49 protein-coding genes and 1 pseudogene (1 of these 50 only partly in view) are annotated in these 57,504 nt (G+C 65.8%); 19 read left to right on the forward strand and 31 right to left on the reverse strand.

Features of this window, described 5'->3' with window-relative positions; translation table 11 throughout:
- The 7 genes and pseudogenes from FFS35_RS08510 to ggt form a co-directional block, all read right to left on the reverse strand.
- Positions 1-514 (reverse strand): annotated as a pseudogene (locus tag FFS35_RS08510) (SufD family Fe-S cluster assembly protein); the annotation flags it as partial.
- 112 nt (positions 515-626) lie between these two features.
- Positions 627-1,379: a Fe-S cluster assembly ATPase SufC gene (gene sufC, locus FFS35_RS08515; protein WP_137786669.1), complete on the reverse strand. Its 753-nt coding sequence runs from the start codon at positions 1,377-1,379 to the stop codon at positions 627-629.
- Positions 1,380-1,415: 36 nt separating this feature from the next.
- Entirely contained in the window at positions 1,416-1,706 is a 291-nt protein-coding gene (locus FFS35_RS08520; RefSeq protein WP_137786670.1) for a hypothetical protein, read from the reverse strand.
- Positions 1,703-3,166, reverse strand: coding sequence for a Fe-S cluster assembly protein SufB (gene sufB / locus FFS35_RS08525; protein WP_137786671.1), 1,464 nt, complete (start codon positions 3,164-3,166; stop codon positions 1,703-1,705). The genes FFS35_RS08520 and sufB overlap by 4 nt, the downstream gene beginning before the upstream one ends.
- Positions 3,166-3,606 (reverse strand): SUF system Fe-S cluster assembly regulator, encoded by a 441-nt coding sequence (locus tag FFS35_RS08530; protein WP_137786672.1) that lies wholly within the window; start codon positions 3,604-3,606, stop codon positions 3,166-3,168. The genes sufB and FFS35_RS08530 overlap by 1 nt, the downstream gene beginning before the upstream one ends.
- A 91-nt stretch (positions 3,607-3,697) precedes the next feature.
- Positions 3,698-4,552: a helix-turn-helix domain-containing protein gene (locus FFS35_RS08535; protein WP_137786673.1), complete on the reverse strand. Its 855-nt coding sequence runs from the start codon at positions 4,550-4,552 to the stop codon at positions 3,698-3,700.
- Positions 4,553-4,795: 243 nt separating this feature from the next.
- Entirely contained in the window at positions 4,796-6,544 is a 1,749-nt protein-coding gene (gene ggt / locus FFS35_RS08540) for a gamma-glutamyltransferase (protein WP_137786674.1), read from the reverse strand.
- A gap of 146 nt (positions 6,545-6,690) precedes the next feature.
- Between ggt and FFS35_RS08545 the strand changes: the two genes are divergently transcribed.
- Entirely contained in the window at positions 6,691-8,475 is a 1,785-nt protein-coding gene (locus FFS35_RS08545; protein ID WP_137786675.1) for a long-chain fatty acid--CoA ligase, read from the forward strand.
- Positions 8,476-8,520: 45 nt separating this feature from the next.
- On the opposite strand, the gene FFS35_RS08550 is transcribed toward FFS35_RS08545, so the two are convergent.
- A complete protein-coding gene (locus FFS35_RS08550; RefSeq protein WP_137786676.1) occupies positions 8,521-11,433 on the reverse strand; it encodes a M16 family metallopeptidase in 2,913 nt (970 codons plus the stop codon).
- A gap of 192 nt (positions 11,434-11,625) precedes the next feature.
- Here FFS35_RS08550 and FFS35_RS08555 point away from each other — a divergent pair, with 192 nt between their 5' ends.
- Both FFS35_RS08555 and FFS35_RS08560 read left to right on the forward strand, forming a co-directional pair.
- Positions 11,626-12,486 (forward strand): aspartyl/asparaginyl beta-hydroxylase domain-containing protein, encoded by an 861-nt coding sequence (locus tag FFS35_RS08555; protein WP_249341536.1) that lies wholly within the window; start codon positions 11,626-11,628, stop codon positions 12,484-12,486.
- A gap of 59 nt (positions 12,487-12,545) precedes the next feature.
- On the forward strand, positions 12,546-13,118 hold the full coding sequence (locus tag FFS35_RS08560) for a NifU family protein (RefSeq protein WP_137786863.1): 573 nt from the start codon (positions 12,546-12,548) through the stop codon (positions 13,116-13,118).
- Between the two features lie 13 nt (positions 13,119-13,131).
- Here FFS35_RS08560 and FFS35_RS08565 read toward each other — a convergent pair whose 3' ends face one another.
- Complete coding sequence (locus FFS35_RS08565; RefSeq protein WP_137786677.1) at positions 13,132-14,097, reverse strand: L,D-transpeptidase family protein; 966 nt, start codon at positions 14,095-14,097, stop codon at positions 13,132-13,134.
- 141 nt (positions 14,098-14,238) lie between these two features.
- Complete coding sequence (locus FFS35_RS08570) at positions 14,239-15,375, reverse strand: nitronate monooxygenase (protein ID WP_137786678.1); 1,137 nt, start codon at positions 15,373-15,375, stop codon at positions 14,239-14,241.
- A gap of 182 nt (positions 15,376-15,557) precedes the next feature.
- Between FFS35_RS08570 and FFS35_RS08575 the strand changes: the two genes are divergently transcribed.
- A complete protein-coding gene (locus FFS35_RS08575; RefSeq protein ID WP_137786679.1) occupies positions 15,558-16,190 on the forward strand; it encodes a murein L,D-transpeptidase catalytic domain family protein in 633 nt (210 codons plus the stop codon).
- Here FFS35_RS08575 and FFS35_RS08580 read toward each other — a convergent pair.
- From FFS35_RS08580 to FFS35_RS08590, 3 genes are read right to left on the reverse strand one after another with little or no spacing between them, the layout of a single operon-like run.
- Positions 16,172-17,227 (reverse strand): glycosyltransferase family A protein, encoded by a 1,056-nt coding sequence (locus FFS35_RS08580; protein WP_137786680.1) that lies wholly within the window; start codon positions 17,225-17,227, stop codon positions 16,172-16,174. The genes FFS35_RS08575 and FFS35_RS08580 overlap by 19 nt on opposite strands.
- Positions 17,224-19,686, reverse strand: a complete 2,463-nt coding sequence (locus FFS35_RS08585; protein WP_137786681.1) for a DegT/DnrJ/EryC1/StrS family aminotransferase — start codon at positions 19,684-19,686, stop codon at positions 17,224-17,226. The genes FFS35_RS08580 and FFS35_RS08585 overlap by 4 nt, the downstream gene beginning before the upstream one ends.
- A gap of 55 nt (positions 19,687-19,741) precedes the next feature.
- Positions 19,742-20,041 carry a chorismate mutase gene (locus FFS35_RS08590; RefSeq protein WP_137786682.1) on the reverse strand — a complete coding sequence of 100 codons (300 nt, stop codon included), beginning with the start codon at positions 20,039-20,041 and terminating at the stop codon, positions 19,742-19,744.
- A 253-nt stretch (positions 20,042-20,294) separates the two neighbouring features.
- Here FFS35_RS08590 and rpsD point away from each other — a divergent pair, with 253 nt between their 5' ends.
- A complete protein-coding gene (gene rpsD / locus FFS35_RS08595; protein WP_137786683.1) occupies positions 20,295-20,909 on the forward strand; it encodes a 30S ribosomal protein S4 in 615 nt (204 codons plus the stop codon).
- Between the two features lie 60 nt (positions 20,910-20,969).
- Here rpsD and FFS35_RS08600 read toward each other — a convergent pair whose 3' ends face one another.
- On the reverse strand, positions 20,970-22,937 hold the full coding sequence (locus FFS35_RS08600) for a S9 family peptidase (RefSeq protein WP_137786684.1): 1,968 nt from the start codon (positions 22,935-22,937) through the stop codon (positions 20,970-20,972).
- Positions 22,938-23,030: 93 nt separating this feature from the next.
- On the opposite strand from FFS35_RS08600, the gene FFS35_RS08605 reads away from it, so the two are divergent.
- The gene (locus FFS35_RS08605) at positions 23,031-23,753 is read left to right on the forward strand and encodes an NAD-dependent deacylase (protein WP_137786685.1); all 723 of its coding nucleotides are present in this window, start codon (positions 23,031-23,033) and stop codon (positions 23,751-23,753) included.
- Here FFS35_RS08605 and era read toward each other — a convergent pair.
- Genes era through lepB form a run of 3 tightly spaced genes read right to left on the reverse strand, consistent with a single transcriptional unit; the run spans position 23,720 to position 26,150 of the window.
- Positions 23,720-24,613, reverse strand: a complete 894-nt coding sequence (era, locus tag FFS35_RS08610; RefSeq protein WP_137786686.1) for a GTPase Era — start codon at positions 24,611-24,613, stop codon at positions 23,720-23,722. The two genes, FFS35_RS08605 and era, sit on opposite strands and share 34 nt — an antisense overlap.
- Positions 24,610-25,287: a ribonuclease III gene (gene rnc, locus FFS35_RS08615; protein WP_249341537.1), complete on the reverse strand. Its 678-nt coding sequence runs from the start codon at positions 25,285-25,287 to the stop codon at positions 24,610-24,612. Before rnc ends, era begins: the two co-directional genes overlap by 4 nt.
- Before the next feature lie 5 nt (positions 25,288-25,292).
- Positions 25,293-26,150 carry a signal peptidase I gene (lepB, locus tag FFS35_RS08620; RefSeq protein ID WP_137786687.1) on the reverse strand — a complete coding sequence of 286 codons (858 nt, stop codon included), beginning with the start codon at positions 26,148-26,150 and terminating at the stop codon, positions 25,293-25,295.
- 110 nt (positions 26,151-26,260) lie between these two features.
- On the opposite strand from lepB, the gene pgi reads away from it, so the two are divergent.
- From pgi to lpdA, 3 genes are all read left to right on the forward strand, one after another.
- The gene (pgi, locus tag FFS35_RS08625) at positions 26,261-27,754 is read left to right on the forward strand and encodes a glucose-6-phosphate isomerase (RefSeq protein ID WP_137786688.1); all 1,494 of its coding nucleotides are present in this window, start codon (positions 26,261-26,263) and stop codon (positions 27,752-27,754) included.
- Between the two features lie 95 nt (positions 27,755-27,849).
- Positions 27,850-29,199: a glutathione-disulfide reductase gene (gorA, locus tag FFS35_RS08630; RefSeq protein WP_137786689.1), complete on the forward strand. Its 1,350-nt coding sequence runs from the start codon at positions 27,850-27,852 to the stop codon at positions 29,197-29,199.
- A 73-nt stretch (positions 29,200-29,272) separates the two neighbouring features.
- Complete coding sequence (lpdA, locus tag FFS35_RS08635; protein WP_137786690.1) at positions 29,273-30,667, forward strand: dihydrolipoyl dehydrogenase; 1,395 nt, start codon at positions 29,273-29,275, stop codon at positions 30,665-30,667.
- Positions 30,668-30,769: 102 nt separating this feature from the next.
- Here the strand turns inward: lpdA and FFS35_RS08640 are convergent, their stop codons facing one another.
- The gene (locus tag FFS35_RS08640) at positions 30,770-31,027 is read right to left on the reverse strand and encodes a hypothetical protein (RefSeq protein WP_249341538.1); all 258 of its coding nucleotides are present in this window, start codon (positions 31,025-31,027) and stop codon (positions 30,770-30,772) included.
- The gene (locus tag FFS35_RS08645) at positions 31,024-32,016 is read right to left on the reverse strand and encodes a glycerophosphodiester phosphodiesterase (RefSeq protein ID WP_249341549.1); all 993 of its coding nucleotides are present in this window, start codon (positions 32,014-32,016) and stop codon (positions 31,024-31,026) included. The genes FFS35_RS08640 and FFS35_RS08645 overlap by 4 nt, the downstream gene beginning before the upstream one ends.
- A gap of 118 nt (positions 32,017-32,134) precedes the next feature.
- On the opposite strand from FFS35_RS08645, the gene FFS35_RS08650 reads away from it, so the two are divergent.
- The 5 genes from FFS35_RS08650 to FFS35_RS08670 are packed head-to-tail and all read left to right on the forward strand — an operon-like array spanning position 32,135 to position 37,322.
- Positions 32,135-32,650, forward strand: coding sequence for a 2Fe-2S iron-sulfur cluster-binding protein (locus FFS35_RS08650; RefSeq protein ID WP_137786691.1), 516 nt, complete (start codon positions 32,135-32,137; stop codon positions 32,648-32,650).
- Entirely contained in the window at positions 32,647-33,615 is a 969-nt protein-coding gene (locus FFS35_RS08655; protein ID WP_137786692.1) for a xanthine dehydrogenase family protein subunit M, read from the forward strand. The genes FFS35_RS08650 and FFS35_RS08655 overlap by 4 nt, the downstream gene beginning before the upstream one ends.
- Entirely contained in the window at positions 33,612-35,810 is a 2,199-nt protein-coding gene (locus tag FFS35_RS08660; protein WP_137786693.1) for a xanthine dehydrogenase family protein molybdopterin-binding subunit, read from the forward strand. The genes FFS35_RS08655 and FFS35_RS08660 overlap by 4 nt, the downstream gene beginning before the upstream one ends.
- Complete coding sequence (locus tag FFS35_RS08665; RefSeq protein ID WP_137786694.1) at positions 35,810-36,733, forward strand: XdhC family protein; 924 nt, start codon at positions 35,810-35,812, stop codon at positions 36,731-36,733. The genes FFS35_RS08660 and FFS35_RS08665 overlap by 1 nt, the downstream gene beginning before the upstream one ends.
- Positions 36,720-37,322, forward strand: coding sequence for a nucleotidyltransferase family protein (locus FFS35_RS08670; protein WP_137786695.1), 603 nt, complete (start codon positions 36,720-36,722; stop codon positions 37,320-37,322). The genes FFS35_RS08665 and FFS35_RS08670 overlap by 14 nt, the downstream gene beginning before the upstream one ends.
- A gap of 36 nt (positions 37,323-37,358) precedes the next feature.
- On the opposite strand, the gene FFS35_RS08675 is transcribed toward FFS35_RS08670, so the two are convergent.
- From FFS35_RS08675 to FFS35_RS08705, 7 genes are all read right to left on the reverse strand, one after another.
- Positions 37,359-39,338: an acetyl/propionyl/methylcrotonyl-CoA carboxylase subunit alpha gene (locus FFS35_RS08675; protein ID WP_137786696.1), complete on the reverse strand. Its 1,980-nt coding sequence runs from the start codon at positions 39,336-39,338 to the stop codon at positions 37,359-37,361.
- Positions 39,338-39,559, reverse strand: coding sequence for a hypothetical protein (locus FFS35_RS08680; RefSeq protein ID WP_137786697.1), 222 nt, complete (start codon positions 39,557-39,559; stop codon positions 39,338-39,340). The genes FFS35_RS08675 and FFS35_RS08680 overlap by 1 nt, the downstream gene beginning before the upstream one ends.
- Positions 39,556-40,569 carry a biotin synthase BioB gene (bioB, locus tag FFS35_RS08685; RefSeq protein WP_137786698.1) on the reverse strand — a complete coding sequence of 338 codons (1,014 nt, stop codon included), beginning with the start codon at positions 40,567-40,569 and terminating at the stop codon, positions 39,556-39,558. Before bioB ends, FFS35_RS08680 begins: the two co-directional genes overlap by 4 nt.
- Positions 40,566-42,746, reverse strand: a complete 2,181-nt coding sequence (gene scpA / locus FFS35_RS08690; protein WP_283214552.1) for a methylmalonyl-CoA mutase — start codon at positions 42,744-42,746, stop codon at positions 40,566-40,568. Before scpA ends, bioB begins: the two co-directional genes overlap by 4 nt.
- Complete coding sequence (locus FFS35_RS08695) at positions 42,727-43,515, reverse strand: enoyl-CoA hydratase-related protein (protein WP_137786700.1); 789 nt, start codon at positions 43,513-43,515, stop codon at positions 42,727-42,729. The genes scpA and FFS35_RS08695 overlap by 20 nt, the downstream gene beginning before the upstream one ends.
- Before the next feature lie 22 nt (positions 43,516-43,537).
- A complete protein-coding gene (gene mce, locus FFS35_RS08700; protein WP_137786701.1) occupies positions 43,538-43,957 on the reverse strand; it encodes a methylmalonyl-CoA epimerase in 420 nt (139 codons plus the stop codon).
- A gap of 232 nt (positions 43,958-44,189) precedes the next feature.
- Positions 44,190-45,716: an acyl-CoA carboxylase subunit beta gene (locus FFS35_RS08705; RefSeq protein WP_137786702.1), complete on the reverse strand. Its 1,527-nt coding sequence runs from the start codon at positions 45,714-45,716 to the stop codon at positions 44,190-44,192.
- A 107-nt stretch (positions 45,717-45,823) separates the two neighbouring features.
- Between FFS35_RS08705 and FFS35_RS08710 the strand changes: the two genes are divergently transcribed.
- The gene (locus FFS35_RS08710; protein WP_137786703.1) at positions 45,824-47,182 is read left to right on the forward strand and encodes a helix-turn-helix transcriptional regulator; all 1,359 of its coding nucleotides are present in this window, start codon (positions 45,824-45,826) and stop codon (positions 47,180-47,182) included.
- Positions 47,183-47,275: 93 nt separating this feature from the next.
- On the opposite strand, the gene FFS35_RS08715 is transcribed toward FFS35_RS08710, so the two are convergent.
- Positions 47,276-47,797 (reverse strand): PEPxxWA-CTERM sorting domain-containing protein, encoded by a 522-nt coding sequence (locus FFS35_RS08715; RefSeq protein WP_137786704.1) that lies wholly within the window; start codon positions 47,795-47,797, stop codon positions 47,276-47,278.
- Between the two features lie 136 nt (positions 47,798-47,933).
- A complete protein-coding gene (locus FFS35_RS08720; protein ID WP_171007570.1) occupies positions 47,934-48,572 on the reverse strand; it encodes a Crp/Fnr family transcriptional regulator in 639 nt (212 codons plus the stop codon).
- An 87-nt stretch (positions 48,573-48,659) separates the two neighbouring features.
- Here FFS35_RS08720 and FFS35_RS08725 point away from each other — a divergent pair, with 87 nt between their 5' ends.
- On the forward strand, positions 48,660-49,493 hold the full coding sequence (locus FFS35_RS08725) for a TauD/TfdA family dioxygenase (RefSeq protein WP_137786706.1): 834 nt from the start codon (positions 48,660-48,662) through the stop codon (positions 49,491-49,493).
- A 25-nt stretch (positions 49,494-49,518) separates the two neighbouring features.
- Here FFS35_RS08725 and FFS35_RS08730 read toward each other — a convergent pair whose 3' ends face one another.
- From FFS35_RS08730 to hrcA, 3 genes are read right to left on the reverse strand one after another with little or no spacing between them, the layout of a single operon-like run.
- Positions 49,519-50,742, reverse strand: coding sequence for a threonine synthase (locus FFS35_RS08730; RefSeq protein WP_137786707.1), 1,224 nt, complete (start codon positions 50,740-50,742; stop codon positions 49,519-49,521).
- A 19-nt stretch (positions 50,743-50,761) separates the two neighbouring features.
- Positions 50,762-51,301, reverse strand: coding sequence for a nucleotide exchange factor GrpE (grpE, locus tag FFS35_RS08735; RefSeq protein ID WP_137786708.1), 540 nt, complete (start codon positions 51,299-51,301; stop codon positions 50,762-50,764).
- A gap of 22 nt (positions 51,302-51,323) precedes the next feature.
- The gene (gene hrcA, locus FFS35_RS08740) at positions 51,324-52,367 is read right to left on the reverse strand and encodes a heat-inducible transcriptional repressor HrcA (RefSeq protein ID WP_137786709.1); all 1,044 of its coding nucleotides are present in this window, start codon (positions 52,365-52,367) and stop codon (positions 51,324-51,326) included.
- Positions 52,368-52,634: 267 nt separating this feature from the next.
- Between hrcA and FFS35_RS08745 the strand changes: the two genes are divergently transcribed.
- The 3 genes in view from FFS35_RS08745 to fdhF are tightly spaced (at most 5 nt apart) and all read left to right on the forward strand, a layout consistent with a single transcriptional unit that may run on beyond the window.
- A complete protein-coding gene (locus tag FFS35_RS08745; protein WP_137786710.1) occupies positions 52,635-53,132 on the forward strand; it encodes an NAD(P)H-dependent oxidoreductase subunit E in 498 nt (165 codons plus the stop codon).
- Entirely contained in the window at positions 53,129-54,673 is a 1,545-nt protein-coding gene (locus FFS35_RS08750) for an NADH-ubiquinone oxidoreductase-F iron-sulfur binding region domain-containing protein (protein WP_137786711.1), read from the forward strand. Before FFS35_RS08745 ends, FFS35_RS08750 begins: the two co-directional genes overlap by 4 nt.
- 5 nt (positions 54,674-54,678) lie before the next feature.
- Positions 54,679-57,504 carry the 5' portion of a formate dehydrogenase subunit alpha gene (gene fdhF, locus FFS35_RS08755; RefSeq protein ID WP_137786712.1) on the forward strand. Its footprint extends 18 nt past the window's final position, so only the first 2,826 of its 2,844 coding nucleotides appear in the window; the start codon lies at positions 54,679-54,681; its stop codon lies off the right edge, out of view.

Below are 57,504 nucleotides of genomic sequence, written 5' to 3' on the forward strand. Positions count from 1 at the left end.
CCGCTGCGATCTCCGCTTCCTCGCGCAGCGAAATGAATCCGGCCGGCTGACGCAACCTGACCGCGCGCATCAGCCGCGCCCCCCGGCCCAGTCGCGTGCGCGTGAAGCGATTCGCCCAGCCCGCGCCGACGAAGGTTTCCACCACCTCCGCCACCGCATCGTCCGCCAGTAAAACCTCGGCTGGCAGATGGCTCGCGCCGGCGGTGGCGATGTGCAGGATCTGCACCGGATCGGCGGCGGCCGCGGCGTCAAGGCGCAGCGACCAGCCACGTCCGGCCGCGCGGCGACCGAGCGGATGACCGGACGGCGCGATGTCAACAAGCGCGACGCGATCGAGGACACTGCGCGCCTCATCGAGCACGCCATCGACGAACACGAGCCGCGCGCCCGGCAAATCCAGGAAATCAGCGTCCGGCGCGGCGATCGGCGCGAGCGCGCTCGCCGCTGCAAGCCCGCCCAGATCGGCCCATCGCCATGCCTCCTCCCGGGTGGAGGGAAGATCGAGCACGCTCATGACCGCGCCTTCCGCAGTGCAGCCTGCAACCCTTTGAACAATTCCGGCTTACGCTGGTTGACGCCTGCCGGCGTGACCGCCTGACGCGCAGCGACCGCTTTCAGCGCCAGCATCACGCCGCCTCCGCGCCCGCGCCGAGATAGCCTTCCCGCTCCAGTTCGAGTGCCAGCTCCGGGCCGCCCGAACGGGTGATCCGCCCATCGGCAAGCACATGCACGAAATCCGGGCGAACGTAATCGAGCAGCCGCTGGTAATGCGTGATGAGCAGCACCGCCTTGTCGGCCTTGCGCATAATGCGGTTGATGCCGTCACCCACCACGCGGAGCGCGTCGATGTCGAGGCCGCTGTCCGTCTCGTCGAGGATCGCGAAGCGGGGATCGATGATCCCCATCTGCACCATCTCGTTGCGCTTCTTCTCGCCACCGGAAAAACCGACGTTGACCGGGCGTTTCAGCATCTCCTGATTGAGGCCGAGCGCATCCGCCTCGCCGCGCGCCACTTTCAGAAACTCGCCGCCCGACAAGGGCTTGTCGCCGCGCGCGGTGCGCTGCGCATTGAGGCTCTCGCGCAGGAACTGGACGTTCGACACGCCGGGTATCTCGACCGGATACTGAAATCCCAGGAAAAGCCCGGCGGCCGCCCGCTCATGCGGCGCGAGAGCGAGCAAATCCTGTCCGTCGAACGTCACGGAACCTTCGGTAACCTCATAACCGGGCCGCCCGCCGAGCACATAGCCGAGCGTCGATTTTCCCGCGCCGTTAGGTCCCATGATCGCATGCACCTCTCCCGCGTTCACCGCGAGCGACAGGCCCTTCAGGATCGGCTTGCCGTCGATTTCGGCGTGGAGGTTTTCAATCTTCAGCATGGCTCGGGATTCTTTCAATTCCTGTATTCCACCGGATCACTGCGCCGCCCGACCACGCACGATCGCGGCGACTTTCACTTCAACACAATCTGCAAGCGGCTCGGGCTGGGTCACGCCGCGATCGAAACTGGCGGCGGTCGCCTCGCACGCAGCATGATCGATCTCGGCATCGCCGCTCGAAACACGCGCCTGACACGCCTTCACCTTGCCGCCATCCACCTGCATCGCGATCCGCAGCTTGTGCAGCGCGGCCACGACCACATCGCGCTGCGCAGTCGCCGCGGCATCGGGAACTGCCGCGAGAACCATCGTGGCGAGGAGAATCACCCGACGCTCCCCTCGAGCGAAATCCCCAGCAGTTTCTGCGCCTCGACCGCGAATTCCATGGGGAGTTGTTGCAGCACCTCGCGCGCGAAGCCGTTGACGATCAATGCGACCGCCGCTTCCTGATCCAGCCCGCGCGACATCGCGTAAAAAAGCTGGTCGTCGCTGATCTTGCTTGTGGTCGCCTCATGCTCGATCTGCGCGCTCGGGTTTTTCACCTCGATATAGGGCACGGTATGCGCCCCGCACTGATCGCCGAGCAACAGGCTGTCGCATTGCGTGAAGTTGCGGACCCCCTCCGCCGTCGCCGCCACGCGCACGAGCCCGCGATAGGTATTGTCGCTGTGCCCCGCACTGATCCCCTTCGACACGATCGTGGAACGCGATCCCTTGCCGAGGTGGATCATCTTGGTGCCGGTATCCGCCTGCTGGCGGTTGTTCGTCACCGCAACCGAATAGAATTCGCCCACGCTGTTCTCGCCCGCCAGCACGCAGCTTGGATATTTCCAGGTGATCGCGGAGCCGGTCTCAACCTGCGTCCAGCTAACCTTGCTGTTCCGTCCCTGGCAGAGCGCGCGCTTGGTGACGAAATTATAGATGCCGCCGACGCCGTTCTCGTCGCCGGGATACCAGTTCTGCACGGTGGAATATTTGATCTCGGCATCGTCGAGCGCGACCAGCTCGACCACCGCGGCATGAAGCTGGTTCTCGTCGCGCATCGGCGCGGTACAGCCCTCGAGATAGGAGACATACGCCCCCTTGTCCGCGACGATCAGCGTCCGCTCGAACTGGCCGGTATTCTCCGCATTGATCCGGAAATAGGTGGATAGCTCCATCGGGCACCGCACGCCCTCCGGGATGTAGACGAAGGTGCCGTCGGAAAAGACCGCGCTGTTGAGCGTCGCGAAATAATTGTCATGCTGCGGCACCACCTTGCCCAGCCATTTCTTCACGAGGTCGGGATATTCGCGCACCGCCTCGCTGATCGACAGGAAGATCACGCCCGCCGCCTTCAGTTCCTCGCGGAAGGTCGTGGCGACGGAAACACTGTCGAACACAGCGTCCACCGCGATTTTGCGCGCCCCCTCGACCCCGGCGAGCACTTTCTGCTCCTCGATCGGAATGCCGAGCTTTTCATAGGTGCGACGGATTTCGGGATCGAGTTCGTCGAGCGAGCTGATCGTCTTCTTCTGCTTCGGCTCTGCGTAGTAATAAGCGTCCTGATAATCGATCGGCGGGATATTGAGCTTGGCCCAGTCCGGCGCATCCATCTCCAGCCACTTGGCATAAGCCTTCAGCCGCCAGTCGAGCATCCACTGCGGCTCGCCCTTCTTGGCGGAGATATAGCGCACGATATCCTCGGACAGGCCCTTCGGCGCGAAATCCTGTTCGATCTCGGTCGCGAAGCCCCATTCGTACTTCTTGGAGACGGCCGCGAGCGCCTCGGCGTTCTTCGTAGCCATTATGCCATCACCTCCTGGCGCGAGACCGGCGCCGGCGCGCCGGCGAGGCTCGCCAGCGTCACCCCGGCGAGCGCGCCGCGCACCGCGTTGTTCACGACATTCCAATGCGGCTTCACGCGACAATTCCCTTCGATGGCGCAATCATGATCGCCGACGTCGACACAGGCGGTGAGCGCGATCGGGCCCTCAACCGCCTCGATGATATCCATCAGGCTGATCGTCGCCGGCGGACGGGCGAGGCGAAAGCCGCCGCCGGTCCCACGCGCGCTTTCGATCAGGCCGGCGGCGGACAGGCGGCTGACGAGCTTCTGCGCGGTGGGCAGCGGCACACCCGTTTCCTCGGCCAGAACCGTGGCATTCAGCCGCCCGGCCCCGCCGCAATGGCGCGCGGCGGCGGACATCATCACGACCGCATAATCGGCTAGGCTCGAAAGGCGCATGTTCAGGTCAATCGGATCGATTCATTCCGATTGGCAGATGGTCGCGTTTCGGCGCGAAATCAAGCACCGTCGCGCACGGTCGCCGGGACGATCACGTATTCGAGATGATTGAATGCACCTGGCCACCAAGCGCGAGCCGCTGCGACATGGTGAGTTGCGCCAGATGGTTGGGCTCGGTGCGAAGCTGGCCGGGCGTCAGCCCGGCGAATTGCTTGATTTCCCGGATAAGGTGCGACTGATCGTAGAAGCCTTCCGAGATCAGTTCGTCGAGGGTTGACGTGCCGTTCGCCAGCGCCACCGCCGCGCGAAGCGCGCGATATTTGCGCGCCAGCAGTTTCGGCGGGCCGCCATACAGCGCGTTGCAGCGCCGCTCCACCTGCCGGCGCGAGAGGCCGGTCGCCTCAAGCAGCTCGCAGACATTCGGTGACGGGCTGCCCGCGAGCCACGCGTCGATCTGCCGTGCAAAGGTCAACGCGCCGGTATCCGAGCGATCGATCGACGCGCGCACGAACGCTGCGGCTACGGCCACCTTGTCTTCGGTAGAGTGCGCCGCCCGCATGCGATCGCTTACGCGCCGCACCGCCGAACCGAAGAACGCCTCCCCATCGAGCGCGCGATTCAGCATGGTCGAGGCATCGATCCCCAGCAGCGCCGCCCAGCCGGCAGGCTGGATGCCCATTCCGATCACATCCAGCGGCCCATCGGCCCGGGTCCGCATCGCGCCGCTGGTGGGGCCGACGATATGGACTTCGCCAACCGCCTGTATGCTGCCATCGGGAAACACGTAGGATGCCTCGCGCCCCGACAATCGAAACCTTAGCTGTGCATGATCGGCGCGTTCCACATCCTCGAAAAGCGGGATATCGGCGCGAAAACGATAGAACAGCGTGACATACGGCCGAAGATCCTCGGCTGGCACCACATAGTCCAGCGTAATATCAGCCACGTTTACGCGCCCCGTTTATCGCATGATATTAACGCGTGATCGCAAAGAATAAAAGTGGCCCGGCCGCGTGAGCAGCCGGGCCATTCAGTTGAGAACCCCTGTTGCCAGAAGCTCTTCGGGTCGCGCCATCTTTAGATACTTTTGCCCCCAAAAAGTATTGGATGGATTCGACATATCTTGATGCACTTTCATACAATTAGCGGCGACACCGCAGCCTTCCTCCCAGTATTTCTTACAATTCCTTCATTGATTCAGCCGCTTCGTCGGCATCGAGGCAACGAGGACGCGACCCTCCCGGCGCGGATCATAGCCGCCGTCTATTTTTCCCCCGCGCACGATGACACCCTGCAGGCCCGAGTCCTCGCCCTGGCCCGGCCTCACCACGATGCCGCGTGCCGCAAGGCCCGCCAGCACCGCCGGCGGGAATTTATCGACCTCGCCATTGAACACCTCGCCTCGCGCGACGAGGTTCGGCAGCGCAAGCGCCTCCTGCATCGGCATTCCCCAGTCGATCGACGCGACCATCGCCTTGCCGACATAGGCGAGGATCGCGTTGCCGCCGGCCGAGCCCAGCGCACCGGCGAAGTCGCGCTTCTCGTCAAGCAGGACGAGCGGCGTCATCGAGGAACGCGGGCGCTTCCCCGCGGCGACGGCGTTGGCAGCCGGGCGACCGGTCGCATCGCGCGGGCTGAACGAAAAATCGGTCATCTGGTTGTTGAGGAAAAAGCCGTCGACCATCCGCCCCGACCCGAAGATCGATTCGACGGTCGTCGTCATGGACACCACGTTGCCCCGCGCATCCCCGATCACGAAATGTGACGTGCCGGTCGGCTCCAGCGTCCGGTCCGCGCCGGCGTCCGCATTTGCACCGGGCGGATTGCCCGCCGCCGGTGCCGGCCCGGCACGCTCGCCGATCAGCTTTGCCCGGCCCGCGACATAGGCGCGGTCGAGCATCCCTGTGACCGGTACGGCCACGAACGCCGGATCCCCGACATACCGGTCGCGATCGGCGTACATCAGCCGGCTCGCCTCCGCGAACTGGAACCATGCCTTTGGATCGGACGGGCCGCGCCTGGCGATATCGGTATTGCTCAGCAGCGTAAGCAGCTGCAGCAACCCCACCCCGCTAGACGGGGGCGGCGGCACGCATACGAGATAGACGCGATACGGGCCGCACAGCGCTTCGCGCACGAGCGGACGATAACCGGCTAGATCAGCTAGCGTCATGGCGCCCGGATGCTCGCCCGCGTGAACGCGATCGACGATCGCCCGCGCTGTCCGCCCGGCATAGAGCGCCGCCGGTCCCTCCGCTGCGAGCCGGCGCAGGAAATCGGCATAGGCCGGATTATGCAGACGGTCTCCGGCATGGAGCAGGCCGCCGCCGGGCCGCGCGAAATAGGCCAGCACGTCGGGCGCCGAAGACTGCGGGAACATCGCGCTGGCGAGGAACCGCCCGAGCCGCGGCGACACGATGAATCCGTCACGCGCCGTCCGCTCCGCATCGCCGAACAGATCGCGCCACGGCAGCGCGCCATGCCGCTCGTGAGCGAGCGCCAGCATCTTCATCGCGCCGGGAACCCCGGTGGCGCGACCGCTCAACACCGCAGTGGCGAACGGCAGCGGCCTGCCATTGTCGTCAAGGAACATATCCGGTGTCGCCCCGGCGGGCGCCGTCTCGCGACCGTCGTAGATCGTCACGCGACGCGTTCCGCCATCGTAATAGGTCATGAAGCCACCGCCGCCGACGCCCGAACTCTGCGGCTCGACCAGCGACAGCATCGCCTGCACCGCGATCGCCGCGTCCACCGCGCTGCCCCCGCGCCGCAACACCGCCATTCCCGTCTCCGCCGCCAGCGGATTGGCCGCCGCGACGAAGACCTGCGCGGTCGTCGCCGGCCGCGCGACATCACGCGGCCGCGCGGCGGGCACGGCCGCGCACGATCCGAGCGCGGCGGCGGCGATCGTGGCGAGCAGCGTTCTTGTCAGCTTCATTCCAAGGCTCCCTGCGACCCGTTCATTTCCCGCATTCGTTAACGGGCGATGCCGCGGCCGTCCACGACGGGTGGCCTCACGTGGCGATCGCTTCTAAGCTCGTGGAACAAGACAAGGAGCCTGTAATCGGGCATCCGGGAGAGGATATGCGAACGCTCGAACATTTCCCCAATCTCGTCACCATGTTCTTCACCCGCGCCGCCGAGAAGGGCGATGCGCCGTTCCTGTGGGCGAAACGCGACGGCGCGTGGCAGTCGACAAGCTGGGCGGAGGCCGCGCGGCAGGTCGCAAGCCTCGCCGCCGCATTGAAGGCATCGGGCCTGCGGCCCGGCGACCGCGTGATGCTCGTCAGCGAGAACCGCCCGGAATGGTGCCTATCCGATCTCGCGATCATGGCCGCCGGCTGCATCACGGTGCCCACCTACACCACCAATACCGAGCGCGATCACGCCCATATCATCGAAAATTCCGGCGCGCGCGCGGTGATCGTCTCCAGCCAGAAGCTGGCCGATGTGGTGATGCGCGCCGTGGTGCGCACCACCCACGCCGAGATCGTCATCGGGATCGACAAGCCGCGCATTCGCCAGTCCGGCATCGAATGCCTGGATTGGCATGAGTTGATCGCCAGCCATCCAGCAGACCCTGCGAAGGCCGCCGCCGAGGCGACATTCCAGCGCGAGGATCTGGCCTGCATCATCTACACGTCCGGCACCGGCGGCGCGCCCCGCGGCGTGATGCAGCATCACGGCGCGATCCTGCACAATGTCGCCGGGTGCACGCAGATCATCGCCGAGGATTTCGGCTGGGGCGACGAGGTGTTCCTGTCCTTCCTTCCGCTCTCCCATGCCTATGAACACACCGGCGGACAGCATTTCCCGATCGGTGTGGGTGGGCAGATCTATTATGCCGAGGGGCTGGAGAAGCTCGCCTCGAACATGGAGGAGGTGCGCCCGACGATCATGGTGGTCGTGCCGCGGCTGTTCGAGGTGTTGCGCACGCGCATATCAAAGGCGGTGGAGAAACAGGGCGGGATGAGCCAGAAGCTGCTCGGCATGGCGCTGGATGTCGGCGCCAAGCGCTATGAGCACCGGATGAAGCTGGCCGATCGGCCGAAGGCGCTGCTGGTGGATGCGTTGTTCAAGCCGCGGATCGGCAAGAAATTCGGTGGCCGGATGAAGGCGATGGTGTCGGGGGGCGCACCGCTGACGCCCGAAGTGGGGGTGTTCTTCCAGTCGCTCGGCGTCACCTTCCTGCAAGGCTACGGCCAGACGGAGGCCGCGCCGGTGATCTCGTGCAATCGCCCCGCCGCCGGTCTCAAGATGGATACCGTCGGCCCGCCGATGCCCAATACCGAAGTGGTGATCGCCGAGGATGGCGAGATACTGGTGCGCGGCGAGCTGGTGATGCACGGCTATTGGCGCAACGAGGCGGAAACCGCGCGCGTGCTGCGCGACGGCTGGCTCCACACCGGCGACATCGGCGAGATCGACGAGCGCGGGCGGATCAGGATCACCGATCGCAAGAAGGATCTGATCATCAACGACAAGGGCGACAATGTCGCGCCGCAAAAGGTCGAAGGGCTGCTCACGCTGCAGCCGGAGATCATGCAGGCGATGATCGCCGGGGATCGCAAGCCGCATATGGTCGCGGTGATCGTGCCCGATCCTGAATGGACGCAGGAATGGTGCGCGGCGAACGGCGTGGCTGACAGCCCGTCCGCACTGGCGGAAAACACCGCGTATCGCGCCGCGCTGAGCGATGCGGTGGATCGCACCAACACGGAATTGTCGGTGATCGAGCGCATCCGCCGCTTCATCGTCGCCGACGAGCCGTTCGCCATCGAGAACGAGCAGTTGACGCCGAGCCTGAAGATCCGCCGCCACGTGCTGAAACAGGTCTATGGCGATCGGCTGGAAGCGCTCTACCGCTAGGAAGCTGGAGGCGGCCGGCGCGCGCCGGCCGCCTGCCGTCTTTCGCTATCGCCCGGCGGGGGCGGCGCCCTTGCCGCGCGGCAGCACCGTGAGCGTCCAGTCCTTCTCGGGGCGGAGATATTTTGCCGCCGTCGCCTGCAATGTCTCGGGCGTGATCGCGGCGAGATCGTTGACCATCGTCCCCAGCGCCTCCAGCCGCGCGGGATCGTAGGTGCCGCCGCTCGCCTGGATCAGCCAGAACTGGTTCCCGGACGAAGCGCGCGCGAGATACTGAAGTGTCGGCACCACGGTGCGCCGCAGTTCATCCGCATCGATCGGCTTGGCGGCCAGCTCCGCGGCGATCTCGCGGCTCAGCTTGAAGAACAGATCGACCTTGTCGGGCTGCACCTGCCCGACGGCGATGATCCGCCCGCCCGTGGCCATGCCGAGCGGCCACTGGCTCGACGCCGACGGGCTGTAGCTTGCGCCCGCCACCGAGCGCAGCCGATCGAACAGCCGGTCCGCGAACACCGACGACAGGATGTCGAGCCGTCGCATTTCGGCATGGTCGGCTGCGCCGCCGCCGGTCGGCCAGGCGATGACTGCCGCCGCTTGCGTATCGGGCCCGCCGTGGGTGAGCACCACGGGCTTGTCGTTGTGCGCGGGGAAGGCCACCGGCACGACGGGTGTGGCATCGGGCTTGCGCTTCTTGAGCGCGCCGAACGTCCGCGCCACGGCGGCGATCGCCTCATCCGCCTTCACGTCGCCGAAGACGTCGACCTCGATCGGCCCGCGCGCCATCATCGGCTCCCAGAAGGCACGGAAGTTTTCGGGCGTCAGCGCCTGCACCTCCGTCTGCGCGGGCGTGCCCCAGCGCACGTCGCCATCGCGGATCAGCCGCTCCAGATCGCGGCTGAGCACGCCGTCGGGCGAGGAATCCAGCCCGGGATAGCCGGCCAGCATCGCCGCCTTGGCGCGTGTGACCGGCGCGGCGTCCCAGCGGGGGAAGGCGAGCTTGTCGGCCAGCAGCAGCAGATTGTCGGCATAATCCCCCGGCGTGGACATCGCGTTGAACATGAAAGCATCCTCGGCGATGTCGAGATCCATGCCGATGCGTCGTCCGTTGGTCAGCGCATCAAGATCACCCTGATCGAGATCACCGATTCCCGCAGGTGCGAGCGCCATGTCCCCCGCCCACGCAGGGGTGGGCGTTCTGGCGGGCAAGGTCGAATAGCCGCGCTCGAACCGGACACGCAGGTACACGCGCCCCGTCTCCGACGAGTTGGCATAGAGCAGCAGGCGCACGCCGTTGCTGAAGACGATCTTCTCCAGCCCGGGACTGCCGGCGGGCGCGCGCGATTTCACCTTGCCCGGCTTGCCGAGCTTCGGCAGCCGCGAGAAATCGATGTTCGCCTGATCCTTGCGGCTGCCGACCAGCCCGGACACATCCTCCTTCAGCGCGGCGGCCAGCGCGGCGGGCGTCGCGCCATCGGCGGTGCGCGTGTTGACGATCGCGCGCGTGGCCACTCCCGCGAAGATCCGGCGGGTCGCATCGAGCAGGGCGTCGGGCGTGAACATGCCCTTGTCATGCGCCTGCTTGAGAATGTCATACGACGCTTGCGGCCCTGCCACCGTCTCCCGGATGTCGAGCGCGCCTACCATGTCATCGGCCTGCTTGGCGCCCGCCTCCACACGCGCGGTGCCGACATCGTTGCGCAGCGCCGCGTCGAACTCGGCATATTCGCGCTCGATCTCGGCCTGGGTCGGCGCGGTTGCCATCGCATCCGCGATTACCGCGCGCACGTCCTTCAGCGCGGCGTGCCAGTCATCACCGAGCGGCAGGATGTTGGTGAAGGTCACGTTGGCTGATCGCGAAACGTCATCGAGGCTGACCGAGGCCTGCAGAAAGCTTCCGCCCGCCCGCGCGCGCGTTTCGAGCCGGCGATTGATGACGCGCACCGCGAGGAAATCGATGAAGCGCTTCTGGTTGAAGATGATCGTATCGTCGCGCGCGATCCACGGCCGCACCACCGCCATCGCGACGACCGGCGGCAGCGCCGGCTCCGCGATCGTCGCGGTTTCGGGCGCTCGCGGATCGGGCGTGCCGAAATTCGTGTCGGCGGGATCAGGCCCCTTGCCGCGCCAGTCCCCGAAATTCTTGACGATCAGCTTCGCCGCCACCGCCGGATCGATATCGCCGGAAATGATGACCACCACGCGCGCGGGGCGATACCAGCGATCATGGAATGCCTGGATCGTCGCGGGTGTGGCAGCCTCAAGCGTCTTGATCGAGCCGATCGGCGAGCGATCCGCCAGCGGCTGGTGCGCGAAGAACAGGCCGCGCATCGCGTCGGACCAGCGCACCTGCGGCCCCGGCGCCTCGCGCTGCTCGGCCAGCACGGCGGGCCGCTCGGCGGCGAGCCCCTTATCGTTGATCGCGGGCTCTGCCATCATGCCCGCGAATATCTTGAGGCTTTCGTCCAGCGTGTCGGGCGTCGCCGCCGGCAGATCGAGCTTGTAGACCGTCTGCGTCGGCGTGGTCTGGGCGTTCGAATCCGAGCCAAACGTTGCGCCCAGCCGCTGCCACACGCGCTTCGTCTCGCCGTCGGGCACATATTTCGAGCCGCGGAATGAAAGATGCTCGATCAGATGGGCGAAGCCCTGTTCCGAATCGCGCTCGTTGAGCGAGCCCGCGTCGATCCGCACGCGCACCGCCACCTGCCCCGGCGGCACGCCGTTCTTGCGCACGGCATAGCGCAGCCCGGTGGAGAGCTTGCCGAAATGCCATTGCGGATCGGGTGGGATATCCGATCGCTCGAACAGCCACGGCCTGGTATCCACCGTGACCGGCGCGGGCGTGGCGGCGGGCGCGGCAGCCGCCTGCTTCTTGCGGGGGGCGGCCGGCGCCGGGGCAGCGGCGTTGGCGACAAGGGCGAGGGCGACCAGCGGCGTCGCCACCGCACGCAGAATGAACGACATATGCCGCTTGTACGAAGGCGCAGGCCGAACGGCAACGCCGCCGGCGATAACTTCGTATTTCCCCTTTCACGCCATGTTTTGGACCCGAACCGCGGGTAGCAACCGGCAAAGAGGCTGCGGACCCGTTTGCAGCGGCGCGGCGTTTCCCTGCCGGCAGGGGCCCGGAAAACGCAAGGACTGGACTGGTACGACGTGGATCTCGACGTAAGGCACGCGAACACTGCAATGGGGCATAATTCGGGCAGGCTGGCCGCCGGCGCGATAATGGTGCCCGATCTCAACGTTATTTCCGGCGCCCCCTCCCCCGGCAGCGCGATGCGCGCGGAGCGCGGGCGGCCGCTCATCATCTCGCTCGGCAAACATTTTCGCGGGTTGTTCGACCGGCTGATCGCCACATCCTCGCTGGTTTCGAACGCGCCGGTGCTCGACGTGCGCGATTTCGCCTGGACGCAGATGCTGCGCGAGAACTGGCAGGCGATCCGCGACGAGGCGATGACGGTCGCGCTGCGCGGCAATGCCGCCCCGAGCCTGTCGACCATCTCGCCCGATCACCGGGCGATCGCCGAAGTCGACAAATGGCGCTCCTTCTTCATCTGGGGTTACGGCTATCGCATCGATGAGAATGCGGATCGCTGCCCCCGGACGGCCGCTCTGGTGGAGCAGATCCCGGGGCTGAACTCCGCCTTTTTCTCGATCCTCGCGCCGGGTACGCACATTCCCGATCATCGCGGCGTCACGAAGGGGCTGATCACCTGCCATCTCGGGCTGGTCGTGCCCCGCGACGGCGACGTGCGGATGCGCGTCCACGACCGGATCGTGCGCTGGTCCGAGGGGCAGACGCTGGTGTTCGACGATACCTATCAGCATGAGGTGTGGAACGACACCGAAGGCACCCGGGTGGTTCTGCTGATCCAGTTCGAGCGCCCGCTGCGCAACCCGGGCAAGTGGATCGCCGACACGTTCCTGCGCATCGTCCGCCGCTCTCCCTTCGTCCAGGAGGCGCGCGACAACATCCAGACGTGGAACGCGGCGGTCAAGCAGCTGGACGTGTGAAGCGGGCGTCGAATGCGACGCACCTTGATCCCCGCCTCGCGGACCGCCACATGGGCGGCATGCTGATCGAAACCGAAGCCACGCCAAACCCCGCGACACTCAAGTTCATTCCCGGCCGCGCCGTGATGGACAACGGCACGCGCGACTTCGCGACGCCGGAAGAGGCGGAAGCCTCTCCGCTCGCGACTGCGCTGTTCGATCTGGGCGACGTTACGGGCGTGTTCTTCGGGCGCGATTTCGTTTCGGTAACGGCTGCGCCGGGCGTCGAATGGCACGGGCTAAAGCCCGATGTGCTGGCGATCCTGCTCGACCACTTCACCGCACAGATGCCGCTGTTCCGCGGCCCGTCCGCCGATTTCTCGGTCCCGGCGGCCGAGGAGGAGATCGTCGATAACCCTGCCGACGCCGACATCGTGGCGCAGATTCGCGATCTGATAGACACGCGCGTCCGCCCGGCCGTGGCCAACGATGGCGGCGATATCGTCTATCGCGGGTTCGATCAGGGCAAGGTCTATCTCAAGATGCAGGGCGCGTGCTCCGGTTGCCCCTCGTCCACCGCGACGCTGAAGAACGGCATCGAGCAACTGCTGAAATATTACGTGCCTGAAGTGACCGAGGTGCGCGCGGTCTAACAAAAGCGCGCGATCACTTCCCGATCACGAAATCCTTCAGGCTGCTCACGTCGGTCAGCGCGTCCGGCGTGACGACCACCGTCGCGCCCGGCACGAGCACGCTCTCGATCGCGGCCCGGATCGCGGGGGCCATGTCGATGTCGCCCAGTTGCAGTTCCTCGTCAGGCGTCTGACCGGGCAGCGCGATCCGCGTCCATTTGCGCGCGCCGGAAGCCTCCGTGGTCTGGAGCGAATAGAGATAGGGATGATCGATCTGGCGGTTCACACCCACCGACGCGCGCCCGATGATCCGTCCGCCGCGGATGACGAACAGGGCGCGATCCGTGGTGCTGACGACGATCGAGACGGGGCCGGTGGGAGCGCGCGCCGGCTCCCAGAAGTCGCGCGCGCCGGGTATCGCCTGCCCGCCATTGGCGGCGGCGGCGATCACATCGGCGGCCGGGACGACGGCGGGGAGCGATTCGCGTTTGGTCACCACCACGGTCATCCCCAGCGGGGTAGCGCCATAGAGCATCTCGGCGAATTTGGGCGGCAGCCGGATGCATCCATGCGACGCCGCGTGGCCCGGCAATGCGCCGGCATGAAGGGCGACGCCGTCCCACGTCAGCCGCTGCATGAACGGCATGGGCGCGCTGTTGTAGAGATTGGAATGGTGCACCTTCTCCTTCTGCAGCACGGTGAAGATGCCGGTCGGCGTTTCATGCCCCGCCTTGCCGGAGGAGACGGTGGTGATCGCGATCGGCAGCCCGTTGCGATAGACCACCGCGCGCTGCGTCTCCAGATTGACGACCATCAGGATCGGCCCGGCGGGCGCGGTTTGCGGCGCCCACATATAGTCGCCCGCCTTCAACGCCCTGGCGGCGCGCAGGACGGAGGCATTGTCTAGCGTGGCACGGCCGGTGACGGTTATCGTCCTGGGTTCGGCGGGGGCGGGCTGGGGCGCAATGGCCACGGCGGCGAAGAGGGTAAGCAACGACATGCGCCCCCCTTAGCGCGATTGCCGCGTCGATTGAATCGCGGAATGAACGGCCTGCGTTTGCCGCCGATCGCCACCCGTCCATGAACAAAAGGTGGGGACGCCACCATCCCCCCATGCGCGCGCCTCTTCGATCAGTCTCCCTCAGTCCGCGACCAGCGCTTCCATGCGCTCCAGCGCCTCGGCGAAATCCAGCTTGAAGTCCTGCACGACCTGGCCCGCGCCGCGCACCTGCTCGACAAGGCCGACGCCCTGTCCGACGAAATAGGTGACGAGTTCCCGCGCGGCAGCATCGCCCTTTTCCGCCGCAAGATCGGCCGCGCGGATCGCGGGTTCGCTGATGATCGACTGGAACGGCATCGGCAGCGCACCGGGCGAATCCGGCGCTTCCCACGCATCGGTCCATGCCGAGCGAAGCTGGCGCGAGGGCTTTCCGGTGCGCCCCTTGGAGCGCACGGTATCGCGCGAACTGGCGGCCACCATCTTGTCACGAAACACGTCGGAACACTCGCTTTCCGGCGTGGCGAGCCACACCGATCCCGTCCATGCGCCCGCCGCCCCCATCGCCATCGCCGCCGCCATCTGCCCGCCGGTCATGATCCCGCCCGCCGCAAGGACGGGCACGTCGCCATGCCCCGCCCGATCGAGCGCGCGCACCACTTCCGGGATCAGCACCATCGTGGAAACCTCGCCGCAATGGCCGCCCGCCTCGCCCCCCTGCGCCACGATGATATCGACGCCGGCCGCAACCTGGCGCAGCGCATGTTCCTTCGCCCCCACCAGCGCCGCCACCGGCACGTTATGGGCGCGCCCCATTTCGATCATCGCCCTGGGCGGCACGCCGAGCGCGTTGGCGATCAGCCTGATCGGATGACGAAAGGCGATCTCCAGCATTTCCAGCGCGACATTGGGATCGAACGGCGCGGGCGCGGTGCTGTCCGCGCGCTCTTCCGGGAGCGTGAGGTGATGCCGTCCCGCGAGATCGCGGACGAACGCGCGATGCGCCTCCGGCACCTGCGCCGCGATCGACGCGCGGGTCAGCCCCTTCGCGCCGCCGGTGACGAGATTTTCCGGTATCAGCACGTCCAGCCCATAGGGTTTTCCGTCGACATGCGCGTCGATCCACGCAAGTTCGGCCTCAAGGCTTTCCAGTGTATGCGCCGTCGCGCCGAGCACGCCAAAGCCGCCCGCGCGGCTGACTGCTGCCACGACATCGCGGCAATGGCTGAAAGCAAGCAGCGGAAAATCGATGCCCAGCATCGCGCAGATCGGTGAACGCATCGTGATTCCTCTCCTGTATTTTTCGCCATTGTCGTGGTCATGGCGCCAAAAGGAAAGGCCCGGGTGGCCGCCGTTGCGCGACAAACGAAGCAAAGAACGCGCCAGATCGAGGCGCCGGGTAATGAAATCGCCCGCCACGCTCACTATGATGAAAGGCGCGGGCATGGGGATTTGACCGAGCGATGAACTTTATCGACCGCGCGATGCAGTCACGTCGCGGATTGCTGAAAGCCGGTGGCCTTGCGGCAATCGGGGCCGTCCTGCCAAAAGGCGCGCTCGCCGCGTCGACGCCGTTCGCCGCGCCCCGCGCGGTGAGGCCTGAACTGATGCGCCGCGCGCTGGCCGCGCTAGAGCGCCACGGCGACCGGGTGCAGCGCGACAGGATCGCAATCGTCGATTTCAACGCCCCTTCCGCCCAGCCACGCTTCCATTTTGTCGATATCGCCAGCGGCGCCACCATTTCGAAGCTTGTGGCGCATGGCAGCGGGTCAGATCCGGCGCATACCGGCTTCGTGCACCGCTTTTCGAATGAGGGCGGCTCGAACGCATCCTCAGAGGGCGCTTTTCTCGCCACCGATTATTATAACGGGAAGCACGGCCGGTCACAGCGGCTGATCGGGCTTGACCCCACCAACGACAATGCGCTCGTCCGCGCGATCGTCGTGCATGGGGCATGGTATGCCAATGCGGAGATGATCCGGGCGCGCGGGATGCTCGGGCGCAGCCAGGGATGCTTCGCCGTGGGCGAGAATGAGCTTGCCGAGGTGTTCGAGCGGCTCGGCCCCGGCCGGATGATCTACGCCGCGAAGGTCTGACGCAGCCGCCGCACGCCGCCGACGAAGCGGGAGACGACCAGCTCCTCGAACCCGGCATAGCCAAGCCCAAGATGCGGCGGCCGCACGCTCAGCGCGTCGCCCAAAGTCAACGATCCCGCGCGCAGGCCCGCGCGCGCCACCGCCGCCCACCGCCGCGCCGTTTCCCAGCGGATCAGGCGGATATCCTGCGCGTCGCACGCATGGCGCGCCAGGAAATCCTGTTGCAGCGCGACCATCACTTCACCCAGCCGGCGAAGCGTTGCTCGATCCGGCGGGGGCGCGCGGCCCATCAGATTGGACACGACCAGCGCGGCGGCGTCGTGCGCGCCATCACCGAACAGCTCGGCATAGGAATCCGCCAGCACGCGTGTCGCACTGGCGCTCATCGTATCGACGAAGCGCTGCGAGGCGCCGCCGCCATGCTGGCGATAGATCAGCAGATCGGCATCGATCCGCGCCACCCGGCCCAGCCGCGCGATCCGGTGATAGAGGTCGAAGTCCTCGGCATAGAGCAGTTCGGGCCGGGTGAACGGCTCCAGCCCGCGCGCGATCTGGGCGCGGATCATCACCGATGACCAGACAAGCGGATTCTCGATCCGCAGCAACCATTCCGTCAGCCGCGCCGTGGTATTGGCCGGGTGACGCGGCGCGCGGATCGCGCCGTCTCTCAGCACCGCCGTATCGCTGCCGACGAGCGCCACCTCGGGATGCGCGTCCAGATAGGCGACCTGCCGTGCGAAGCGTTCCGGGCGGCACAGATCGTCCTGATCCAGCGCCGCGACATAGCGTCCGCGTGCCTCGGCGAAGGCGCGGTTGCGGGCGCGGACCGGGCCACCATTTTCCGCCAGCGCGATCACGCGGACGCGCGCATCCGGCCATGCGCGCAGCATTGCGAGCGTGTCGTCGGTAGAACAGTCATCGACGACGATCGCCTCGAAATCGCCCAGCGTCTGGGCGGCGAGGCTCTCCAGCGTCTCCCCGATCAGCGCGGCGCCGTTATACGCCGCCATGATGACGCTGACGGTGGGCGCGTTCACGCGGCGCGGCGGTCCCTGCCCGCCAGCAACTGATCCACGATCATCATGCCCACGTCGTTCTGCCACAGCCACAGGCCGTTGGCCTGCCCGACGAAGCTGGATTCCCCGCCCAGCTTCCCCCACGGCACGAAGCCCGCCGCCAGCCCGATGCCGAAAAGGCCGGGAATCGCCGTGCCGCCGGCATCCACCACGCGGCAATGGCGATCGACCATCGGCCGCCCTTCCTCCGCAGCCAGCCGCAGCGGCGTTCCATCCCGCCGCTCCACCGCCAGCGCGCGCGGGCGATAGCCGAGCGCCGCGATGGCGAGATCGGCGCTCGCGATCACCTCGCGCGCGCGTGCCTCGTCATCGCCGATCCGCATCACCGTGACGCGCGGGTCGGGTTCGCGCCCGTCGACGCGCAGCATCCGCAACACCAGCTCGCGCGCCTCCAGGCGGAAACCGGCGAGGCGATAGACGAAGCCCGAGACGGGGCAGATATCGTCCGGCCCGAAATCGGTGAACCCCTCCGCCTCCGCCGCCTCGACCGAGTGGAAGAACGGGCGCAGCGGGCGGCGGTGCAGCAGCGTGATCGCACCTGCGCCAAGCGGCAGCGCCGGCTGTCGCTTCAGCAGCAGCGCAACCGTGGTGAGCGCGCTGGTCGAGCCGCCGATCACCGCGATGCGCGGTGCGCGCTTGTCGCCGAGCAGGTCGGCGATCTTCTCGAACCCGCCGGTGGAGAGCACGTCGTCGGATTGCACGAGGCGGTGATGCGCCAGGGCTGGCAACGGTGCTCCCGCGACGCTCTGCGCGACCAGCCGGTCGAGCGGCTGGTGCCCGCCCGTCGCGATCACCACGTTGCGCGCGATCCGCTCATGCTCCGCGCCGCTCGCCACATCGCGGACGCGCGCGCGCCACAGGCCATCGTCATCGCGACGGATCGCGATCACCTCGTGCCCGGTCAATACTGTGCCGCCATGTCTGCCGACGAGATCGTGGAGGCGATCCCCCGTCACACGCAGCAGCGGGCCGACTTCCGCGAGCGGCACGCCCAGCGCGTCGCGATACGCCTCCACCGCGCGCGCCGCCGGATGCTCGGCAAGTGCAGCGATCGCCGGATAGGGATTGTCGGCAACCGCGCTGAGGAAGGTCTGCGCGGTTGAATCCGAAGTAATCGCATAGCGCCCGAGCTGCCCCCCGCCGATCGCCATGTCGCGCTCCACCAGCACCATGCCCGGTGCGAGCGTGGCGAGCAGGCCGCGCTTGCTGGCGGCGGTGAGCAGCGCGGTGCCCGCCGGGCCACCCCCGACGATCAGCGTCTCGGCTATCAGAACCGGCGCGCCGGAGGAGACGATACGCGGGCTCGCGCAGGCACGATCCAGCGACGCGACCACGCGCTCGACATCCGCGATCGTCATCGCATCGTGGAGCGGCAACGACAGGATGCGCGCGGCGACATCGTCGGCGATCGGGGTGGGCTCGATCATCGCCACCTCCCGCACCCACGGCTGCTGCCCGATGTGCGGGCTGAAATACTGGCCGGCGCCGATCCCGTCGGCATCCAGCGCCCTCGCGACCCGAACGCGATCCGCGCCGGGCGGCAGGAGCAACTGGAAGAAGCCCAGCGCCTGCGTGCCGCGTGGCGCCGGTTGCGTCGCATAACGCCCGTCGATCGCCTTGCGATAGGCCGCCGCGATCTTATCGCGCGCCGCGCAAGTGCCATCGAACGTATCGAGCTTCGCATTGGCGATCGCGGCAAGCACTTCCGGCAGCTTCGCGTTCAGCCCCGGCACGCTGGCGCTCCGTGCGCCCGCGAAACCGAAATTGGCCATCACCCGCAACCGCTCGATCGTGTCGCGGTCGCCGCAGTGGATCAGCCCCCCTTCCGCGACCGCGAACGGCTTGGTCGCGTGCATCGAGAACACCACCGGAAACGGGGCGCCGGCGCCAAACCCGCGCCCGTCGGCGTCGGTGGTGCCCAGCGAGGCGGCGGCATCGATCACCACCTTCACGTCGTGGCGCTTGGCCAGCCACGCGTATCGCTCCAGATCGATCGCGCGTCCGAAGGCCGCATAGGGCATCAGCGCCGCGATACGCGCGCCATGCTGATGGAGCAGCCGCTCCTCCGCCGCCGCGCAGGCAGTCCAGTCATCGGGATCGATATCGCACACCAGGGGCGTCAGCCCGGCCCACCACGCCGCCTGCGCGGTCGCGGCAAAGGTAAACGCGGGCATCACCGCATAGCGGCCATTCGCGTCCCCCACCGCATCCTTCAGCGCCAGCATCAGGCCCAGCGTCGCATTCGCGACGGTAAGACATGCGCCCTCGCCGCCGAACAGCCGCTCCGCCGCGCGCCCCTCGAAGCGCCGTGCCTCGGGGCCGAAATTGCTGTAGATACCGGATGCCTCGATCCGCTCGAGCGCATCCTTATAGTCGCCGAGGCGCGGCGGATTGGGGACGATCAGGGGCAGGCGCTGCATGAGACGGGCGAATCCTTTCGGCCTCGCTCATGCATCAGCGCGTCCTAAGGAGCGGTTAGCGCCGGTCGAACGCTTCCAGCTCATAGGCGATCGATGCCTCGACCAGCGCGTCCCACAGCGCCGCGATCGTATCCCCCGGCAAGCCGGCGGAGATCGCGGCGTCGCGGGCGTTCGCGATCACCTGCGCCTTGCGTGCCTCGTCGCGCACCGCGCCGCGCTCCGGTTTGATGCGCGCGGCGGCGTCCATATAGTCGAAGCGCCGGCGCAACAGCGCGACAAGTTCGCGATCAACCTGATCGACACCCGCGCGCACCTCCGCCATGGTTGCGCATTGCTGTCCCGGAAGAATGGTCATGACGGCCGCTGTGGCGGGGGAACGCGGGGCTGTCCAGCCGCCGGTGGCGATGAACCGGCGCCGCGCCCGCCGTGCGCGCTGTCGCTGCGACCTGCCGGAACGCGCCTCTCCTTGACTTCGCCCCCGCCCCCCGCTAGGCGCGCGCCTTCGCAATCGGCCCCGTATCCCCGGTGAAGCGGTGGCCCTGCGTTTCCATTCGTGAAGCGTAGAGCGATACCGGGATGAACGTCGTTCGCAGATTGAAGGATAGATCATGTCAAAGCGCAGCAGCGCCAAGTACAAACTCGACCGCCGGATGGGCGAAAACATCTGGGGTCGCCCGAAGAGCCCGGTCAACAAGCGTGAATACGGCCCCGGCCAGCACGGTCAGCGCCGCAAGGGCAAGATGTCCGATTACGGCCTGCAGCTCCGCGCCAAGCAGAAGCTGAAGGGCTATTATGGCGATGTCACGGAAAAGCAGTTCCGCCAGTGCTATGACGAAGCCGCCCGGATGAAGGGCGATACCTCGCAGAACCTGATCGGCCTGCTCGAGCGCCGTCTCGACATGATCGTCTATCGCGCGAAATTCGCGCCGACGATCTTCGCCGCGCGCCAGCTCGTCAGCCACGGTCACGTCTATGTGAACGGCGTGAAGTGCAACATCGCGTCGCGCCGCATCTCGCTCAACGACGAGATCACGCTGGGCAAGAAGGCGCAGGAAATGGCGCTGGTGCTCGAAGCGCAGGGCCTCGCCGAACGCGAAGTGCCGGACTATGTCGCGCAGGACGGCGCCGCCAAGATCACCTTCATCCGCGTGCCGACGCTGGACGAAGTGCCGTATCCGGTGAAGATGGAGCCGAACCTGGTCGTCGAGTTCTACTCGCGCTGATCGATCGGCCCCTGGGCCAGCGAAAGGGCGGCTCCGGCGACGGGGCCGCCCTTTTCGTATCTACAGGCCCAGCGAGGCGCGCAGGAATTTGTCGGCCTTGTCGAGCATCTCCGCCCGCGCGCTCGAATCGTCGAGCTGGTGATCCAGCCCCTTGAACTCCACCAGCTCGACCTTCTTGCCCGCATCGCGCAGCCGGGTTGCCATCAGTCGCGATTCAGCGATGCCCACATTAGCGTCACGATCCCCGTGAAACATCAGAACCGGCGCTTTGATCGCCGCCGCATTGCGCGCTGGCGATCCCTCGCGAATGTGGGGCCCGTTGCCGATGAACCGATCCACCAGGACGAAATTCACGAAGCGCCGTGATTCCTCACGCAAGCTGTCGAGATCGGTGACCGGGGCAATCGCGACGATCGCCTTGAAAAGATCGCCGTCCAGCACCGCGGACTGCAACGCCGCATAGCCACCGTACGACCAGCCGACGATTGCCAGCTTGCCAGGTGCCGCAATGCCCTGCTGCTGCAACCAGCGCCCGCCATCGTTCACGTCGCCGATCGCGGTGCGCCAGGATTGGAAGCCGTTCTTCTCGAACCAGGCTTGCCCATAGCCTGCCGATCCACGGAAATTTGGTTGCAGCACCGCATAGCCGCGCGCGGCGAAAAACTGCGCCAGCCAGTCAAAGCCCCATTCGTCTCGCGCCGCCGGACCGCCATGCGGAAGGACGATCGCCGGCAGGTTCTTTCCGTCACTGCCCGGCGGCAACGTCAGATAGGCCGGTATGACCGTGCCGTCCGCAGCGCGGTAGCTCACGGGCTTCACCGTCGCGAGCGTAAACCCCGACAGTTCGGGTCGCGACGCGGCGACCTCTTCGAGATGACGGTTGGTTTTGTCGTACAGGAAATAGCGTCCGGGATCGTTATCGCTGCTCGCGTGCAACAGGAGCAGCTTCTCGTCCGAGCTGGCATCGACAAAGCGGATCATCGGCAGCTTTGGAATGGCGCGTGAAAGCGAGACCCGCAGTTTCTTCAATTCCGGATCGAAATATTCCGCCTCGCGATGCTCGACGACCCATGATGCGCCGACCACCCTTTGCTGCCGGCCTATCCGGATCAGTTCATCGACATCCACATCCGGGCGCGCCACGAGCATTTCCCGCGTCATGTTGCCATCAAGCGAAACCCGGTAGAGCGCGCGGCGCCCGCTCGCGTTATCAAACCCGTAGACGACGTTGGTCGCCGGATCGACGGCGATCGGCTGAAAACCGGCGCCGCTCGAACCATCGACCTTGAAAGAGCTCAGCCGCTCCCAGGTTTTCTGATCGGCGCGGCGGTAGAAGTAATTGACCGTATCGCCCGAATATCGGTCCACCGCCTCCGGCCGAGAGCCCATGACGCGCACTTTGCCAACGCCATCGCTGATATAGGAAACAACACGCGGCTTGGGCTGCTCGACGATACGCCGGGAAAGCGAGCTGATATCGACCGCGACGACCCCAAGCCCCTCCTTCTGGTTCGCGAGCCGCGTGCCGACCGTCTCTTCGGGCACGAACCCGAGCGCCATCAGCACCGAGCCCGGTTTCCCGTCTGCGGTGAGATCGATCAAATCGCCGCCGAACTGAACGGGGCCAAGTGTCCTGACGCCGCCCTGGTCGGTGATCATCTTATAACCTGTGCCGTCATCCTTGACGCTCGCCAGCCGGGTAAAGCCGAGCAAAAAGCCGGAATCGCCCGCGAGACCGTAAACACTGCATACGAGCCGTTCCGTGCTCGCCCACTGGCACCAGCGAAGCCGCTCGGGCTCGCCACTGCTCTTCAACACCGGTTGCGGCTGCTTCCCGTCGAATTGCGCGACCGTTGCAATCGACATGCGGTTCCCGAGCGGCCGAACGATCGCGATCTTCTTGCCATCGGGAGAAAGGCTGATGTCGGCCACATATTCCCGCGCGCCAAAGGCCTTGGCTTCGCGCGTCGGTTCCGCCAGCGCCGGCGTGGTTGCCAGCAACATGGCGACAAAAGCCAATCTGTTCATCGATACCCCCTTTTTCCCCAGGCCATGCTATCTCCTTGAAAGGCGGATGCAAGTGGCACATTTCGCCGCAAGTCGCAGATGGACACACAGGCCATGCTCAAACTCGTCATCCTCACGGGCGCCGGCATTTCGGCGGAATCCGGCCTTGCCACGTTCCGCGGACCCGGCGGCTTATGGGAGGGGCACCGCGTCGAGGATGTCTGCACGCCCGAGGCGCTGGCGGGAGACGCCGCGCTGGTGCATCGCTTCTATGACGAGCGGCGGGCCGCGTTGGCGCATGTGTCGCCCAATCCCGCGCATCGGGCACTCGCCCGGCTCGATCGCGCATGGCGCGGCGAATTGCTGATCGTCACGCAGAATGTCGACGACCTGCACGAGCGCGCGGGCGCGCGCCGGATGCTTCACATGCACGGAGAACTGAACTCGGCGCTGTGCGCGGCATGTGGGGCGCGCACCGGCTGGCGCGACGATCTGCCGCCCGGCAGCCGGTGCGAGGAATGCTCCGCGCCGATGCTTCGCCCCGACATCGTGTTCTTCGGCGAGATGCCGTATCATATGGACGCGATCGAGCGGGCGCTGTCGGATTGCGACCTGTTCGTCTCGATCGGAACATCGGGTGCGGTCTATCCGGCCGCGAGGTTCGTGCAGACCGCGCGCTATCACGGCGCCGAGACGCTGGAGCTCAACCTGGAACCATCGGCGGGCAGCGCCTGGTTCGCAGAGACGCGGCTCGGCCCGGCATCCGAGCTGGTGCCGGCATGGGTGGACGAGCTGCTTGGCGATCACTCCACCCAGTCGAGCCCGATATCGCGATAGACGCCGCGATCCTCATCCCAGCCGGGCTTCACCTTCACATGCAGGTAAAGGTGCACCGGCCGATCGAGCAGCACCGCCAGTTCGGCACGCGCCTTCGCACCGATCTCGCGGATGCGCGTGCCGCCCTTCCCAAGCACGATCGCGCGCTGCGTCGGGCGCTCGACCAGAATCTGCTGGTGGATCTCCGCCGAGCCGTCCTCGCGATCGAGGAACTTCTCCGTCTCGATCGTGCTGGCATAGGGAAGCTCGGCGTGGAGCTGGAGGTAAAGCTGCTCGCGCGTCACCTCGGCGGCCATCGCGCGCTCGGTCGCGTCCGAGACCTGATCCTCGGGGTAGTGCCACGGCCCCGCCGGCATCGCGCGCGCCAGCGCCCGCTTCAGCTCCGCCACGCCATCGCCGGTGGAGGCGCTGATGAAGAAGGTTTCCGCGAACGGCGCGATCGCGTTGAGCTTCTCGGCGTGGAGGAGGAGACGCGGTTTATCGGCCAGATCGACCTTGTTGAGGATCAGGAAACGCGGCTCCGGGCGATCCGCGATCCGCTCGGCGATCTCCACCACCTTGGGGGCGAGGCCGCCCTTCGCATCGACCACGAAAGCGAGCAGGTCGGCCCCCTCCGTTCCGCCCCATGCCGCCGCGACCATCGCGCGATCGAGCCGGCGCTTGGGATCGAAGATGCCCGGCGTGTCCACCAGCAGCAATTGCGTATCGCCCTCGATCGCGACGCCCATCAGCCGGGTGCGCGTCGTCTGCGCCTTGGGGCTGACGATCGCGACCTTCTGGCCTACCAGCGCATTGACGAGCGTGGATTTGCCGGCGTTGGGCGCGCCGACGACGGCGACAAGGCCACAGCTTTGGGTCATCGTGATCTCACCATTTCGAGCAATGCGCGGGCGGCGGCGGTTTCCGCCTCCTGCTTGCTGCCGCCGTCGGCCAGCGCCTCGGCCAGTTTGGGGATCGCCGCCTTCACGAGGAAGCGCGGCGCATGGCCAGGGCCGGAACGCTCGACCACCTCATAGAGCGGCGGCTTGCGCTGATGCGCGGCGGCCCATTCCTGCAACGCGGATTTGGGGTGCTGCGGCGCGGCGGCGTCGGCGCTGATGCGGTCCCCCCACAGCCGGCGGATCGCGGCGCGCGCCACGTCCAGCCCGGCGTCGCGATAGAGCGCGCCGAGCAACGCCTCCATCACATCGCCGAGCACATTGTCGCTGTCGCTCGCGCCGTCGTCGCGCGCCTGCTTGCCCAGCCGCAAGCGCGCCGGCACGGCCAGCCCGCGCGCCACTTCGGCACAGACCGCGCCGGTAACCAGCGCGTTGTAGCGCTTGGACAACGCGCCCTCCGGCTCCGCGGGGAACAGCTCATACAGCCATTCCGCCATCACCAGCCCGAGCACGCGATCGCCGAGAAACTCGAGCCGTTCGTATGTCGCCCCGGAGCGGCTGCCGTGCGTCAGCGCACGTTCGTAATCGGCGAGATCGGCCGGCCGGTGCCCGAAAATGCCGTCGATCCACCCGGCAAGGTCCGCATCCTGGGTCACGCCGGTCAGAAACCGCCCCCGATCCGGTTGAGCCGCGCGGCGGTGAACCACGTCCACGGCAGGAACCAGTTGGCCGAACCGTCGGTGGACCAGAAGATCACCAGCGCCTTGCCCTCGATATTCTCCATCGGCACGTAGCCGAAGCCGCCCGATGCCTGGCTGAACCGGCTGTCTTCGGAATTGTCGCGATTGTCGCCCATCAGGAAGACGTGTCCGGCGGGCACCGTGAACAATTCGGTGTCGTCGGCGATCGTCTGCCCCATATCCAGCACTTCATAGGAGCGGCCACCCGGCAGCGTTTCGCGGAAGCGCTTGTACCGGCATACCGGCTGGCCGTTCGCCACGTCCTGATATTGCGACTGGCATTTGTCGGCGCCGTAATTGGGCGTGAGCGGCACGATGAAATCGGCGATCGGCTGCTTGGGCACCGGCTGGCCGTTCAGGATCAGCTGGCCCGCGCGCATCTGCACCGTATCGCCCGGCAGGCCGATCACCCGCTTGATGACGTCGTGGTCGTTCGCGGGCGGACCGCGAAACACCACGGTATCGCCGCGCGTCGGCGTGCCGCCGAACAGCCGCCCCGGGATCGGCGGGAAGCCGAACGGCAGCGACCAACGCGAATAGCCGTAATTCCACTTCGACACGAACAGATAGTCGCCGATCAGCAGCCGCGGCAGCATGGATTCAGACGGGATCGAGAACGGCGCGAACAGCAGGCTGCGGAACAGCCACACGATGATCGCGAGCTTCACGAGGAAGCGCAGCGTATCGCCGGATTCGGATTTCTTCCCCACCGATCCGGCGGCGGGCGCCTTGCCGATCGGCTGCGGGATATCGTCGGGCGGGGTGTCCTGGTCGGCCATAGGCGCGGCGTCGCTCAACCCCGCGCCGACGTCAAGCCGCTGGCGTGTGGAACGATGCGGGGGTAACGGCTGTTCGGTCGTTTCCCGGCACAGACAGAAAGACGTGAAACATGGCGGACTGGTCCACGATCGAGGCATTGCCGAAGGCACGGCTGACGCAATTGTTCGCCGATGACGCCGATCGACTGAAACGCTTTTCGCTCGACGTTGCGGGCATGCACTTCGATTTCGCCAAGACGCATCTGACGGCGGAAATGGTCGCCGCCTTCGAAGCACTGGCGAAATCGAGCGATCTGGCCGGCAGGCGAGAGGCGATGTTCGGCGGCGCGCATGTCAACGTCACGGAGGATCGCCCGGTCGAGCACACCGCCGAGCGCGGCGAGGGTAACCCGGAGAGCGTCAATCGTGCGCGGGGCTATCACGCGCGGATGCGGGCGCTGATCGACGCGATCGAGGCGGAGGCATTCGGCCCGGTTCGCCATATCCTTCACGTCGGCATCGGCGGATCGGCGCTGGGGCCGCACCTCTTGGTCGATTCGCTGGGGCGCGATTCGGATCGCTATGACGTGGCGATCGTCTCGAACGTGGACGGGATGGCGCTGGAGGATGTGTTCGACCGTTTCGATCCGGCGGCGACGCTGCTGGTGGTCGCTTCCAAGACGTTCACCACCACCGAGACGCTGATGAACGCCGAAAGCGTGATCGGCTGGATGACCGAGCATAATGTCGAGGATCCCTATGGCCGCGTCATCGCGCTGACGGCCAGCCCCGACAAGGCGATCGAATGGGGCGTGGACGAAACCCGCGTGCTGCCGTTCGGCGAAGGCGTCGGCGGGCGATATTCGCTGTGGTCCTCGATCGGCTTCCCGGCGGCGGTGAAGCTGGGCTGGGATCAGTTCGAGGAACTGCTGGAGGGGGCGGCCGAAATGGATCGCCATTTCCGGCTCGCCGCGCTGCACGAAAACGCCCCCGCCCTCGCCGCCTTCGCGGATCTCTATTACACGCAGGTCCGCCGTGCCGAGACGCGCGCGCCCTTCGCCTATGACGAGCGGCTGCGGCTGCTTCCGAGCTATCTCCAGCAGCTCGAGATGGAATCGAACGGCAAGGGCGTGACGATGGACGGAAAGCCCGTCGCCGGCCCCACCGCCGCGATCACCTGGGGCGGGGTCGGCACGGACGCGCAGCATGCGGTGTTCCAGCTGCTGCATCAGGGCACGCATCTCGTGCCGGTCGAATTTCTCTGCGTCATCGAACCGGGCGATACCTTGCCCGAGGAACATCACCGTCAGTTGCTGCTCAACGCCTTCGCGCAGGGCGCGGCGCTGATGAAGGGCAAGGAGAATCCTGACGATCCGGCCCGTGCCTATCCCGGCGACCGGCCCTCCTCCACCGTGTTGCTCGATCAGCTCGACGCGCGCACATTGGGCGCGCTGATCGCATTCTACGAGCATCGCGTGTTCGTGAACGGCGTCCTGCTCGGCATCAACTCCTTCGATCAGTTCGGGGTGGAACTGGGCAAGGAGATGGCGAAGGCGGCCGCGAAGGGCGGCGGGGATTTCGATCCTTCGACCGACGACCTCATCAAGCGTGCCGGGCTGGGCTGAACGGCCCCGCGCGTCACAGTGATCGGCATTTCCGCCCTTCCGCGCGGCGCTTCCTCCCCATATTGCGGCGGCAAGCATCGCGCGGAGTGAGATTGATGGCCGATTACGACTATGACCTGTTCACGATCGGCGCCGGCTCCGGCGGAACCCGCGCGAGCCGGGTGGCGGCGGCGCATGGCGCGAAGGTTGCGGTGGCGGAGGAATATCGCGTCGGCGGCACCTGCGTCATCCGCGGCTGCGTCCCCAAGAAGCTGCTCGTCTATGGCGCGCATTTCGCCGAGGATCTGAAGGACGCGCGCCGCTTTGGCTGGCAGGTGCCGTCCGAATGCGCGTTCGACTGGAAGACGCTGCAGGCGAATGTGCTGGAGGAGGTGGATCGGATCAACGGCGCCTACACCAGTACGCTCGAATCGAACGGCGCGGAGATCATTCACCAGCGCGCCACCATCACCGGCCCGAACGAGGTGACGCTCGCCGACGGCACGAAGAAAACCGCCAGGACGATCCTGATCGCCACCGGCGCGCGGCCGCATGTGCCCGACTGTCCCGGCCACGAGCACGGCATCACCTCGAACGAGGCGTTCCACCTCGAGGCGATCCCGAAGCGCGTGCTGATCGCGGGCGCGGGCTATATCGCGAACGAGTTCGCCGGGATCTTCCACCAGCTCGGCGCGCACGTGATCGTCATGAACCGCACCAAGGAAATCCTGCGCGGCTACGATCAGCAGATTCGCGACCGGCTGCTCCAGATCAGCATGATGAAGGGCATGGAATTCCGCTTCGATGCGAAGTTCGAGAAGATCGTCAAGGGCGAGGACGGCTGCCTCACCGTCCATATGGGCGGCCATGAGCCGGTGACCGTGGATTGCGTGATGTTCGCCACCGGGCGCGTGCCGAACGTCGAGGGGCTGGGGCTGGAGAACGTCGGCGTCGCGCTGGACGAGAAGAACGCGGTGAAGGTGGACGACCACAGCCGCACCACCTGTCCGTCGATCTACGCGGTCGGCGATGTCACCAACCGCATCCAGCTCACGCCCGTCGCGATCCGCGAGGGGCAGGCGTTCGCCGACAACATGTTCGGCGGCGGGGGCGCGGCGGTGGAATATGACAATGTGCCCAACGCCTGCTTCAGCCACCCGCCGATCGCCGGGGTCGGGATGACCGAGGCGGACGCGCGGACGAAGCTTGGGTCCGTGAAAGTCTATTCGTCCGATTTCCGGCCGATGAAGAATGTGCTCGCCGGGCGGGACGAGCGCGCGCTCTACAAGATGATCTGCGATGGCGACACCGGGCGCGTCGTCGGCATCCACATGATCGGGCCGGACGTGGCGGAGATCATCCAGGCGGCGGCGGTCGCGGTGAAGGCCGGGCTGACGAAGGCGCAGTTCGACGCGACGGTCGCGCTCCATCCCACGATGGCGGAGGAGCTGGTGCTGCTGAAATGACGCCGCGGGGTTGTCTCATCCCCTCCAGGGGCTATGTCGCATCGCAAAACCCGTAGCGAGAAGCGAGCGAGCGATGGCTGACGAATTCGATTATGACGTGCTGGTGATCGGCGCTGGCCCCGGCGGCTATGTCGCGGCGATCCGCGCGGCGCAGCTCGGGCTGAAAACGGCATGCGCGGAATCGCGCGAGACGCTGGGCGGCACCTGCCTCAACGTGGGCTGCATCCCGTCCAAGGCGATGCTGCACGCCAGCGAGTATTTCGATGCGGCCGCCAATGGCGCGATGGCCAAGCTCGGCATCAAGGTGACGCCGGAGCTTGATCTCGATACGATGCATGCGCAGCGCCGGGATGCCGTGAAGCAGCTTACCGGCGGCATCGAATTCCTGTTCAAGAAGAACAAGGTCACCTGGCTCAAGGGCCGCGCCGCGTTCGAGGATGCGCACAAGGTGAAGGTCGGCGATCAGACCGTCACCGCGAAGAACATCGTCATCGCCACCGGCTCGTCGGTCACCCCGCTGCCGGGCGTGACGATCGACCAGAAGGTCGTGGTCGATTCGACCGGGGCGCTCGAGCTGCCCAGGGTGCCCGAGCATATGGTGGTGATCGGCGGCGGCGTGATCGGGCTGGAGCTTGGCTCGGTCTGGCGGCGGCTGGGCGCGAAGGTGACGTGCGTCGAGTTCCTCGACCAGATCCTGCCCGGCTTCGACGGCGAGGTGCGCAAGGAAGCCAACAAGATCTTCAGGAAGCAGGGCATCGAGTTCAAGCTCGGCACCAAGGTGACCGGCGTGACCGTCTCCGGCGACACGGCCACGCTGACGCTGGAGCCCGCCGCCGGTGGCGAGGCGACCACGATCGCGGCGGATTGCGTGCTCGTGTCGATCGGGCGCAAGCCGAACACCGACGGCCTCGGCCTCGATGCGATCGGCCTCGCCCCCAACCAGCGCGGCCAGATCGAGACCGATCACGATTTCCGCACCAAGGTGGCGGGCGTGTGGGCGATCGGCGATGTCATCCCCGGCCCGATGCTCGCCCACAAGGCCGAGGATGAGGGCATCGCCGTGGCCGAGAATATCGCCGGCCAGCACGGTATCGTGAACCACGATGTGATCCCCTCGGTCGTCTATACCTGGCCCGAGATCGCGGGTGTTGGCCTGACCGAGGAAGCGGCGAAGGAGCGCGGCGAGGTGAAGGTCGGCAAGTTCCCGATGATGGCGAACAGCCGCGCCAAGACCAATCACGAGCCGGACGGCTTCGTGAAGATCGTGGCGGACGCCAGGACCGATCGGGTGCTCGGGGTGTGGTGCATCGCCAGCGTCGCGGGCACGATGATCGCGCAGGCCGCGCAGGCGATGGAATTCGGCGCGACCAGCGAGGATATCGCCTACACCTGCCACGCGCATCCGACGCATAGCGAGGCGATCAAGGAAGCGGCGATGGCGGTACGCGGAAAGCCGATTCACATCTGATCGCCAGCGGAGGGTTGTGGGGATCACCCGGCGGCACATGCTTGTCGTGCCGCCGGCGTTAATGTCAGCCCGCGTTACGGCGCACGACGCGTCGTCATCCCGCTATTGCGGCTGCGACGGCGGGTAGCCGCTTTGCTGCGCACACTCCGCCCGCTCGGGATGCTTGCGGCAACGCGCGTCGCGCTTGCGCATCGCGCGCACATAGTTGCGATCGCGCTCGGACGGGCTGGTCGTGCTCCAGTCCACCACCTTGCCGACTGCCTTCACCGGCGCGGTGGCGACGGTGGTGACGGTGCGGACACAGCCGCCCGCGCCGATCAGTGCGAATGCCGCCATCATCGCCGCGCCGGTGCGCCTCATCGTAGGCGCTTCTCCTCCCGCACGCGGTTGCGCGCGGCCACGCCGATCGCCGGGAAATCGGTGAAGAAGCCGTCCAGTCCGCGATGCAGCGCGGCGGCGATCTCCCCGTCGAGATCGCCATGCCCGCGCGGGTTCAGCCCGTCGCGATACGCCGACGGCAGGAAATAATTCTCGGCGCGATACGTCCACGGATGAACGCGCAGCCCCGCCGCATGCGCCGCGCGCACCAGCCCGGTTGGCACCTGCCCGTCCCATACCATCGCCTTGTTCGGCCCGATCCCGAACGCATAGCTGGCGATGTCCCGCATCCCCTCCGGCGTCAGCATCGCCGCATAGCTCGGCGCGGCGCTATCGGCGGGGCCGCCTTCCTTGTCGACAAGCTGGATCAGCCGGATGCCGGTCAGCTTGTGGATGCGCTTCAGGTTCTCGATCTCGAACGACTGGATGAACACCGGCGCGGCGGCGTCATTCCATCCTGCCGCCTGCAACTGGCGCACCAGCCGCTCATCGGTCGGGTGGCCGATCGCGGCGAAATAGGTCGGGTGCTTCGTCTCGGGATAGATGCCCACGTGATGCTTTTTCGCCAGCGCGATGATCTCGGCGAGCGTCGGGATATCGTATTTCCCGTCATATTGCCGGTTGTCGGGGCGCAGCAGCGGCAGGCGCTCCTTAGCGCGCAGCGTCTTCAGCTCGGCGAGCGTGAAATCCTCGACGAACCAGCCGGTCAGCTTCTGCCCGTCGATCGTCTTGGTCGTCTTGCGCGCCGCGAACTCCGGGTGATCCGCCACGTCGGTGGTTTCGGATATCTCGTTCTCGTGGCGGGCGACGAGCACGTCGTCCTTCGTCGGCACCAGATCGGGCTCGATGAAATCCGCCCCCTCCTCGATCGCGCGCTCATAGGAGCCGATCGTATGTTCGGGACGCTCGCCACTGGCGCCGCGATGCGCGATGACGATAGGATCGGATAGCGGCGCGGCCGACTCGGGCATCGGGCGATCCTGCCCGGTTCCGCACGCGGACGCCAGCAACGCCAGCGGGATGAAAGTCATTCGCACGGACACCAACCCAGTCACCCGCGTTATCCTGTCTGCCAATGGAGAGCGAGCCATGCACTTTACGATCAACGGAGCGAGATACGAGGCGGACGTCGATATCCGCACCTCGCTGCTCGATCTGCTGCGCGAGCATCTCGGGCTTACGGGCAGCAAGAAGGGATGTGACCATGGCCAGTGCGGGGCGTGCACGGTGCTGGTCGACGGGCGGCGGATCAATGCGTGTCTCACGCTCGCCGTCATGCATCAGGATGATGACATTACGACGATCGAGGGCATTGGCACGATCGACAATCTTCATCCGTTGCAGGCCGCCTTCATCCGGCATGATGGCTATCAGTGCGGATATTGCACTCCGGGGCAGATCTGCTCGGCGGTGGGGATGCTCGACGAGGTGGCGCGCGGCTGGCCAAGCCACGTCTCCGGCGATCTCTCCGGCCCGGTGCTCGACGATGACGAGATATCGGAGCGGATGAGCGGCAATCTGTGCCGCTGTTCGGCCTATCCCAATATCGTCGATGCGATCCGTGAGGTGCACGCGGCTTCGATCGAAAGGGAGCATGCGGCGTGAGGACGTTCGACTATGCTCGCGCGGAAAGCCCGGAGCAGGCGGTGGCGGCCGGCGGCCGCTTCATCGCCGGCGGCACGAACCTCATCGATCTGATGCGGCTGGAGGTGGAAACGCCGGAGCGCCTGATCGATATCAGCCGCCTCGATCTCGCCAGGATCGAGGATCGCGATGATGGGGGCCTCACGATCGGGGCCTTGGTCACGAACAGCGATCTCGCCGCCGATCCGCGCGTGATCGCGCGGTACGAGGTGTTGAGCCGCGCGTTGCTGGCCGGCGCCTCCGCCCAGCTTCGCAACAAGGCGACGACCGGCGGCAACCTCCTCCAGCGCACCCGCTGCTATTACTTCTACGACACCACCACCCCCTGCAACAAACGCGCACCTGGATCTGGCTGTGACGGGCGCGAGGGCTTCAACCGGATCCATGCCGTTCTGGGCACGAGCGCGGCATGCATCGCCACCCACCCCGGCGATATGCCGGTGGCCATGCGCGCGCTGAACGCCGTGATCGTAACGCGGACACCGGGCGGCGAGCGCCGCCGGCTGCCTATCGCCGATTTCTATCGCCTTCCCGGCAATACGCCGGAGGTAGAAACTTTGCTGCAACCTGGCGAACTGATCACCCATGTCGACTTGCCGCCACCGGTGGAGGACGCGAAGCAGTTGTATCGCAAGGTGCGCGATCGCGCCTCTTATGCCTTCGCACTCGTCTCGCTGGCGGCGGTCGTGAAGGTGAGCGATGGCCGGATCGCGCATGCCGCGCTCGCTTTCGGCGGTGTCGCCCCGTGCCCGTGGCGTGACGCGGCGGTCGAATCCGCGTTGATCGGCAAGCCGCCGACTGCCGAGAATTTCGTCAACGCAGCCGATGTCTTGCTGAAAGATGCGCGTGGATTTGGCCACAATGATTTCAAGATCCCCCTGGCCCGGCGCGTGCTGATCGCCGCCCTCAGGGATTTGACAGCATGACCGACTACAGGATGGATGAAGCCCACCCCGGCCTCGCGCTCGATCGCGGGGTGCAGAACATATTGGGCAAGCCGCTAGACCGAATTGACGGGCCGGTGAAGGTAACAGGCGGCGCCACCTATGCGCTTGAGCATCAGGTCGATCGCATGGCATGGGGCGTCGCGATCACCGCGCCGATTGGCCGGGGCAGGATCACAGCGATCGACACGAAGGCAGCAGAGGGGCTGCCCGGCGTAATCGCGATCTACGCCGGCGACGACGCGCTCCCTCGTCAGACGCCGGTATTCGGACAGGATCAGGCGCAGCGCTACGACGGTACGATCGACAGCTGGGGCGAGGTGATCGGCCTCGCCGTTGCCGAAAGCCTGGAACAGGCGCGCGCCGCCGCCCGCGCGGTTGTGGTGTCGAGTTCGCCAGAGCAGGGAGTTTTTCTGACGAAGGATGGCGAGCCAGACGCGTTCGATCCGCCGTCCGGCGCACTTCTGCCTAACATTGTGAAGGGGGATCTCGACCAGGCGATGCGTGACGCCGCCGTGGCTATCGACGTGGATTATTCCACCCCGCGTCAGGTTCATGCCGCAATGGAACCGCACGGCGCGATCGCCGAATGGCACGATGACAAGCTGACGATGCGGTGTTCGATGCAGATATTTCGTCAAGCGCGTCCCGTGTTGGCCAAATCGCTTGGCATCTCGCCCGACGATATTCGCCTGATCTCACCATTCATCGGTGGCGGCTTTGGCGGAAAAAACGTTAGCGCCGATGCAATACTCGCCGCAGTCGCGGCCAAGCGGCTCGGCCGCCCGGTCAAAGTCGCGCTGGCACGACAACAGATCTTCCATGCCTGCTACGGGCGCTCGGATACCTATCAGCGCATCCGCCTCGCCGCCGATGCAGACGGCCGTCTGCTCGGCTATGGGCAGGACAGCCTGGTCAGCCAGAAGGTGGGCGCGACATCGTTCGAGCCGGTGCCGCTCGGCGCGGTGGCGCTTTATGATGGTGAGCATCGCAGCTTTACGACACGCATCGCGCCGGTGAACCTTGTAGCGCACGGCCCAGTCCGCGCGCCTGGCGAAGCGGTCGGGATGATCGCGCTGGAATGCGCGATGGATGAACTGGCACGCGAACTTGGCCTTGATCCGATCGAGTTGCGCCGCCGCAACGAGCCGGAGAACGATCCTACTTCGGGCAAGCCATTCTCCTCGCGTCGGCTGATCGACTGCTTCGATGAAGGCGCGCGCCGCTTTGGCTGGGGCAAGCGCGAGCGGCGGAGCGAAGGCGAATGGCTCGTCGGCCACGGCGTCGCCACGGCCGCCCGGGTCAATTTCCTTGCCGATTCCAGCGCGAGGGTGACGCTCACGCCGGAAGGGCGCGCGGTGATCGAAACGGACATGACGGATCTCGGCACCGGAACGTACACGATCCTCGCTCAGGTCGCGGGCGAGGCTCTTGGCTTGCCGATGGACCACATCGACGTTCGGCTGGGCGACAGTGAATTTCCCGTTGCGGCAGGCTCGGGCGGGTCGTTCGGCGCTGCTTCCGCGTCCTCATCCGTCGCGCTGGCGTGTGAGGAAATTGCGGAAAAGCTCGCCAAGGCAATGGGCGCCAAGAGCGAGGACGTGACGCTGAAGGACGGCCATGCCATCGCCGGGAACCGCCGCGTCCCGCATGCCGAGTTGGTCGGCGACACGCCGATCGCCGCGATCGGGACGATCCACCCCGGCGCCAATAACCGCCGCTTCTCGCAGGCCACTCACGGCGCGCAATTCTGCGAGGCGTGGGTAAATGCGGTGACCGGCGAAGTGCGCGTCAAGCGAATGCTCGGCGTCTTTGACTGTGGCCGCATCCTCAATCACAAGACCGCGCGCAGCCAGGGAATTGGCGGCATGATCTGGGGCCTCGGCTATGCTCTGCACGAGGAGGTGCATATCGATCCACGCACCGGCGCAATCGTCAATCGCGATTTCGGTGAATACCACATCCCCGCCAACGCCGATGTGCCGCAGATCGAATGCTATTTCGTCGAGGAGATCGATCGGCACGCTAATCCGCTCGGGGCGAAGGGGATCGGCGAGCTTGGCATCTCGGGCGCGGGCGCGGCGGTAGCCAATGCGGTTTTCGACGCATGCGGCGTTCGCGTTCGTGATTTTCCGATCACACCTGACAAACTCCTGCTGGGGCTTCCGCCAATCTGATGGCCGATAATGATTCCGTAATTGCCGCCGCCGAAGCGTGGAAAGGCGCGCCGATGGCAATCGCTACAGTGGTATCCACCTGGGGCTCCGCACCGCGCCCGCGCGGGAGCCACATGCTCGTCCATGCTGACGGCCGGTTCGAGGGATCGGTATCCGGCGGCTGCGTCGAGGGTGATATTCTTGATGCCGCCGCAAGGGTGATCGCCGGCGCGCCGTTCGAACTGAGGCGCTATGGCGTCGCGGATGCGACGGCGTGGGAGGTCGGTTTACCATGTGGTGGCGAGATCGCGGTGATGGTGCAGCCAGTGTCCGAAGCGGGCTTTCCGCCTGAACTGTTCGAGAGCATCCGCAACGCGCGCGTTGCGGGGCAGCCGCTCGACGTCACGACGAACCTTGCCAACGGACGCAGCTGCCCGGGGACGATGACCGGCGGCGACGTTTTCCTCAACCGCTATGATCCGCCACGTCGCCTGCTGATCGTCGGTGCGGTGCAGATCGCGCAGTCTCTCGTCGGGCTGTCGCGAACACTCGGCATCGAAACGGTCGTGATAGACCCGCGCGGCCGCTTTCTTACCGATGAACGCTTCCCCGGCACGACATTGGATGATCGGTGGCCTGACGAAGCGATCGCGGCCTATCGCCCAGGCCCGGCAACCGCCGTGGTGACACTCAGCCACGATCCCAAGATTGACGATCCAGCGCTGATCGCCGCGCTTGAAGCAGGAGCCGGCTATGTCGGCGCGCTCGGCAGCCGGCGCAGCCATGCCGCCCGGCGCGATCGGCTCGCCGCAGCGGGTGCAAGCGAAGAGGCACTCGATCGCATCGACGCGCCGGTCGGGCTGGATATCGGCGCGATCGGCCCATCGGAAATCGCGCTTTCCATTGCCGCTGCGATAATAGGACGTTTCAATGATCGAGGTTGAGAAATCCGTGCTTGTGCTGCTTGCAGCCGGGAAGTCAGAACGGTTCGGCGATGTCGGTAGCAAGCTGGACGAGCTTTTTCTTTCGCGCCCGCTTGGCCTGCATGTCGCGGTGACACTGGAAGACATGCCGTTCATGGAGCGTATCGCGATCGTCGATGGCTGCAAGATCGATTTTTCCGAACACAACTTCACCGTAATCCACAACGAAGATCCCGATCGGGACATGGCGTCGTCGGTCCGTCTTGGCGTGGAGATGGCTAAGGAGCATGGGGCGGAGGCAGTAGTAATAGCGCTTGCGGATATGCCGCGCGTCACTGCGACGCATATTTATCGCCTGTTCGACGCGGCGGGCGGGACGGACGCGGTCGTCGCCTCAAGCAACGGGCGATATCCCTTGCCCCCGGTCCTGTTCGGCTGCGATCGTTTCGACGAAGTGCTGCGCATCACCGGCGACCAGGGCGCGCGCGACATGATCCGCGCCGGTGTCCATGTCGTCACCAACGAACATGAACTTATCGACGTGGATACACCGGAAGAGCTCGAGAACCTCCGCGCGCTGGTTAGTTCTCCCGACGCCCGGCGACCGTAGGAGCGTGCGCCTCCCCGCCGGGAAGGCCGGCAGTCCCTATTCCAGCTCCAGGATCACCTGATCGACCTGCAGGCTTTCGCCGGCCGCGGCGTTGACCGCTTTCACCACAGCCGACTTTTCGGCGCGCAGGATATTTTCCATCTTCATCGCCTCGACCACCGCGAGCGGCTGGCCCGCTTCGACCTTATCGCCCTCCTTCACGTCAAGGCGGACGAGCAGCCCCGGCATCGGCGCGATCAGGAACTTTGACAAATCGGGCGGCACTTTCTCGATAAGGTGCCTCGCGTAGGGCGCAACGCGTGCCGGCAACACGCGAACCTTGTGCGTCGCCCCGCGCGCATTGAGCGTGAACCCGGTGCGGGTGCGAGCGATCTTCACCGTCAGCGGCGCCGTGCCCTCCACGGTGGCGATGCGTTCACCCGGCGCATAGTGGATCTCACCGTCCAGCGGCTGGCCATCGACGGTCACGACATCATCATCGATCGTCACAACGTGATCTAGCTTGTCGATCCGTACCACCCAGTCGGCCGGCGGATCGAGTGGCGCACCGAGTTGCCCGTCCACGCACCGCGCGCGCTCCGCCCAAGCCATCGCAGCATGCGCGGCAACGCCCGCAAGCGTCCGCACGAGGCCATCCGACGCCGGAGCACCGTGGAAACCATCGGGATATTCCTCCGCGATGAATCCAGTGGTGATATTGCCAGAACGGAAGCGCGGATGCTGCATCAGCGCGGAGACGAAATCGAGGTTTGTCCCGGGCCCCTCGATCTCGAACGCGTCGAGCGCGGCGACCTGTTTGTCGATCGCCTCCTCCCGCGTTTTGCCGTGGGTGATGAGTTTGGCAATCATCGGATCATAAAACATGCTGACCTCACCGCCCTCGCGCACACCGTCATCGACGCGTACAACGTCTGAAAACGCTGGCGGATTGTATCGCACGAGCCGCCCGATCGACGGGAGGAAGCCGCGATACGGATCCTCGGCGTAGACGCGGTTCTCGACCGACCAGCCGTTGATCTTCACGTCCTTCTGGCCGAAACCAAGTTTCTCGCCTGCCGCCACGCGGATCATCTGCTCGACCAGATCGAGGCCGGTGATCTCCTCCGTCACCGGATGTTCCACCTGAAGGCGGGTGTTCATTTCGAGGAAGTAGAAACTCTCACCCGTCTTGTCCGCGCCAGAGACGATCAGTTCGACCGTGCCCGCACTGTAATAGCCCACCGCGCGTGACAGCGCGACCGCCTGCTCGCCCATCGCCTTGCGCATCTTGGGCGTGACGAACGGCGACGGTGCTTCCTCGACCACCTTCTGGTGGCGACGCTGCACCGAACATTCACGCTCGTTAAGATAGACGATATTGCCGTGCTGATCGCCGAGCACCTGGATCTCGATATGGCGCGGGCTTTCGATGAACTTCTCGATAAAGACGCGATCGTCGCCGAAGCTGGCGAGCCCCTCGCGCTTGGTCGCCTCGAAGCCCTCGCGCACGTCCTGCTCGCTCCACGCGAGTCGCATGCCCTTGCCGCCGCCGCCGGCCGACGCCTTCATCATCACCGGAAAGCCGATGTCCGTGGCGATCTTAACCGCCTCTTCGGTGTCCGCGATCTCCCCGAGATAGCCGGGGACGACGTTGACGCCGGCCGCCTTGGCGAGCTTCTTCGATTCGATCTTGTCGCCCATCGCAGCGATGGCGTTCGGCGGCGGGCCGACGAAAGCGATGCCTGCGTCCGCGCACGCCTTCGCGAAGCTCTCGCGCTCTGAAAGGAAGCCATAGCCGGGATGAATGCAATCCGCGCCGGTGTCCTTCGCCGCTTTCAGGATCAGGTCCGCCTTGAGATAGCTCTCCGCCGCCGGCGCCGGCCCGAGCCGCACCGCCTCGTCCGCCATCAGCACATGCGGCGCGCGCGCGTCCGCATCCGAATAGACCGCAACGGTGGCGATCCCCATCTTCTTCGCCGTGCGGAATACGCGGCACGCGATCTCGCCACGATTGGCGACAAGGATTTTCTTGAACATCAGAGGTCGTCGCTTCCCTTTGCAGGTCGATATAGAAAAACCAAAACCATGGCGCCCAAAGACAAGACGGCTGATAACCACCAGATTGCCCAGCGCAGATTGTCACGCGCCGAACAGACATCCATCGTGTCAGGGCAGTCGCGCGTAATCATGCCTAGAAACCAGAAGCCGAAAAGAGCTACCCAGAGCGTTCCGCTGAGCAGGCAGCCCTTCGGCTTCACTCAGCCGCCTCGCACACTCGCTGCCGCATCGGCTCTTCTGCCTTCATCGGCCGCACCCCCAGCTTCGCGAACAGCGCGGCGTCGGCGCTGTCGCCGCGGTTGCCGGTGGTGAGCAATTTGTCGCCGGTGAAGATCGAGTTCGCGCCGGCCATGAAGCACAACGCCTGCGTCGCTTCCGCCATGCTCTCGCGCCCCGCCGACAGCCGCACCATGCTCATCGGCATGCTGATGCGCGCGACCGCGACGGTGCGGACGAATTCGATGTCGTCGATCTTCGCGAGCGGGGTATCGGCGAGCATGTCGCCCAGCACCGTGCCCTTCACCGGCACCAGCGCGTTTACCGGCACGCTTTCCGGGTGGCGCGGCAGCGTGGCGAGCGCGTGGACGAAGCCGACGCGATCGGCGCGGGTCTCGCCCATGCCGACGATCCCGCCGCAGCACACGTTGATGCCCGCCTGACGGACGTTCTCCAGCGTTTCCAGCCGCTCGCCGAAGGTGCGCGTGGTGATGACGTCGCCATAACGCTCCGGCGAGGTATCGATATTGTGGTTGTAGTAATCGAGCCCCGCATCGGCCAGCATCGCCGCCTGCGACGGCGTGAGCATACCCAGCGTCATGCAGGTTTCCATGCCCATCTGGCGCACGCCCTTCACCATCTCGACGATGGCGGGCATGTCCTTGTCCTTGGGGTTGCGCCACGCGGCGCCCATGCAGAAGCGCTGCGAGCCGCTGTCCTTCGCCTGCGCCGCCATCTGGAGCACGGCGCGCGGGTCCATCAGCTTGGTCGCCTTAACGCCGCTCTCCGCGCTCGCGGATTGGGAGCAATAGCCGCAATCCTCCGGGCAGCCACCAGTCTTGATCGAGAGCAACGTGCAGAGCTGCACCTCGCCGCCCGCGTGATGCGCGCGGTGGACGGTTTGCGCCTGATACATCAGCTCGTCGAACGGCAGGTCGAAAAGCGCCGCGATCTCCTCGCGCGTCCAGTCGTTACGGGTCATTATCTCGCTCATTCCGCCGCCTCGGCTTCGGGGGGCATATTGTGGCCAAGCAGGCGCAGCACGTCCTCCGCCGCCTTGGTAAGATTGGTGCCGGGACCGAAGATCGCCTGCACCCCGGCATCGTAAAGCGCCTGATAATCCTGCGCCGGGATAACCCCACCCGCCACCACCTTTATATCGGGGCGGCCAGCATCCTTCAGGTGACCGATCAGTTCCGGGATCAGCGTCTTGTGCCCCGCCGCGAGGCTTGAGGCGCCGACCACGTCAACGTCCTTGTCGAGCGCCAGTGCGGCGGCCTCCTGCGGTGTCTGGAATAGCGGGCCGGCCACCACCTCGAAGCCGAGATCACCGAACATCGAGGATACGAGGTTCGCGCCGCGATCGTGCCCGTCCTGCCCCATCTTCGCGACGAAGATGCGAGGCTTGCGGCTCAGCCGGCGTTCGGTCGCCTCGACTCCGCGCAACAAACGCGCCCAACGCTCATCATCCGTATAGGCGCCGCCGTAGATACCCTTAACCGGCGTCGGGACGGTGCCGAAACGGCCGAACACATCCTCCATCGCCGAAGATATCTCGCCCAGCGTCGCGCGTGCGCGCGCCGCCGTGACGGCCAGCTCGAGCAGATTGCCATCGCCCTTGGCGCCGTCGCGCAGCGCATCGAGCGCCGCTTGGCAGGCCGCCTGATCGCGCGTCGCCTTCACCTGGTTGATGCGGCGGATCTGCGCCTCACGCACCGCGTGGTTATCGACATCGAGGATATCGATCGCGTCCTCGTTGGCGAGGCGATATTTGTTGACGCCGACGATCACGTCTTCGCCACGATCGACCCGAGCGGCTCGCCCTGCGGAGGCTTCTTCGATCATCGCCTTGGGCCAGCCCGCGGCTACCGCCTTGGCCATGCCGCCCTCGCGCTCGACCCGCTCGATGATCTCCCAAGCTCCATCGACGAGTTGCTGGGTCAGGCTTTCAACATAATAGGAGCCGCCGAGCGGATCGACGACCTTGGTCATCCCCGTCTCTTCCTGAATCACGATCTGCGTGTTGCGCGCGATCCGGGCGGAGAAATCGGTCGGCAAAGCGATCGCCTCGTCGAGCGCATTGGTGTGCAGCGACTGGGTGCCGCCCAGCATTGCCGCCATCGCCTCAATCGTGGTGCGGATCACGTTGTTGTACGGGTCCTGCTCGGTCAGCGAGACGCCGCTCGTCTGGCAATGCGTGCGCAACATCTTGCTGCGTTCGTCCCTGGCGCCGAGCTTCGTCATCACGCGGTGCCACAGCACGCGCGCCGCGCGCAGCTTCGCCACCTCCATGAAGAAGTTCATGCCGATCGCGAAGAAGAAGCTCAGGCGCCCGGCGAACTTGTCGATATCCAGGCCTGAGGCGACCCCGTATTTCACATATTCCGCGCCATCCGCGATCGTGAACGCCAGCTCCTGAAGCTGCGTCGCGCCGGCCTCCTGCATGTGATAGCCGGAGATCGAGATGCTGTTGAACTTAGGCATCTCGCGGCTGGTGTAGCCGAAAATGTCGGAGATGATCCGCATGCTCGGCTCCGGCGGATAGATATAGGTGTTTCGGACCATGAACTCCTTTAGGATGTCGTTCTGGATGGTGCCGTCGAGCAGCTTGCGCTCGACACCCTGCTCTTCGCCAGCGACGATGAAAAAAGCGAGGATCGGGATCACCGCGCCGTTCATCGTCATAGACACGCTCATCTGATCGAGCGGAATGCCGTCGAACAGGATCTTCATGTCCTCGACAGAATCGATCGCCACGCCGGCCTTGCCGACGTCACCGGTCACGCGCGGGTGATCGCTATCATAGCCGCGATGCGTGGCGAGATCGAATGCGACCGACAGGCCCTTCTGCCCTGCCGCCAGGTTACGGCGATAGAAAGCGTTCGATTCCTCGGCCGTGGAGAAACCGGCGTATTGCCGGATCGTCCACGGCCGCCCGGCGTACATCGACGCGCGCACACCGCGCGCGAATGGCGCGAAGCCCGGCAGGCCCGGATCGACCGTCACATCCTCGGCAGTGTAGAGCGGCTTGACCGCAATCCCCTCCGGCGTCTGCCATGTGAGATCCTTGCCCTTCACCTCCTTGGCGGCGGCGGCGGACCAGTCATCAAGCGTCGGTTTGGTATCGGTCATGTCGCTCCACTCCGGCGCCTTACGCGCCCTTGAACTCAGGCTTGCGCTTCTGCAGAAAGCTCAGGCCGCCCTCGCGCGCGTCCGCCGTGCCGCCGGCGATACGCTGGCCCTCGGCTTCGGCGCGCAGCACCTCGTCGAACGTGCCGTCCAGCGCGGTCATGATGTTGCGGCGCATCGTCGCCAGCGCGACGGTCGGCCCGGCGGCGAGCCGCGTTGCCAGCGCCAGCGCCTCATCCTGCAGGGCCGCATCGTCCACCGCCTTGTAGATCAGCCCCCAGCCTTCCGCCTGCTCCGCGCCGATCCGCTCGCCCAGCATCATCATCTGCGTCGCGCGCGCTTTGCCGATCGCCTTGGTCAACAGCCAGGTCGAGCCGCCATCCGGCACCAAGCCGATGTTGACGAACGCCTGAAGGAAATAGGCGCTTTTGCCCGCGAGTACGAAATCGCCCGCCAGCCCGATCGAGCAACCAACGCCCGCCGCCGGGCCGTTGACCGCCGTCACCACCGGCACCGGCAGCCGCATGATCTGCGACAGCGCGGGGTTATAATAGTTCATGAGCGCTCGGTGGCTGGCATCGCCGCCGCTCACCGCGCTGCCGCTGCCGCGCGCCTGAAGATCGGCGCCGGAGCAGAACGCGCGCCCCGCGCCGGTGATGAGCACCGCGCGCGAACCTTGCAGGTCATAGAGCGCGACAGACAGATCCTCGGCCATCTGCAGCGATGCGGCGTTGAGCCGCTCCGGGCGGTTGAGCGTGACGACAAGGACATCGCCCTTCTTCTCGGTCAGGATCGTTTCGTAATCGGCCATCTTGCTCTCTCCCAAGCGTGTGTCAGTGCGCCTCGTTAGGCGTTTCCATGAGTTCGACGAGCATCCCGCCGAAATCCTTTGGGTGGACGAAGACGATCGGCGTCCCATGCGCGCCGATCCGCGGCTCGCCCAGCACGGTCGCGCCATTCGCCTTCAGATGCGCGACGGCTTCGTGGATGTCGGGCACCTCGAAGCAGACGTGATGCTGCCCGCCCGCCGGGTTCTTCTTCAGGAACCCCGCGATCGGCGAGGCCTCATCATACGGCTCGATCAGCTCGATCTGCGTATTGGGCGCATCGATGAAGCACACCTTCACCCCCTGCGCGGGCAGGTCGAACGGCTCGCCGATCGCCGTCGCGCCGAGCAGAGTGCGATAGGTTTCGATCGACCTGGCGATCGACGGCGTCGCGACGCCGACGTGGTTGAGACGACCTAGTTCCACTCTGCACCTCCAAACCAGTCCGCGCTTCCCAGAGCCGCGACTGCACCCCAGCCAAAACACCAAATGATCGCAAACCAGAATCGCTTTGGTTCAGCAGCGCGGGAGAATGGTCCCCAATCCGAGTATTTCATCGGCAATGGTGCCTGCCCTTCGCGCAAACCTTTCATCCCGCAAAGCACCATCCTCACAGCGATCGCGGCAAGCAAAGCTGCGACGAAGATCATTCCTGCCGTCACAACGGAATGTTGTCATGCTTCTTCCACGGATTCTCCAGCGACTTGCTCCGGAGCTTACGCAGCCCCAGCGCGATCCTTCGCCGCGTGGAGTGTGGCTGGATTACCTCGTCGATGAAGCCTTTCGCCGCCGCCACGAACGGGTTGGCGAAGCGCGCCTCATATTCGCGGGTCTTTTCGGCGATCCCTTCCTCGTTCAGGCCGCGGAAGATGATCTCCACCGCGCCCTTCGCGCCCATCACCGCGATCTCGGCGGTCGGCCAGGCATAATTGAGATCGCCGCGCAGATGCTTGGAGGCCATCACGTCATAGGCGCCGCCATAGGCCTTGCGCGTGATGACGGTGATCTTCGGCACGGTCGCCTCGGCATAGGCGAACAGCAGTTTCGCGCCGTGCTTGATGATGCCGTTATGCTCCTGCGCCGTCCCCGGCAGGAAGCCCGGCACGTCGACGAAGGTGACGATCGGGATATCGAACGCGTCGCAGAAGCGCACGAAGCGTGCCGCCTTCTTGGAGGAGTTGATGTCCAGCACGCCCGCCAGCACCATCGGCTGGTTGGCGACGAACCCTACCGTGCGCCCCTCGATCCGCCCGAAGCCGCAGATGATGTTGCCCGCGTGGCCCGGCTGGATTTCGAAGAAATCGCCCTCGTCCACCACCTTACGGATCAGCTCGTGCATATCGTAAGGCTGGCTGGCGCTGGGCGGGATCAGCGTGTCGAGGCTCTGCTCCAGCCTGTCCCACGGATCGTCGGTGGGCCGCGCCGGCACAGGCGCGCGGTTCGATTCCGGCAGGTAATCCACGAAATCACGCGTCGCGAGCAGCGCCTCGATATCGTCTTCGAATGCATTGTCGGCCACGCTCGTCTTGGTGGTGTGGGTGACAGCGCCGCCAAGCGCCTCCTGCGTCACCACCTCGTTCGTCACTGTCTTCACCACATCCGGGCCGGTGACGAACATGTAGCTCGAATCCTTCACCATGAAGATGAAGTCGGTCATCGCGGGTGAATAGACCGCTCCACCCGCGCACGGCCCCATGATCACGCTGATCTGAGGCACCACCCCCGACGCGAGCACGTTGCGCTGAAACACCTCGGCGTATCCGCCAAGCGAGGCGACGCCTTCCTGGATTCGCGCGCCGCCCGAATCGTTCAGCCCGATCACCGGCGCGCCGACCTTCATCGCCATGTCCATGACCTTGCAGATCTTCTGCGCGTGCCGTTCAGACAGCGATCCACCGAATACCGTGAAATCCTGGCTGAACACGAACACGAGCCGCCCGTTGATCGTGCCCGATCCCGTCACCACGCCGTCACCCGGGAAGACCTGATCCTGCATCCCGAAGTCGACGCAGTTATGCTCGACGAACATGTCGAGCTCTTCGAACGATCCCTCGTCGAGCAACACGTCCACCCGCTCGCGCGCCGTGAGCTTGCCCTTGGCATGCTGCGCATCGATGCGCTTCTGCCCACCACCGAGCCGCGCGGCGGCGCGCTTGCGTTCCAGTTCCTCGATCGTCGACGACATGCGTTTCTCCGGGTGCAACATCCTCTCCTGACGCCGCGCGCAGCGAAGCGCAAATGTGAACTTGCGAAGTTGCGAAAGCCGTTCTTGCGAACTACGACCTATATGCAATGGGTAGGATATACGCCGGACAGCAACTGCGCGCTCTCCGTTTAACCACCGGGCTCAACCAGCGCGCAATGGCTGCGCGGCTCGGGCTGTCGGTAAGCTATCTGTCGCAACTGGAAACCGGCGAGCGGCCTCTGACCGCTGCCGTCAGCACCGCGCTTGCCCGCCATTACCCGCAGGCGCTCGCAGCGATCGAGGGCGAAGCGCCGGCCCGCCGCCTCGCTGCATTGGGAGAGGCGCTGGCCGACCCCGCGCTCGTACCGGTCGATGCGGACGAGGCCTCTCGGCTCGCGGAGGAACGACCTGCGCTTGCCGATCGCATGATCGCGCTCCACGCCGCCAAGCGCGCCGCGGAGGAACGCCTCGCTATCGCCGAGGAATCAATGACCGCCGGCACCGGCGCACGCCTGCCATGGGAAGCTGTGCGGGATTGGTTTCACGAAGCGGGCAATTACGTCGATCCCCTGGATCACGCGGCCGAGCAACTCGCCGAGACGATGGCAGGCGATCTGCTGCAAGGCCTGCACAGCCACAACATTACGCTGGCCACCGACGCCGACGAAGACGCGCCCCTTGCCCGATTCGACGGCGCGGTGTTGACGCTCAACGCCGCGTTGCCGCCGGAAAGTCGGCGCTTCCTTATCGCTCATCGGCTTGCCGCCACCGCCTTTGTGGGCGAAATCGAGATGATCGTCGCCGGCGCCGACGTGCCGGGCCCGGAGGCAGCCCGGCTGCTCGCGATTGGGCTGGCGAACTATGCGGCGGGCGCGCTGGTGATGCCCTACGCCGCCTTTCGCGCCGAGGCGCGTCGGCTGCGGCACGATATCGACCGCCTCTGCCGCCGTTTCGGGGTGAGCTTCGAGCAGGCGTGCCACCGGCTCTCAACCCTCCAGCGCGCGGGCGCGGCGGGGGTTCCGTTCTATTTCTGCCGCGTCGACATGGCCGGCAACATCACCAAGCGCCACTCCGCCACCCGACTGCAATTCGCGCGCTTCGGCGGAGCCTGCCCGCTGTGGCATGTTCATGAGGCGGTCGCGATCCCTGATCGCATCCTGGTGCAGCATGCCGAAACGCCGGATGGTGTGCGTTATATCTCGATGGCCAAGGGGCTGGTGAAGCCCTCTGGCAGCTTTGCGCGCAGCCCGCGCCGCTACGCAGTGGTGCTCGGGTGCGAGGCCACGCACGCCGCTGATTTCGTCTATGCCGATGCCGTGGACCGCGCCCGCGCGCCGACATCGATCGGCATCTCCTGTCGGCTGTGCCCGCGCGATAATTGCGACCAACGCGCCTTTCCACCCACGGACCGCGCGATCGCCGTGGACCCAGCGGTTCGCCGCGTCGTGCCCTACCGGGTCGTTTGAACGGGGACCGCCGCGCGTGATCATCGGCGCCGACTAACGGCGAAGAGCCACCGATCTCGCGACCGGCGGCTCTTCGCTTACGGTGTCGCGCGTTTAAGAGGCGTAAGACACGCTTGTGACAACCTTCTGCCGACGGCGCACTGCGAAGCCGATCGCTCCCATGCCCATTATCATCATCGCCCAGGTGGCGGGCTCCGGGACAGCGGCCGCTATCGGGGAGATAGTCAACTGGCCGTTGCCGAAGAACGGGTTGATGAGGGTGAATGAGCCGGTAAGGAAAGTCGGATTGGCTGGTGACCCGGTAAACAGTGTCGGCGCGTTGAATTGTGTGAAGCCGAGATTGGCGGCATTGATGCTCAGGCTGGCGAATATGCCGTTGCCGAAGCTGATGGTGGATGCCGTTCCGGCCACGCCGCCAAATGTACCCGCAACATCCTTGAACGAAAACTGATCCGATCCAATGAACGTCTGAGAAAAATCGGGCGTCGGATTTGAATCAAGCTGGAACACCGCGGTGCCGGACGGACCGGAGAAATTGAACAGCAGCGGTGCTGCATATCCTGGTGAAGCCATCACGACGATCGCGGCAGCCACACAAAACGCTAGCTTCTTCATACGCTCTCCCTGCCTCTCAACGCCGACCTTGACGGGATGATGGCACGAAGAGTTACGTCCCTCGCCGGCAAAAGATGCATGATAAATTCCGGTTCGGCTCGTCACGCCGTTTTAGATGGCGCACGGGGCTGCCCCCTCACCCGATCACCTCCCGAAGCAACTCCGCATTTATAATCACGATCCGGCCATAACCCCGCCGGATCGCATCGATACGCTCCAGCGCCGCAAGATGCACGTTCGCGATCTTGCGGGAGACGCCGCACATCTCCGCGAGATCGTTTTGGCTCACCAGAAGCTCTCCAGTTCCGCCCAGCGCTAGCAGGCGGGCGGCGATCCGGGCGCGCGGGCCCAGGCCAATCATCTGCGCCGCCAGGCGCACCACCGCATCGAGCTGGCCATAGACAAGCTCGCTCACCGCGCGCCACAACGCCGGGTGATCGGCGGCGATCCGTTCCAGCGCACTGTCCGCGACCAGCAACACCATCGCGCGCGCTGTCGCCCGGGCAGTCACTATTCGCGGTCCCCCGCCCCGTCGCCGTGATTGTCCGAACGCGGTTCCGGCCGGCGCAAGGTTCACAAGCACATCGCGATCCTCGCCGATCGAAGCCTCGATCCGCAGTGCGCCTTCAAGCACCAGCACGATGCCCGTCTCCTCGTCACCCTCACCGTAAACCCACTGCCCCGTGCCGAGGCGCACCACGCGGCCGTCGCGCACCAATGCCGCCTGCAACGGCGCGGGAAGGTGCGCGAACCATAAGCCACGTTTTGCGAGCACTGCGATTTCCATCGCGCGAATGTAACTTACGTCACACTTGGATGCGAGCCGATGCGATAGATCGCGCTCATCCAAGGAGAAGATGCGATGAGCGATGTGCAACTCCGCCCGCTAGCCGATCATGTCGGCGTCGAGGCGCTAGGTGTGGATCTGAACACGATCGACGATGGCGGACTCGACGTGCTCCGCCGTGCAGTTGCCGATCACGGCATCCTGTTCGTGCGCAATCAGCAGCTTTCGCCCGAGCAGCACATTGCGCTGGCGCAGCGCTGGGGCGGAATCGACGTCAACAATTACTTTCCGGCGAACGGCGGTTACCCCGAGATCGCCGAGGTCCGAAAATCGGAGACGCAGACAACCAATATCGGCGGTGGCTGGCACACCGATCACAGCTATGACCAGGTGCCGGCGATGGGCTCGATCCTCCTTGCCCGCGAAACGCCGCCTGCGGGCGGAGACACATTGTTCGCCAGCATGGGTGCCGCCTTCGAATCGCTGTCCGACGGTTTGAAGCAGACGTTGCGTGGGTTGCGCGCCGTCCATTCCGCCGACCATATCTACAGTGCCGACGGCATCTATGCGAAGACCGATCAGGGTGCGGATCTGAAGGGCCATGAGATCCGCACCCGCGCGGTCCATCCGGTGGCGCTGCGCCACCCGCAGACCGGGCGAGAACTGCTTTACGTGAATCCGGCCTTCACGCTGCATTTCGAAGGCTGGACGCGCCAGGAAAGCCTGCCGCTCCTGCAATATCTGTTCAGCGTCGCGATGCGGCCGGAATTCCAGTGCCGCGTACAATGGTCACCAGGGTCGCTGGCGGTATGGGACAATCGCTCGACGTGGCATTGCGCGATGAATGACTACCAGGGGCATCGCCGGCTGATGCACCGCATCACCATATCGGGTGAGGCGCTCGAATAGCGGACCTCGCGTCCAGGCGCGGCCGTCACAACGAATTAAGGTCGATCGCGGCGTGACGGTCGAGCGTGCGCGTCGCTTCCGGCATTGGATATTTCAGTCCTGTCGCGCAGTTGAACAGCACCACGTCCTCATCCTCCTGTACTTCGCCGTCGACCAGCGCCTGTCGATAAGCTGCCAGCGTCGCGCCACCTTCCGGGCAGAGCAGAAGGCCATCCTTGCGCGCGCAATCATCCACCGCCTTGAGTATCGCGGGATCTCCCACCGCCAGCGCCTTGCCACCGCTCTCCCGAACCGCGCGCAGGATCAGAAAATCGCCAATCGCCCGCGGCACGCGGATGCCTGCGGCGACGGTGTGGGCATCCTCCCAGCGGTCGGCATGTTCCTCGCCCGCTTCGAACGCACGAACTATCGGGGCGCAGCCCGCCGCTTGCACCGCATACATGCGAGGCCGCTCCGCCCCGATCCAGCCAAGCTTCTCCAGCTCCTCGAAAGCCTTCCACATACCGATCAGCCCGGTGCCGCCTCCTGTGGGATAGAAGATCGCCTTGGGCAGCCGCCAGCCAAGCTGAGCGGCCAGTTCCAGGCCCATCGTCTTCTTGCCCTCGATCCGATATGGCTCCTTCAGCGTAGAGAAATCGAACCAGTGCCCTTCCGCTGCGCCCTTACCGACGATCGCGCCGCAATCGTCGATCAGGCCGTTGACGCGCCACACCTGCGCGCCCTGCATCGCGATCTCGCGGACGTTCACCTCCGGTGTGTCCTCCGGGCACAAGACAATTGTCTCGATGCCGACCCGCGACGCATAGGCGGCGAGTGCGGCCCCGGCGTTACCGTTGGTCGGCATCGCGATTCGCGAGACGCCAAGCTCTTTCGCCATCACCACGGCCATCACCAGCCCGCGTGCCTTGAAGCTGCCGGTGGGCAACCGCCCCTCGTCCTTCACCAGCACTCTCGCACCGCCGCTACGGCTGATCGGCACCAGCGGCGTCTCAATCTCGCCCAGGCTGACGACATTCTCCGTTCGCCGGACGGGCAAAAGCTCGCGCCAGCGCCACAGATCGGTCTCACGCGCGGCCAGTATTTCGCGCGGGAGCGCCGCCTTGACCGCCTCCAAATCGTAGCGAACGAGTAACGGACGCCCCGCGCGCGACAAGCCATGCAATTGGTCCGCCGCGTACCGCTCACCGGTGATCGAGCATTCCAGGTGCGTAACGAAGGTCGGCCGCTCCGCGACAATATTCTCGTTCATCCGCCGATACCGCGCCGAATCAGTCAGCAGCCCTGGCGACGCCGACCAGCGCCGGGCGGAGCAGCCGGTCCCGGATCATCCAGCCCGATTGCATTTCCTGAACGATCACGCCCGGCTCCGCATCGACCGACGGGATTTCGACCATCGCCTGATGGCGGTTCGGATCAAGCTTCTCGCCCAGCGCATCGATCCGCGTGATGCCATGACGCTGGAACACACTGGAGAGTTCGCGACCGGTCGCCTCCAACCCGGCAATCAACCCCTTGAGCCGCTCGTCCGTGCGCAATTCCTCGGGAATTGCGGCAAGGCCCCGTTCGAGATTATCGCTGACCGAAAGAACATCGCGCGCAAAGTTGGTCGCTGCATAGGCCCGCGCATCGGCGGCGTCCTTCTCGGCCCGGCGGCGAACATTCTGCGTCTCGGCCTGTGCATAGAGCACCTGCTGCTTGGCCTCGGCGAGCGCGCTCTCCAGTTCGGCTGCCCGGTCGTGATCGGCAACCTCGTGCGCCGCTTCCGTCGCATCTTCGTGCAGGTTCTCGGTCGTATTCTCGTCTGTCATTTCATTCCCGTATGTTGGCGGCTCACCCGATCAGGCGGGCAAGCGTTGCAGCCGTGAAATCCACCATGGGCACGACACGCGCGTAGTTCAACCGGGTCGGGCCGATCACCCCTACCACGCCGACGACGCGACCGTCTTGCCCGCGAAACGGTTTGGCGATCACCGACGACCCGGAAAGCGCGAACAACTTCGTCTCGGCCCCGATGAAGATGCGTGTAGCGTCACCGGCGCGCGCCGAATCGAGCAGCGCCGCGATTTCCTGCTTGCCCTCCAGATCATCAAGCAGATCGCGCACCCGTTCGAGGTCGGCTGCGGCGGCATCGTCAAGCAACCGCCCCTGCCCGCGCACGATCAGCACTGGTCTGCGGTCCCCGTCCTCGGTCCACACCGCTATACCGCGCCGAATCAGCGCCTGTGCAGAAGCATCGACGGCGGCCTTCCCGACGGCCAGCTCACGATCCACCCGTGCCTGCGCCTGGGAGAGCGTAAGTCCGGCAAGTGTGGCCGACATGTAATTGCCCGCTTCCACCAGCGCGGGCGGATCGACCCCGGCGGGCAGTTCGATGACGCGATTCTCTACCGCGCCGTCCTCACTCACCAGCACGGCCAGCGCTTGGGTCCGCGACAGGGGAACAAAGCCGATCGAGCGCAACACCTGCTCGTTCTTGGGCACCATCACCAGCCCGGCGCAGGCGGAGAGGCCGGAAAGAGCGGAGGTAGTCGCCGCCAGTGCTTCTTCCACCGGCCCGGCGGCAGCGGCGCGCGCCTCGATGGTTGCCCGTTCCTCCCGGCTCGGCTCCGACACCTGCATCATGCCATCGACGAACAGTCGCAGCCCCAGTTCGGTCGGCATTCGCCCGGCCGACGTATGCGGCGCGGCGAGCAATCCGATCGTCTCGAGCTGCGCCAGCACGCTGCGAATCGACGCCGGCGACAGGTTCAGCCCGGCCTGCGCCAGCGTTCGCGAGCCCACCGGTACACCGCTATCCAGATAACTGTCGACCACGCGGCGAAACACGTCGCGCGCGCGGTCGCTGAGTTCGGTTACGGGCGTGCCGATGGTCATCAAACCCCGATGTAGGGCCGCACAGCCCCCGGCTCAACGGGGGCTGAGGCGCTGGGGTAACAGCAGTCATGTTGAGGAGGCCAGATGGGGCGGGACAGGTTGTAAACCCGACGGAGCGAGACATCTTGTAAGGCAGATGGGGCGAGACCGGTTGTAAACCGGACTGAGCGGGACGGCTTGTAAACCGGACGAGCCGAGACAGGTTGTAAATACGCGGCGATGAATTCCGTTGATCGTCCGCTGCCGTGGTGCGAACGTCAGGAACCCATGACCCGTATCAATCCGACCACAGCGGAAGACACTTCCGCCCGATATACCGATGCGATCGCACGCTTCCTGCGCAGTTGCGCGCCGGTGCGCGACGCCCTGCTGCCGCTGCTTCACGCGTTGCAGCACGAGTTCGGGCATATCGACGACGCAATGATCCCGCCGGTCGCCGCGGCGCTGAACCTCAGCCGGGCGGACGTGTACGGCGTCGTCACCTTCTACCACGATTTCCGGCGCGCACCATCGGGAACGCATCGGATCCGGCTGTGCCGCGCGGAAAGCTGCCAGGCGCGCGGCGGCGCGGCGATCGAACGGCTGATCACCGACCGGCTCGGGCTGCGGATGGGCGAGACGAGCGCGGACGGCCGGGTTTCCATCGAGGCGGTTTATTGCCTGGGCCTGTGCGCCACCGGGCCCAATGCGTTTGTCGATGGCCACCCCGTCTCGCGACTGGATGCGACCAAGATCGGCAGGATCGTCGCGGAGACGCTGGCGTGACGCGCGTTTTTGTCAGTGCCGACATGGCCTCTGTGGCGCTCGGCGCGGACGAAGTGGCGGCGGCCTTGTCGGGACGGGGCGCCAGGGTGATGCGCACCGGCAGCCGTGGCCTGTTCCGTATCGAGCCGCTGGTGGAGGTGGAAACGGCAGCCGGTCGCATCGCCTATGGCCCGGTTCATCCAGACGAGGCGGCTGCGGTACTGGACGGCACGCACCCGAACCGCATCGGCCTGATCGAGGAACATCCCTTCTTCTCGCGGCAGCAGCGTTTCACCTTCTTGCGGTGCGGCGTCATCGATCCGCTGGACCTCGACGATTACGCCGCCCACGGTGGGTGGAGCGCGCTGGACGCGGCGCGCGCGCGATCCCCGCAGGCAGTGGTTGACGAGGTCAAGGAGAGCGGCCTGCGCGGGCGCGGGGGCGCGGGCTTTCCCACCGGCATCAAGTGGCAGACCGTCCTCGATGCCGAGGCAGCCGAGAAATTCATCGTGTGCAACGCCGACGAGGGCGACAGCGGCACCTTCGCCGATCGGATGCTCATGGAGGGCGATCCTTTCTGCCTGATCGAGGGAATGGCGATCGCCGCCCATGCGGTCGGCGCCGGGCGCGGCTTTGTTTACATCCGCTCCGAATATCCGTTCGCGATTCGCACGATGCAGGCGGCGATCATGCGCGCCGCCCCGCGCATCGCACCGCTGGCGCTGGAGGTGCGCGTCGGCGCCGGCGCCTATGTCTGCGGCGAGGAAACCGCGCTGCTCGATTCGATCGAGGGCAAGCGCGGGCAGGTGCGCGCCAAACCGCCGCTGCCCGCGATCGCGGGGCTGTTCGGCAAGCCCACGGTTATCAACAACGTGCTGAGCCTCGCGGCCATACCGTTCATCATCGCACAGGGCGCGGCTGCGTACGCAAAGGCGGGCTTCGGACGCTCGCGCGGAACGATGCCGATCCAGCTTGCCGGCAACGTGCGCAACGGCGGGCTGTTCGAGGCCGGTTTCGGCATCACGCTCGGCGAACTGGTCGAGGAGGTCGGCGGCGGTACGGAAAGCGGCCGCCCGGTGAAGGCAGTGCAGGTCGGCGGCCCGCTCGGCGCCTATTTCCCGCCATCAATGTTTCATCTGCCCTTCGATTACGAAGCGTTCACCGCAGCTGGCGGGCTGATCGGCCATGCCGGGATCACCGTGTTTGACGACACCGCGGATATGGCGCGGATGGCGCGTTTCGCGATGGAATTCTGCGCTCATGAAAGTTGTGGCAAATGCACGCCGTGCCGCATCGGATCGGTACGCGGGATGGAAACGATCGATCGCATCGCAGCCGGTGGACGCGCCGCGCCCGGCACCGTGGAAGCACTGCCGCAAATGCGTAACGCAACGCCACGCGCCCGTTCGCGCGCCGAAGAAATTATGCTGCTGCGCGACCTTTGTGATACGATGAAGTTCGGCTCGCTGTGTGCGCTTGGCGGCTTCACGCCTTATCCCGTGCTAAGCGCGCTGGATCATTTCCCGGAGGATTTCGGCAGCCTTGCGGCGCCGCTGGAGTAAGCTTCATGGCATGGATCGGCGAAATTGACCTTGGCACCAGCCCGCCGGCCGGTAACGGCAACAGTGTAACGCTGTTGATCGACGGTGAGCCCGTGACGGTGCCGGAAGGCACGTCGATCATGCGCGCCGCCGCCTTGCGCGGCACCAATATCCCCAAGCTGTGCGCCACCGACCGGCTGGAGGCGTTTGGATCGTGCCGCCTGTGCCTGGTCGAGATCGACGGCCGCACCGGCTATCCCGCTTCCTGCACCACACCCGCCGGCGAAGGGATGATCGTCCGCACCGAAAGCCCGCGACTGGCAGAGCTGAGACGCGGGGTGATGGAGCTTTACATCTCGGATCACCCGCTCGATTGCCTCACCTGCGCGGCCAACGGCGATTGCGAGCTGCAGGATCAGGCGGGCGCGGTCGGCCTGCGCGACGTGCGCTATGGCTATGACGGCGCGAACCACCTGTCCGCCGACAAGGACGAGAGCAATCCCTATTTCACCTTCGATCCGGCCAAGTGCATCGTCTGCTCGCGTTGCGTGCGCGCTTGCGACGAGGTGCAGGGGACGTTCGCGCTGACGATCGACGGCAGCGGCTTCGGCTCGAAAGTGGCGGCGAGCGCCGACGAGGAATTCATCGCTTCCGAATGCGTTTCATGCGGCGCATGCGTGCAGGCCTGCCCCACGTCCGCACTCATCGAGAAAAGCGTCGCCAGGATCGGCACGCCCGATCGCGCCGTCGTCACCACTTGCGCCTATTGCGGCGTGGGCTGCACGTTTCGTGCGGAGATGCGCGGCGAACAACTGGTTCGCATGGTGCCGTGGAAAGAGGGCAAGGCCAATCACGGGCATAGCTGCGTCAAGGGCCGCTTCGCCTGGGGTTACGCCAATCACCGCGACCGCATCCTGAAGCCGATGATCCGCGCCAGCATCGATCAGCCGTGGCGCGAGGTTTCCTGGGAAGAGGCGATCGCCCACACCGCGCGCGAATTCCGCCGCATCCAGGCCCGATACGGCAAGCGCAGCGTTGGCGGCATCACCTCCTCGCGCTGCACCAACGAGGAGACTTTCCTCGTTCAGAAGCTGATCCGCCAGGGCTTCGGCAACAACAATGTCGATACCTGCGCGCGCGTCTGCCACTCGCCGACAGGCTATGGCCTGAAGACCACCTTCGGCACCTCGGCCGGTACGCAGGACTTCGACAGTGTGATGCAGGCCGACGTCATCATGGTCATCGGCGCCAATCCCACGGATGGACATCCCGTGTTCGCCAGTCGCATGAAGCAGCGGCTGCGGGCCGGCGCGCGGCTGATCGTGGTCGATCCACGCCGGATCGATCTGGTGCGCAGCCCGCATATCGCCGCCGATCATCACCTGCCACTGCGCCCCGGCACCAATGTCGCGGTGCTGACAGCGATGGCGCATGTCGTCGTCTCCGAGGGGCTCGCCGACGAGGCCTTCATCCGCCAGCGCTGCGACTGGGACGCGTATGCCGATTGGGCGGCATTTGTCTCGCAGCCGGATCGCTCACCGGAAGCCACAGAGGCGCTGACCGGCGTTCCCGCCGCGGACCTGCGCGCCGCCGCCCGGCTGTTCGCCAGCGGCGGCAACGGCGCCATCTACTACGGGCTCGGCGTGACAGAGCACAGCCAGGGCTCCTCCACCGTGATGGCGATCGCCAATCTCGCGATGGCGACCGGCAACATCGGGCGCGAGGGTGTCGGCGTAAATCCGTTGCGCGGGCAGAACAACGTCCAGGGGGCATGCGACATGGGCAGCTTCCCGCACGAATATTCCGGCTACCGCCACGTTTCCGATCCGGCCACGCGAACCCTGTTCGAGGATGCGTGGGGCACGTCGCTCGATCCGGAGCCGGGGCTGCGCATCCCCAACATGCTCGATGCGGCGACGGACGGTACGTTCAAGGCGCTATTCGTCCAGGGCGAGGATATCCTGCAATCCGATCCCAATACGCATCACGTCGCGGCGGGCCTCGCCGCGATGGAGTGCGTGGTGGTGCAGGATCTGTTTCTCAACGAGACCGCTAATTACGCCCATGTTTTCCTGCCCGGATCGACCTTTCTGGAAAAGGACGGCACCTTCACCAACGCCGAGCGCCGCATCCAGCGCGTCCGCAAGGTGATGGAGCCGCTCAACGGCCATGGCGATTGGGAAATCGTGCAACTCCTCGCGCGCGCGCTCGGGCTCGACTGGAATTACACCCACCCGTCGCAGATCATGGATGAGATCGCCGCCCTTACACCCACCTTCGCGCGCGTCAGTTACGCCGCGCTGGAGGAACACGGCTCGCTGCAATGGCCAGCGACCGACGACGCGCCGCTCGGCACCCCGACGATGCATCTGGATGGCTTCGTGCGCGGCAAAGGCAGGTTCGTCGTCACCGATTACGTGCCGACCGACGAGAGGACCGGGCCGCGCTTCCCCCTGCTTCTCACCACCGGGCGTATCCTCAGCCAGTATAATGTCGGCGCGCAGACGCGTCGGACCGACAACGTCGCCTGGCATCAGGAGGACCGATTGGAGATCCATCCGCACGACGCGGAGAATCGCGGCTTGCGCGATGGCGATTGGGTAAGCCTTCGCAGTCGCGCGGGCGAAACCACCCTGCGCGCGCTCATCACCGACCGGGTCGCGCCGGGAGTGGTCTATACGACGTTCCACCATCCGGACACGCAGGCCAACGTCATAACCACCGATTATTCCGACTGGGCCACCAACTGCCCGGAATACAAGGTGACGGCGGTGCAGGTTTCCGCGTCGAACGGGCCGAGCGACTGGCAACGCGAATACGCCGATCAGGCCGCCCGCTCGCGCCGGATCGAG

This window comes from Sphingomonas sp. 3P27F8 (assembly GCF_005502745.1).
Lineage (GTDB): Bacteria > Pseudomonadota > Alphaproteobacteria > Sphingomonadales > Sphingomonadaceae > Sphingomonas.

Coding starts and splice junctions, on each gene's coding strand:
- FFS35_RS08650 (WP_137786691.1), top strand. CDS start 32,135: ATGCACTTTACGATCAACGGAGCGAGATACGAGGCGGACGTCGATATC.
- lepB (WP_137786687.1), bottom strand. CDS start 26,150: ATGGCCGACCAGGACACCCCGCCCGACGATATCCCGCAGCCGATCGGC.
- rpsD (WP_137786683.1), top strand. CDS start 20,295: ATGTCAAAGCGCAGCAGCGCCAAGTACAAACTCGACCGCCGGATGGGC.
- pgi (WP_137786688.1), top strand. CDS start 26,261: ATGGCGGACTGGTCCACGATCGAGGCATTGCCGAAGGCACGGCTGACG.
- hrcA (WP_137786709.1), bottom strand. CDS start 52,367: ATGACCATCGGCACGCCCGTAACCGAACTCAGCGACCGCGCGCGCGAC.
- era (WP_137786686.1), bottom strand. CDS start 24,613: ATGACCCAAAGCTGTGGCCTTGTCGCCGTCGTCGGCGCGCCCAACGCC.
- gorA (WP_137786689.1), top strand. CDS start 27,850: ATGGCCGATTACGACTATGACCTGTTCACGATCGGCGCCGGCTCCGGC.
- FFS35_RS08705 (WP_137786702.1), bottom strand. CDS start 45,716: ATGTCGTCGACGATCGAGGAACTGGAACGCAAGCGCGCCGCCGCGCGG.
- FFS35_RS08530 (WP_137786672.1), bottom strand. CDS start 3,606: ATGCGCCTTTCGAGCCTAGCCGATTATGCGGTCGTGATGATGTCCGCC.
- FFS35_RS08730 (WP_137786707.1), bottom strand. CDS start 50,742: ATGAACGAGAATATTGTCGCGGAGCGGCCGACCTTCGTTACGCACCTG.
- FFS35_RS08545 (WP_137786675.1), top strand. CDS start 6,691: ATGCGAACGCTCGAACATTTCCCCAATCTCGTCACCATGTTCTTCACC.
- FFS35_RS08640 (WP_249341538.1), bottom strand. CDS start 31,027: ATGAGGCGCACCGGCGCGGCGATGATGGCGGCATTCGCACTGATCGGC.
- grpE (WP_137786708.1), bottom strand. CDS start 51,301: ATGACAGACGAGAATACGACCGAGAACCTGCACGAAGATGCGACGGAA.
- FFS35_RS08575 (WP_137786679.1), top strand. CDS start 15,558: ATGAACTTTATCGACCGCGCGATGCAGTCACGTCGCGGATTGCTGAAA.
- FFS35_RS08745 (WP_137786710.1), top strand. CDS start 52,635: ATGACCCGTATCAATCCGACCACAGCGGAAGACACTTCCGCCCGATAT.
- FFS35_RS08570 (WP_137786678.1), bottom strand. CDS start 15,375: ATGCGTTCACCGATCTGCGCGATGCTGGGCATCGATTTTCCGCTGCTT.
- sufC (WP_137786669.1), bottom strand. CDS start 1,379: ATGCTGAAGATTGAAAACCTCCACGCCGAAATCGACGGCAAGCCGATC.
- FFS35_RS08725 (WP_137786706.1), top strand. CDS start 48,660: ATGAGCGATGTGCAACTCCGCCCGCTAGCCGATCATGTCGGCGTCGAG.
- FFS35_RS08645 (WP_249341549.1), bottom strand. CDS start 32,016: ATGCCCGAGTCGGCCGCGCCGCTATCCGATCCTATCGTCATCGCGCAT.
- ggt (WP_137786674.1), bottom strand. CDS start 6,544: ATGAAGCTGACAAGAACGCTGCTCGCCACGATCGCCGCCGCCGCGCTC.
- bioB (WP_137786698.1), bottom strand. CDS start 40,569: ATGAGCGAGATAATGACCCGTAACGACTGGACGCGCGAGGAGATCGCG.
- FFS35_RS08670 (WP_137786695.1), top strand. CDS start 36,720: ATGATCGAGGTTGAGAAATCCGTGCTTGTGCTGCTTGCAGCCGGGAAG.
- FFS35_RS08660 (WP_137786693.1), top strand. CDS start 33,612: ATGACCGACTACAGGATGGATGAAGCCCACCCCGGCCTCGCGCTCGAT.
- FFS35_RS08565 (WP_137786677.1), bottom strand. CDS start 14,097: ATGTCGTTGCTTACCCTCTTCGCCGCCGTGGCCATTGCGCCCCAGCCC.
- FFS35_RS08605 (WP_137786685.1), top strand. CDS start 23,031: ATGCTCAAACTCGTCATCCTCACGGGCGCCGGCATTTCGGCGGAATCC.
- FFS35_RS08695 (WP_137786700.1), bottom strand. CDS start 43,515: ATGGCCGATTACGAAACGATCCTGACCGAGAAGAAGGGCGATGTCCTT.
- FFS35_RS08550 (WP_137786676.1), bottom strand. CDS start 11,433: ATGTCGTTCATTCTGCGTGCGGTGGCGACGCCGCTGGTCGCCCTCGCC.
- FFS35_RS08590 (WP_137786682.1), bottom strand. CDS start 20,041: ATGACCATTCTTCCGGGACAGCAATGCGCAACCATGGCGGAGGTGCGC.
- FFS35_RS08560 (WP_137786863.1), top strand. CDS start 12,546: ATGCTGATCGAAACCGAAGCCACGCCAAACCCCGCGACACTCAAGTTC.
- FFS35_RS08675 (WP_137786696.1), bottom strand. CDS start 39,338: ATGTTCAAGAAAATCCTTGTCGCCAATCGTGGCGAGATCGCGTGCCGC.
- FFS35_RS08710 (WP_137786703.1), top strand. CDS start 45,824: ATGGGTAGGATATACGCCGGACAGCAACTGCGCGCTCTCCGTTTAACC.
- FFS35_RS08600 (WP_137786684.1), bottom strand. CDS start 22,937: ATGAACAGATTGGCTTTTGTCGCCATGTTGCTGGCAACCACGCCGGCG.
- sufB (WP_137786671.1), bottom strand. CDS start 3,166: ATGGCTACGAAGAACGCCGAGGCGCTCGCGGCCGTCTCCAAGAAGTAC.
- FFS35_RS08585 (WP_137786681.1), bottom strand. CDS start 19,686: ATGCAGCGCCTGCCCCTGATCGTCCCCAATCCGCCGCGCCTCGGCGAC.
- FFS35_RS08715 (WP_137786704.1), bottom strand. CDS start 47,797: ATGAAGAAGCTAGCGTTTTGTGTGGCTGCCGCGATCGTCGTGATGGCT.
- lpdA (WP_137786690.1), top strand. CDS start 29,273: ATGGCTGACGAATTCGATTATGACGTGCTGGTGATCGGCGCTGGCCCC.
- FFS35_RS08665 (WP_137786694.1), top strand. CDS start 35,810: ATGGCCGATAATGATTCCGTAATTGCCGCCGCCGAAGCGTGGAAAGGC.